We start from the raw sequence: 57132 nt of genomic DNA, 5'->3' as shown, positions 1-57132 counted from the left end.
AGCACCTGGCCGCGCTTGCCGGACCCGGAGAGCTGTTCGACCGAGAGGTTGTGCTCCGCGATCAGCTTGGCCGCGGCCGGGGCCGGCGGCATGGTGCGGGGCTCGATCGGGCCGGCGTCGCCGGCGACCTTGGCGGTCTCGGCCGCGGCTTGCTTGGTGGTGGACGCGGCGTCCGGGCTCGAAGCCTGCGCCACCGCCTGCGGCTTCGTCGCCGGAGCGGCGGCCGCGCCGCCCGCCGAAATCGAGCCGAGCAACGCGCCGACATTGACCGTCTCGCCTTCCTTGACGGTGATCTCGGCCAGCGTCCCGGCGCCAGCGGCGGGCACCTCCACCGTCACCTTGTCGGTTTCGAGCTCGACCAGCGGCTCGTCGGCGGCGATCGCGTCACCGACCTTCTTGAACCACTTGCCGACGGTCGCCTCGGTGACGGATTCGCCGAGAGTGGGGACGCGGATTTCGGTAGCCATTGTGCCTGTCCGTTTGTCTCTTCTTGAGGTCTGTTTCGTCCGGTCTATTCGCCGAGAGCGTCGTCGAGCAGGGCGGCGAGCTGGCTGAGATGCTTCGACATCAACCCGGTCGCCGGCGAGGCCGAGGCCGGCCGGYCGGTGTAGCGCACCCGCTGATGCTTGGCGTCGATATGCGCCAGCACCCATTCGAGATAGGGATCGATGAACGACCAGGCGCCCATGTTCTTGGGCTCTTCCTGGCACCACACCATCTCGGCGTTGCGGAAACGCGACAGCTCGGTGATCAGCGCCTTGGCCGGGAACGGATAGAGCTGTTCGACGCGCAGCAGGTAGATGTCGTTGATGYCGCGCTTCTCGCGCTCCTCGTAGAGGTCGTAATAGACCTTGCCCGAGCACAGCACGACGCGGBGGATCTTGGAGTCCTTCACCAGTTTGATCGGCTGGTCGGCCAAGWGCTGCGCGTCGTCCCACAAAAGCCGGTGGAACGAGCTTTCGCCCGACATCTCCGACAGCGTCGACACCGCGCGCTTGTGGCGCAGCAGCGACTTCGGCGTCATCAGGATCAGCGGCTTGCGGAAGTCGCGCTTCAGTTGCCGGCGCAGGATATGGAAATAGTTGGCCGGTGTGGTGACGTTGGCGACCTGCATGTTGTCTTCCGCGCAAAGCTGCAGGAAGCGCTCCAGGCGCGCCGACGAGTGCTCCGGCCCCTGGCCCTCATAGCCATGCGGCAACAGGCAGACCAGGCCCGACATTCTGAGCCACTTGCGCTCGCCCGACGAGATGAACTGGTCAAACACCACCTGCGCGCCGTTGGCGAAGTCGCCGAACTGCGCCTCCCAGAGCGTCAGCGCCTTGGGCTCGGCCAGGCTGTAGCCATATTCGAAGCCGAGCACCGCCTCTTCCGACAGCATCGAGTTGATGACCTCGTAGCCGGCCTGCGCCGCCGACAGGTTGTTGAGCGGGATGTAGCGGGTCTCGTCGCGCTGGTCGTAGAGCACCGAATGGCGCTGCGAGAAGGTGCCGCGTTCCGAATCCTGGCCGGAAAGCCGGATCGGGTTGCCGTCGAGCAGGATGGCGCCGAAGRCCAGCGCCTCGGCCGTCGACCAGTCGATGCCTTCGCCCGATTCGATCGCCTGCCGCCGGTTTTCGAGGAAGCGCAGGATGGTCTTGTGCGCCTCGAAATCCTTCGGCACGTCGGTCAGCTTCTTGCCGATCTCCTTCAGCGTGCGCACCGGCACGGCGGTCTTGCCGCGGCGCTGTTCGTCCTGGTTGTCGGCGCTGCGCAGGCCCGACCAGGCGCCGTCCAGCCAGTCGGCCTTGTTCGGCTTGTAGGACTGACCGACTTCAAATTCGGCCTCGAGATGCGCGCGCCAGTCGGCCCGCATCTTGTCGACCTCGGCCTGGGTGACGTGGCCCTCGGCGATCAGCCGGTCGGCATAGATCTGCACCGTCGTCTTATGGGTGCGGATGTTGCGGTACATGATCGGCTGGGTGAAGGCCGGCTCGTCGCCCTCATTGTGGCCGAAGCGGCGGTAGCAGAACATGTCCACCACCACCGGCTTGTGGAACTTCATGCGGAACTCGGTCGCCACCTTGGCGGCATGCACCACCGCTTCCGGGTCATCGCCGTTGACGTGGAAGATCGGCGCCTCGATCATCTTGGCGACATCCGAGGGATAGGGCGACGAGCGCGAGAAGCGCGGATTGGTGGTGAAGCCGATCTGGTTGTTGATGATGAAATGCAGCGTGCCGGCGACGCGATGACCACGCAGGCCGGACAGCCCGAACATCTCCGCGATCACGCCCTGGCCGGCGAACGCCGCGTCGCCGTGGAGCAGGAGCGGCATGACCTTGGCGCGTTCCGACAGCGGAACGATCTCGCCGCGCTCGCGGCCGGCGAGCTGATCCTGCTTGGCGCGCGCCTTGCCCATCACCACGGGGTCGACGATTTCCAGGTGCGAGGGGTTGGCCGTCAGCGACAGATGCACCTTGTTGCCGTCGAATTCGCGGTCCGACGAGGCGCCGAGATGGTACTTCACGTCGCCCGARCCCTCGACGTCGTCGGGCGCGGCCGAGCCGCCCTTGAACTCGTGGAAGATGGCGCGGTGCGGCTTGGCCATCACCTGGGAAAGCACGTTGAGGYGGCCGCGATGGGCCATGCCGAGCACGACCTCCTTCAGGCCGAGCTGACCGCCGCGCTTGACGATCTGCTCCAGCGCCGGGATCAGCGCTTCGCCGCCGTCGAGGCCGAAGCGCTTGGTGCCCTTGTACTTGACGTCGATATATTGCTCGAAACCCTCGGCCTCGATCAGTTTCGACAGGATCGCCTTCTTGCCGGCGGCGGTGAAGGTGATCTCCTTGTCGGCGCCTTCGATGCGCGCCTGGATCCAGGCCTTCTCTTCCGGGTCGGAGATATGCATGAATTCGACGCCGAGCGTCGAGCAATAAGTGCGGGTCAGGATGTCCAGCATCTGYCGAACGGTGCCGAATTCGAGGCCGAGCACATTGTCGAGGAAGATCGGCCGGTCGTAATCGGCTTCGGTGAAACCGTAATTCTCCGGCGACAGCTCGTTATAGTCCTCGAGTGGCTTGGCGATGCCGAGCGGATCGAGATTGGCGTGCAGATGGCCGCGCATGCGGTAGGCGCGGATCATCATGATGGCGCGCACGGAATCGCGCGTCGCCTGGTGCACGTCGGCGTCGGAAAGGGCCGCGCCATTGACGACCGCCTTTTCCTTGACCTTCTTTTCGATCGCCTTCTCGACCAGGCCCCAATTGCCGTCGAGCGCCGAGACCAGCTCGCCATTGGCCGTGAGCGGCCAGGAGGGCTTGGCCCAGGAGGCGCCCTTGGCGTTCTTGCGGACGTCGCCCGCGTCGTCCTTCAGCGCGGCGAAGAAATCCTGCCACTCCGGGTCGACCGAGGCCGGATTATCCTCATAGGCGGCATAGAGCGCGTCGATATAATCGGCATTGCCGCCATAAAGGAATGAGGTGAGCGAGAATTGGTCGTTGGCCTGATCTTGTCTTGCCATTTTCGTCTGCGGAGCCTGGCTCCGTCTCCTTTTTAGGGAATAGTGAGTAGGCAGTAGTGAGTAGGACGATGGAATTCCCGCTCAGCTGCTACTCGCCCGTTCGTCCCTTTTCACTACTACTGCCTACTCACTACTGCCTTAACCCTTGATCGCCTCGACCAGCGTCGTGCCGAGCCGCGCCGGCGACGGCGAGACCTTGATGCTGGCCGATTCCATCGCCGCGATCTTGTCTTCCGCGCCRCCCTTGCCGCCCGAGATCACCGCGCCCGCATGGCCCATGGTGCGGCCGGCCGGCGCCGTGCGCCCGGCGATGAAGCCCGCCATCGGTTTCTTGCGGCCGCGCTTGGCTTCGTCCTTGAGGAACTGCGCGGCGTCTTCCTCGGCCGAGCCGCCGATCTCGCCGATCATGATGATCGACTTGGTCTCGTCGTCGGCGAGAAACATCTCCAGCACATCGATGAATTCGGTGCCCTTGACCGGGTCGCCGCCGATGCCGACCGCCGTGGTCTGGCCGAGGCCGACATTGGTGGTCTGGAAGACTGCCTCATAGGTAAGTGTTCCCGAGCGCGAAACAACGCCCACCGAGCCCTTGCGGAAGATGTTGCCGGGCATGATGCCGATCTTGCATTCGTCGGGCGTCAGCACGCCCGGGYAGTTCGGGCCGATGAGCCGCGAGGTCGAGCGGTCGAGCCGCGCCTTGACCTTGACCATGTCCATCACCGGGATGCCTTCGGTGATGCAGACGATCAGCGGGATCTCGGCCTCGATCGCCTCGAGGATGGCCTCGCCGGCGCCCGCCGGCGGCACGTAGATGACCGAGGCGTTGGCGCCGGTCTTTGCCTTGCCCTCGGCCACGGTGGCGAAGATCGGCAGGGTCTCGCCCTTCGAACCGGTCCAGGTCTCGCCGCCCTTCTTCGGGTGGATGCCGCCCACCATCTTGGTGCCGTGATAGGCCAGCGCCTGCTCGGTGTGGAACGTGCCGGTCTTGCCGGTCAGGCCTTGGACCAGCACCTTGGTGTTCTTGTCGACGAGAATGGACATGCGGGGAGCTATCCTTTGGATTATGGAGGCCTACGTGCCGGCCTTATTCGGAACGGGGTTGCAGTCGGTTGATTCCAAGTTCGTCCCGCCAGTTCGGCGAAGTTTGCTGACGGGCCTGTTCGCCGAGGGTGATCGGTCCATCCCGATAGATGCCTCGAYGGGTGTGCCTGCCCTGCGATTCGGGAAAATCGATGTCGAGCCAGTCCTGGACATAAGCCTTGGCCAGTTCTTCGATGGGAACGCCGCGCCAGTTCGCACACGCGGCCAGCATGTCCATCGTTTCCCGATCAAATGTCATTTGGACTGTTTGGTTGTCACTCATGACGCCCGTCCCCCCTATAGCCGCTTCAGCTCGCTGACGGTCAGTTCACTTTTCGCGTTGCCGGTGTTGAGCGTCGTCGCCGGCTCGAACATCAGCACCACCGGCTCCTTCGTCAGCGACCGCGGCCGGTGCTCGACGCCGCGCGGCACGACGATGAAGTCGCCCTCGCCGAGCTCGACCGGCCCGTCGCGGAAATCGATGGCGATCCTGCCGCGCAACACCAGGAAAGCCTCGTCCTCATGGTCATGCGCATGCCAGTCGAAGACCTCGCCGAACTTGGCGACCTTGGCTTGGGCATCGTTGACGTCGCCGGCGATATGCGGATCGAAGACCTTGGCGATCTTTTGATCCGCAGCCTCGACCAGGTTTATCTTGCGCGGAGGCATCCGCTCAGCCCTTCACCGCCTTGACGATCTTCTTGGCCGCGTCGTCGAGGTCGTCGGCCGAGACGACGTTGAGGCCGCTGTCGTTGATGATCTTCTTGCCGAGCTCGGCATTGGTGCCTTCGAGGCGCACCACCAGCGGCACCTTCAGGCCGACTTCCTTGACCGCGGCGATCACGCCCTCGGCGATGACGTCGCATTTCATGATGCCGCCGAAGATGTTGATCAGGATGCCTTCGACCGCCGGATCCTTGGTGATGATCTTGAATGCCGCCGTGACCTTTTCCTTGGAGGCGCCGCCGCCGACGTCGAGGAAGTTAGCCGGCTCGGCGCCATAGAGCTTGATGATATCCATCGTCGCCATGGCAAGGCCGGCGCCGTTGACCATRCAGCCGATATTGCCGTCGAGCGCGACATAGGCAAGGTCGTATTTCGACGCCTCGATCTCCTTCTCGTCCTCTTCGGTGGTGTCGCGCAATTCCGTCACGTCCGGATGGCGGAACAGCGCGTTGTTGTCGAACGACACTTTCGCGTCGAGCACGCGCAGATGCCCGTCCTTCATGACGATCAGCGGATTGACCTCGAGCAGGCTCATGTCCTTCTCGACGAAGGCTTTGTAGAGCGTCGGGAAGAGCGAGGCGCCGTCCTTGGCCGCATCGCCGTCGAGCTTCAGCGCAGCGTTGAGCGTCTTCACGTCGTCCGCCGTCACGCCCTTTTCCGGATCGATGGCGACGGTGACGATCTTTTCGGGCGTATCATGCGCGACCGTCTCGATGTCCATRCCGCCCTCGGTGGAAACGACGAAGGCGATGCGGCYGACCGAGCGGTCGACCAGGATCGACAGATAGAGCTCGCGGGCGATGTCGGCGCCGYCCTCGATATAGAGGCGGTTGACCTGCTTGCCGGCGGGGCCCGTCTGCTTGGTCACCAGCGTGTGGCCGAGCATCTCGTTGGCGTTGGCGACGACTTCCGCCGCCGATTTCGCCAGCCGCACGCCGCCCTTGGCGTCCGGGCCGAGCTCCTTGAACTTGCCCTTGCCGCGGCCGCCGGCATGAATCTGGCTCTTCACCACATAGAGCGGGCCGGGCAGCGCTGCTGCCGCGGCTTCCGCCTCGCTGGCCTTGAACACCGGAACGCCGCTTGCGACCGGCGCGCCGAACGTCTTCAGCAGCGCCTTGGCCTGATACTCATGGATGTTCATGCGCTTTATCTCCGGGTAGGACGATTACTTGCCGGCGAGATGCGGGGCGATCTTGGTGCAGGCCTCGGTCAGGCCCTGGACGGCCGCAACCGAATTGTCGAACATCTTCTGCTCGGCCTTGGTCAGGTCGATCTCGATGACGCGCTCGACGCCACCGGCGCCGATCACCACCGGAACGCCGACATAGGTGTTCTTCACGCCATACTGGCCCGACAGATGCGCCGCGCAAGGCAGCACGCGCTTCTTGTCCTTGAGGTAGGATTCCGCCATGGCGATCGCGGATGCCGCGGGCGCGTAGTAGGCCGAGCCGGTCTTGAGCAGGCCGACGATCTCGGCGCCGCCGTCGYGAGTGYGCTGCACGATCTGGTCGAGCTTCTCCTTGGAAGTCCAGYCCATCTTGACGAGGTCGGGAAGCGGGATGCCCGACACCGTCGAATAGCGGATCATCGGCACCATCGAGTCGCCGTGGCCGCCGAGCACGAAAGCGGTGACGTCCTCGACCGAGACCTTGAACTCCTCGGCCAGGAAGTAGCGGAAGCGGGCGCTGTCGAGCACGCCGGCCATGCCCACGACATGGCTGGTCGGCAGGCCGGAGAACTTCTGCAGCGCCCAGACCATGGCGTCGAGCGGGTTGGTGATGCAGACGACGAAGGCCTTCGGCGCGTATTTCTTCAGGCCGGCGCCGACCTGTTCCATGACCTTAAGGTTGATGCCGAGAAGGTCGTCGCGGCTCATGCCCGGCTTGCGCGGCACGCCGGCGGTGACGATGCACACATCTGCGCCCTCGATGCCGGMATAGTCGTTGACGCCGGTCAGCCGGGAGTCGAAGCCATCGACGGGGGAAGACTGYGCGATGTCGAGGCCCTTGCCCTGCGGAATGCCCTCGGCGATATCGAACAGCACCACGTCGCCGAGATCCTTGAGGCCGATCATATGGGCGAGCGTGCCGCCGATCATGCCCGAGCCGATGAGCGCTATCTTATTGCGTGCCATGTGAGGATGTTTTCCCTTGTCTATGACGAGACGGTGACGTGGCCAGAGAGGCCGAAAGGATGCGAGCAACCGCGAGAATTAGCCGCACCGAATAGCTCCGGCCAAAGAAAAATTCAAACGATTATTTCGGACCCAGTGTTTTCAATCGGTTAGATGCTTCGGGAATTACGTAAACGTCAAAATTCGTGAGCCGACTGAGGAGAATTTACACAATGAACGTCGAAATCAGAAGGCTTCATCCCGGCGATGACGCTGTTGTGATGCGAGTGGCCGACGCGGTATTCGATGAACCGGTACGGCCGGACCGCCTCGCGGCCTATCTCAACGCGCCCGGCCATTTCATGATCGTTGCGATAATTGACGAAATCGTGGTCGGCCAGTGTGCCGCCGTCGTCCACCGTCATCCGGACAAAGTGAGCGAGCTCTATATCGACGAGGTCGGCGTGGCGCCGCCCTTCCAGCGGAAGGGCATCGCGAGAAAGATGCTCGACGCCATGTTCGAGATCGGGCGCGAACATGGCTGCGAAGAAGCCTGGGTCGGGACCGAGCCGGATAACGAGCCGGCGCGGGCGCTTTATGAAACGCGGAAGGAGCCGCACGGGAAGGCGGAGGATTTCGWGATGTATGTGTATCAGCTGTGAGATTAGCCGAAGACCCCTCCGCCTCGTCATTCTAGGGCGGAGCAAGGAGTGAAGCGACGCGCGCAGACCCTAGAATCGATGCCGTGACGCTAAAGCTTTGGAACGGTTCAGAATTCTGCTCCAGCGCGTTCCATGTTCGGACGTCACGGAATGGATCCTCGGGTCAAGCCCGAGGATGACGAAGGCGAGGAGGCTATCCCTGCGCCTGCCGCGCCTCCGCCACCGGCGCGGCCTGCCGCCGCTCCGCCCAGCCTTCCAGCCAGTCGCGGCTCTGCATCTCGACCAGGCGCGATGCGGTGCGCTCGAATTCGAACACTTCCGTGCCGCGCTTCGCCGTATAGAGCTCTTGCGGAGGCGCCGCGGCGCTCATCACCAGYCGCATGCGGTGGTCATAGAGCGTGTCGATCAAAAGGATGAAGCGCTTGGCCTCGTTGCGCTTGCCTTCGCCCAGCACCGGCACATGGTCGACGAAGACGGTCGAGAAACGGTCGGCGAGCGCCAGATAGTCGCGCGCGCCAAGCGGCTTTTCGCACAGGTCGGCGAAGGAAAAGCGCGCCGCGTCGCCGGCGGCGCGCGGCACGACGAGCTGGCGGCCTTTCAGCGTCAGCGTCACCGCTTCGGTCGGCTTGCCATGCGTCATCGCCTTCCAGGCCTCGTCCAGCGCGCGCTCGGCCGAAGCATCGTCCGGCGTGACATAGACCGRCTGCCGGTTGAGTTTTTCCTGCCGGTAGTCCTTGTCGGCGTCGAGCGTCATCACGGCCGCATTGCGCTCGAGCAGCGAGATGAACGGCAGGAAGAGCTGGCGGTTCAACCCGTCGCGGTAAAGGTTCTCCGGCGCCACGTTGGAGGTGGCGACCAGCACCACGCCGTTGGCGAACAGCGCCGAGAACAGGCGCGACAGGATCATCGCGTCGGCGATGTCGGTGACGGAAAACTCATCGAAGCACAGCACCCAGGCCTGGTCGGCCAGCGCCCGCGCCACCGGCGGGATCGGATCGTCTTCCTTGACCGTGCCTTCCTTGCGCGCCTGCCGGTGCTTCTGGATGCGGTCCTGCACATCGGCCATGAAGTCGTTGAAATGCACGCGGCGCTTGCGCCGGACCGGCAACAGCTCGAAGAACATGTCCATCAGCATGGTCTTGCCGCGGCCGACGCCGCCATGGATGTAGAGGCCCTTGACCGGCTCGCGCGGCTGCCGCTTGGCCGCGAACAGCCAGCCCAGCGCGCTCGATTTATGCGCCAGCCTTTTGGCCGAGATCTCGTCGATCAGCCGGTCGAGCGCGGCGACGATGCGCTCCTGCGCCGGATCGCGCTCGACCGCGCCGCTTTCAACCAGATGGTCGTAGCGCTGCTTGACGGTCGCATGGGTCTGGAGGCCGTCGCGCAAATGCATGGGTTCACGTCATTACTTTGAGCAGAATGCCCTGAGAAGGCGCCGGGCTATGTTGAGATTCAGGTCAGGCCGAGCCGAGAACGGTGGGTTCCAAGAACCGGAGCGGAGCGTACCTGAAGTACGTGAGCACCGGAAGCGCAGGAAGCCGTCATTCGCAGGCCGGCCTCACCTGAATATCGGCATAGCCTACCTTGTAAGCGAGATAGGCTGCCCATTGGAAGTCTGGCCGTCGAACTTTTCGCCGCCCGACGAATAGAGCCTGGCGAGCGTCCCACCATTTTCGTCGTAGAGCGTCAGCTGCTTGCCGGCGACGTTCCACGACTTGATGCCGTCGATCGGCGCCGGGCAGTGCAGCGGACCGGCGCGGTAGCCGGCGCCGAACTTGGTCTGCGGCGTCRCCACCTTGCAGCTTTGCCCGGAGACATTGACGTTCCACACGCCGGCGACGCTGGCCGCGGTGAGATCGGTGGCGCCGGCGGGCGCCGTACCGTCCGGCGGCAGCGAAGCGACCTGGGTGTTCTTCGGCGCAGTCGGGAATTGCGAAGGATCGGTGGTACCGGGGGAAGCCGGCGGCGGCAGCTGGTTCTGCGTTACCGTGCCGGACGGCGCCGGCGTCAGCGGCGCCGGCTGCTGGTCGTCCATCGACGAGAAGCGCGAGGTAGAGCAGCCGCTCGCAACCAGCGCGGCCAGCGATACGGCCACGAGGCCGCTCCGCGAAAAGAGGGGGGGCCGCGAAAAGGGGCGGGTCATCGAAAAATTCATCAAAACCTCCGTCGGATCCGGCCGGGGGGAGCCATCCGCGTAATCTTCGCTTCACCAAGACGGCGAAGGTGGCAGAATTTCAACCCGATATGGTTAAAATAGGGTTTTCGAACCAGCTGTTGCAAATTTATCGCAACAAGCGAACAGCGCCGGGACACCGCTGGCGGCGGCCACATAAACCGTTGAAATGGCAGCGTTAAATCCGCGCGCTGGGCACGAACACGTAGCCGTCCGGACCGACGACGTAGCATTCGCGAAGGCCATGCGGCTTATCGGCCGAGCCGGCCAGCACAATGTGGCCAAGCGCCGCCGCCTTTTTCTCGACCGCATCCGGATCGGCGCCGTAAAGGCGTAGCTCTATGCCGGCGCCGCGTGTGTCGGCGCCAGAAGTGACGCCGGTCATCGGATTGTCGAGATAGCTATGATCGGCATGCAGCATGAAGATCGAGCCCAACAGCTCGACCGCCGCGAAATCCTCATCGGCATAGATGATGCGGGCCCCGAGCACCTCGCGGCAGAAAGCCTCCATTGCCGCCATATCGGTGACCAACAGGTTGACGCCCACCCCATGCGGCAGCGAGCGGCCGAAATCCTCGGCCTTCATCCACGGTGTCTTGGTCCGCTTCATCGCCATGACGATCACCCTCTCTCCCGATCCTAATTGAACCGGTCTCCGCCCGTTGGCATTCGCCAGCAAAATGCTTGCGCCAGGCGAGCGCGTCCTTATCTCAGGAAAGATCGAGCCGGCGGGAGAGTGAATGGCCGAGAGAAGAAGAACCGCCAACCGCTACTACCACGGCCCGCCCAGCGATCATTTCGACGGCGCCTTGTTCTTCAACCCCGGCGGCAAGCCGCCCGGGCGCTTCAGCGATCTGCTCAGATGGCAATTCAGCGGCAAGCGGCCGAAATGGCCGGCTGCCTTTCCGAGCCCCCATCCGCCGGCAAAGYCGCATGGGCGGCTGGATGGCGGCGCGCTTCGGCTCACCATGGTCGGCCATGCCTCGCTTCTCATCCAGACCGCAGGGCTGAACATCCTGACCGATCCAGTCTGGTCGGAGCGCGCCTCGCCCTTCGCCTTTGCCGGCCCGAGAAGGGTCAATCCGCCAGGAATCGCCTTTGCCGACCTGCCGCCGATCGACCTGGTCCTGGTCAGCCACAATCACTACGACCATCTCGACCTCGCCACGCTGAAGCGGCTGAAGGAGAGACACGACCCGCTGGTGCTCACGCCGCTCGGCAACGACGCCATCGTCGGCCGCGCGGTGCCCGGCATGCGGCTTAGCGCGCATGATTGGGGCGATCGGATCGACATCGGCGCGGCGGCCATCCATGTCGAGCCGGCGCATCACTGGTCGGCGCGGGGCGGGCGCGACCGCCGCATGGCGCTATGGGCCGGCTTCGTCATCGAGACAGGGGGCGGCAACATCTATTTTGCCGGCGACACCGGCTTCCACGACGGCATCAACTACCGGCTGATGGGAGAAAAGCATGGCGGCTTCCGCCTCGCCATCCTGCCCATCGGCGCCTATGAGCCGCGCTGGTTCATGGCGCCGCAGCACCAGAACCCGGAGGAGGCCGTAGAGGGCATGAAGCTCTGCAACGCTGCTCACGCCGCTGGCTGCCATTGGGGCACCTTCCATCTCACCGACGAGCCGGTCGAGGAGCCGGCGCAAAAACTGGCCGAGGCTCTAGAGGCGCAAAGTCTGCCGCCAGAGCGCTTCCGCGCCATGCGACCGGGCGAAGTGTGGGACGTACCGCCCATCTGACAAAGGAACCCAAACCGGCCAAACGCGTTGATCCGCCGACGCAATTTCGCCGGAGCTTCCCATGATCAAGTGGATCATCATCCTTCTCATCATTGCCGCCGCCGCGAGCCTGCTCGGCATGCCGGCTTTGGCCGGAGCGGCCGCTACCGGCGCACGCATCCTCATCGGCATCGTCCTGATCATCTTCCTGCTGATCGTGCTCGGCGTCTTCGCCGTCACATAAGACTCGGGCTGGACTGGTAATTCCGGGCCGTTTCAGCCATATAGCGGCCAAATGGAACTGGAATGACCGGTTAGATGGCAGGCCCCGCCCCCTTCGCCAAGATGAACGGCATCGGCAACGAGATCATCGTTGCCGACATGCGCGGCCGTGCCGACAAGGTGACGGCGGAAGCGGCGATCGCCCTCAACGCCGACGCCGCGACCAAGTTCGACCAGATCATGGCGATCCATGACGCGCGTACGCCGGGCACTGCCTATTACATCGACATCCTGAATTCCGACGGCACCGGCGCGCAGGCCTGCGGCAACGGCATGCGCTGCGTCGTGCAGGCTTTAGCCGCCGAGACTGGCCTCAAGACCTTCACCTTCGAGACCCGCGCCGGCATCCTCAATGCTCAGGAGCACGCCGACGGCTCGATCTCGGTCGACATGGGCAAGCCGCGCTTTGGCTGGCAGGAGATCCCGCTCGCCGAGGAGTTCCGCGACACCCGCATGATCGAGCTGCAGATCGGCCCAATCGACGCGCCCGTGCTGCATTCGCCTTCGGTCGTCTCGATGGGCAACCCGCACGCCATCTTCTGGGTCGACCGCGACGTCTGGTCCTATGAACTCGAGCGCTTCGGTCCGYTGCTCGAGAACCATCCGATCTTCCCCGAGCGCGCCAACATCACCATTGCCCAGGTGACGTCGCCCGAGACCATGATCATCCGCACCTGGGAGCGGGGCGCCGGTCTCACCAAGGCCTGYGGCTCGGCCGCATGTGCCGCCGTGGTGGCGGCCGCCCGCACCAAGCGCACCGGCCGCAGCGTCTCGCTGCTGACGCCCGGCGGCGGGGAACTCAATGTCGAATGGCGCGACGACGACCACGTGATCCTGACCGGTGCCGCCGAATGGGAGTTTTCCGGCAGCTTCGATCCCTCGACCGGCGCCTGGGTCCGCGACACCGAAAGCGCCGCCTGATGTCCGCCCCTGAAAAAGGCGCGGCCCAGGCCCCCGCCGGCAAGGGCATCGACGTCGTCACCTTCGGCTGCCGCCTCAACACCTATGAGTCGGAGGTGATGCGCCGCGAGGCCGAGAGCGCCGGCCTCGGCGCGCTGCAAGGCGGCGCCGTCATCTTCAACACTTGCGCCGTCACGGCAGAAGCGGTGCGCCAGGCCAAGCAGGCGATCCGCAAGGCGCGCCGCGAGAACCCTGAAGCCCGCATCATCGTCACCGGCTGCGCGGCGCAGACCGAGCCGCAGAATTTCGCCGCCATGGACGAGGTCGACCTCGTGCTCGGCAATGAGGAGAAGCTCAAGGCGAACTCCTATCGCGCTTTGCCCGACTTCGGCGTCAACGACACCGAGAAGGCGCGCGTCAACGACATCTTTTCGGTGCGCGAGACGGCAAGCCACATGGTCGACGCCATCGAGGGCCGGGCGCGCGCCTTCGTGCAGGTGCAGAATGGCTGCGACCACCGCTGCACCTTCTGCATCATCCCCTATGGCCGCGGCAATTCGCGCTCGGTGCCGATGGGCGCCGTGGTCGAGCAGGTCAAGCGTCTCGCCGGCAACGGCTATGCCGAGATCGTGCTGACCGGCGTCGACATGACCAGCTTCGGCGCCGACCTGCCGGGCAGCCCGAAGCTCGGCAAGCTGGTGAAGACCATCCTGCGCCAGGTGCCGGATGTTAAGCGGCTGCGGCTGTCATCGATCGATTCCGTCGAGGCCGACGACGACCTGCTTGACGCCATCGCCACCGAGCCCAGGCTGATGCCGCATCTGCATCTGTCGCTGCAGTCGGGCGACGACATGATCCTGAAGCGCATGAAGCGCCGCCACAGCAGAGACCAGTCGATCCGCTTCTGCGAGGATGTGCGCAAGCTGCGTCCCGGCGTCGTCTTCGGCGCCGATATCATCGCCGGATTCCCGACCGAGACCGAGGCGATGTTCGAGAATTCGGAGAAGATCGTCGAGGAATGCGGCTTGACGCACCTGCACGTCTTCCCGTTCTCGCCTCGCGAAGGCACGCCCGCCGCGCGCATGCCGCAGGTCCGCCGAGAGGTGGTGAAGGCGCGCGCCGCAAGGCTGCGCGCCGCCGGCGAGGCCGCCTATCGCCGTCATTTGTCATCGCTTGCCGGCACGCGGCAGTCGATCTTGATCGAGCGCGACGGGCTCGGCCGCACCGAAGGCTTCACGCTGGCGGCGATCGACACCGGCGCGCCCGGCGAGATCGTCGAGGCCATCATCACCGGCCATGACGGCGCCCGGCTGATTGCGGCGCCCTTGGCCGCGCAAGCCGCCTGAGAAACTGCGAGACGCATGGCTGGTTTTTTCAAGAAGATATTTTCGTTCGGCAAGAAAGAGGTCGTCGAGGAGCGCGTCGACGAAACGGCCCCRCTGCCGCCGATCAAATGGGATCAGCTCGACGCACTGAAGCCGGAGGCCGATCAGGCCGCGCCTCAACCGACCCCCGAAGAGCCTGCGCCTCAACCTGCCCCTGAAGAGCCRCAACCCGAGCCTGCTCCGACCGTTCCACCGACGCCTGAGCCGACCGTTCCGCCTGAGCCGGAACCGCTGCCCGGCCCCAAGCCGGAAGAGGAACCGCAACCGGCTCCGGAGACGCCCGAACCGCCCTCACCGGAAGAAGTGCCGGTACCCCCGGCAGAGCCCGAGCCCACCCCAGGCCCGGCGCCCGAACCCACACCGCAGGAGGTGCCCGTACCTGCGCCGGCTCAGCCGGATATCGAGCCTTCGCGTCCGGAACCGCAACCTGAGCCGACGCCGGTCGAGGTGCCGACGCCGCCCAGCGAGATTCCGGCCGAGACGCCTGCGCGCGAAATCCCGCCTGCGGAAGCCTTGCCTCCCCTTCGCCAGCCTGCGCCCGTCGAGCCGCAGCCGATCCATGCCGAGATCGCGCCAGAGCCTGAAGCCGCGCCGACGCCCCACCCTCCGCTCGATGGGGAGCGCCGCCACGACGTGGCGGGGCGGGGTGACGGCGCCGAGGTAGAGCCGGCGCTCGTTCCAACATTACAACCCGCTCCCGAGCCAAAACCCGCCGCCGGCAAGGTGAYGGTCTCGAAAAAGGTCGAACAGAAGGCCGAGCCGGTGAAAGCGCCGGAGCCGGCGCCGCGGCGTTCCTGGTTCCAGCGCATGCGCGAAGGGCTGGCCCGCTCGTCGCGCGAGCTCACCGGCAACATTGCCGGCGTCTTCACCAAGCGAAAGCTGGACGAGGACACGCTGCAGGATCTGGAGGACGTGCTGATCCGCGCCGATCTTGGCGTGGAGACGGCGCTCCGCGTCACCGACTCGCTCGCTTCCAGCCGTTATGGCCGCGACGTCTCCGATTCCGAGGTCCGCGCCGTGATGGCGGCGGAAGTGGAGAAGGTGCTGACCCCGGTCGCGAAACCGCTGGAGCTCGACCTCAGCCACAAGCCGCATGTCATCCTGGTCGTCGGTGTCAACGGCACCGGCAAGACGACCACCATCGGCAAGCTCGCCGCCAAGCTGACCGACGGCGGCCTCAAGGTGATGTTGGCCGCCGGCGACACCTTCCGCGCCGCCGCGATCGAGCAACTGAAGATCTGGGGCGAGCGCACGAAATCGCCCGTCATCGCCACCAAGCTCGGCGCCGATGCGGCGGGCCTTGCCTATGACGCCTTCGAAAAGGCGAAGGAGGCCGGCTCCGACGTGCTGATCATCGATACGGCCGGGCGCCTGCAGAACAAGACCGAGCTTATGGCCGAGYTGGAAAAGATCGTGCGCGTGCTGGGCAAGCTCGATCCGGAAGCGCCGCACACGGTGCTGCAGACGGTCGACGCCACCACCGGCCAGAATGCGCTGAACCAGGTGGAGATCTTCCGCAACGTCGCCGGCGTCAACGGACTGGTGATGACCAAGCTGGACGGCACGGCGCGCGGCGGTATTCTGGTGGCGATCGCCGCCAAGCACAGGTTGCCGGTCTATTTCATCGGCGTCGGCGAGCAGGTCGACGACCTCGAACCATTTTCCGCCAGCGAATTCGCCCGGGCGATCGCCGGCGTGGCTTGAACAAGGGCGTGATCTTGGAAGGCCGCCTGCTTTTCGGCCAGATCATGCGCAAGAAGGACTTTTATGAACATCCTCGAACGCGACCCGTCCGATCCACGCCGCAAGCCGATGAATCCCGGCCTGAAGTTCCTGCTCGAGCTGGGACCGGGCCTGGTGTTCTTCTTCACCACCATTCGTGGCGAGTGRCTGGCCGAGAAATTTCCCATCCTCACCCATCTTGGCGAGCCGATCCTGATCGCCACCGCCTTCTTCATGGTCGCGACCGCACTTTCGCTGAGCGCCTCCTGGGCGCTGACGCGCAGCCTGCCGCTRATGCCGCTGGTCTCGGCCATCGTCGTCTTCGTCTTCGGCGCGCTGGCGCTTTACCTGCAGGACAAGACCTTCGCCTTCATGAAGCCGACCATCATCAACTCGCTGTTCGGCGTCACGCTTCTCGGCGGGCTACTGTTCGGCCGGTCGCTGCTCGGCTACGTCTTCGATTCCGCCTTCCAGCTCGATGCCGAGGGCTGGCGCAAGCTGACCTTCCGCTGGGGCCTGTTCTTCCTGTTCCTGGCCGTGCTCAACGAGGTGGTGTGGCGCAACTTTTCCGAGGCGACCTGGCTTTATTTCAAGGTCTGGGGCACGATCCCGATCACCTTGCTGTTCACCTTCAGCCAGATGCCGCTGATCATGCGCCACTCGCTGGAGGAGAAAGCCAAGGAAGAGAAGGCGGGGAATTAAGCGCAGGACGGGGGGCGGTATGGAATTCCTGACCACGCATGCCGAGCTGAGGACGATCTACAAGACGCCCCGGCCGACCGACGGCTCCATCCGCAAGGAACTGAAAGCCCTCGACGGCCATTGCCGTTCCTTCATCGGCAAGAGCCCCTTCGTGCTGATTGGTTCCTCCGACGGCGCCGGCAATGCCGACGTGACGCCCAAGGGCGACAAGCCCGGCTTCACCGCCATCCTCGATAACTCGACCATCGCCATTCCCGACCGGCCCGGCAACAACCGGCTGGACACGCTGGAAAACATCATCCGCAACCCGTCGGTCGGGCTGCTCTTCCTCATCCCCGGCATGAACGAGACGCTGCGCGTCAATGGCGACGCCCGCATCACCGTCGATCCCGCCTTGCGCGAACGCCTGGCCGTCGACGGCAAGGAGCCGCAGAGCGTGATCGTGGTGACGGTCAAGGCCGCCTATATGCATTGCGCCAAGGCCTTCATGCGCTCCGACCTCTGGAAGCCGGAGACCTGGTACGATCGCGCCACGCTGCCGACGCTCGGCCAGATCATCCGCGACCAGCTGGCGCTGAGCGAAAGTGCCGGTGAGATCGATCGCGAGTTGGACGACGATTACCGCCAGACCATGTGGTAGGCTTTCCGGACGACTCACTCCTCGTCCGGTTCTCCCTTGATCGACATCATCGCCATATCGGGCAGCCTGCGCGCCGCCTCGACCAATTCGGCCCTCGTTGCCGCCTTGGCCGCCAACGCGCCCGCGGACTGCCATGTCCAGGTCTATGACGGCCTCGGCCGGCTGCCGATCTTCAACCCCGACGATGAGGGCGACCGCACGCCGCCCGAGGCGGCACGCCTGATCGAGATGATCACCCGCGCCGACGGCGTCATCGTCTCGTGCCCGGAATATGCGCATGGCGTGCCCGGCGGCATGAAGAACGCGCTCGACTGGCTGGTCTCGCGCGACGCCGCCGTCGGCAAGCCGGCGATGCTGGTGCATGCCTCGCCGCGCTCGCTCTATGCGCGGGCCGCCTTGGCCGAGATCATGCGGACGATGTCGTTCGCGATGTATGAGGGGGCGCTGGAGATCGCGCTGCTGGGCAAGAAGCCGGCGGAGATGGAGATGATCCTGGCGGAGGGTTCGAACCGCCAGGCGATGTGTGAGGYGGTGCAGGGATTCGTGGGGTTTATTCGATCACAGTAAGCGCTGACCTGCTTCGCTTGCGATCCTTCGCGCCCCCCTCTGCCCTGCCGGGCATCTCCCCCACAACGGGGGAGATTGGCAGTTTCGGCGCCGGCACGCTCCTGCAACGTCGACGATTGGCGAAAGCCGAGGCGACATCTAATCTCCCCCCTTGTGGGGGAGATGTCCGGCAGACAGAGGGGCCGCTGTCCCGCCGACCCCTCGCAACTTTTAGGCCCTGGAAGAGCCTTTACCCCTTTCGCAGCGTCTCGACATCGGTCTTGCCGACATACCAGTCGCGGGCGTTGACCTCCTCGAACACCACCCAGACATCGTTGTTGCTGAGCCCGGTGGCGTCCATGATGGCCGCGGTCACCTTCTTGGCGATGTCAGCCTTCTTGCCGGCCGGATCGGCGGCGATCACTTCCTTGACGATGCGGATGTTGACGAATGRCATTTTTGCTCCCTCCCCTTCGGTTGCTTGCACGGCCGAGACTGTTTCGAAATTCGCTCCGGCGAGTCATATGGTGGTGGTTTCGAGAACCGGAGCGGAGCGGACTTTTAGGTCCGTGAGCCTGCGCATGACCCCGAAATCGAAATCGATTTCGGAAAGGATCATGCGCCAAGTAAAATTCCTGCAGCGTCCTTTGCGCGTCCAAGAGGACGCGCGGCGCTGCAGTAGCGCAGAAACCGCCGGCAGATGGCCGCCGGAGTAGAATTTCCAAACAGTCTCGCTCAATAGGTCTTGGCCCCATTCACCATCAGCCGCACCATGTAGAGCGAGGTGGTGCCGGCGATGTAGAGACAGTTGAGCTTGTTGCCGCCGAACACGCAGTTGGCGGTCACCTCAGGCACCTTGACCTTGCCGATCAGCGTGCCGTCCGGGTCGTAGCAGTGGATGCCGTCGGCAGCGCTTGTCCAGATGCGGCCGTCCGAATCGAGTCTGAATCCGTCGAACAGGCCGGCGGTGCAGTCGGCGAACACCTTGCCGCCCGAAACCTTCTTGCCGTGCTTGCCGACGTTGAAGACCCGCATATGCGCCGGGTTCTTCTCGCCATGCGTGCGGCCGGTGTCGACGACATAGAGCAGGCTTTCGTCGAGCGAGAAGGCGAGCCCGTTCGGCCGCACCATGTCGGTGATGACGGCCTCGACATCGCCCGTCTCCGGATCGACGCGATAGACGTTGCAGGCGCCGATCTCGCTTTCGGCCTTGTCGCCCTCATAGTCGGTATCGATGCCGTAGCTCGGATCGGTGAACCAGATTGAGCCGTCGGAGCGCACCACCACGTCGTTAGGCGAGTTCAGCCGCTTGCCCTTCCACTTCTCGGCGATGGTGGTGATCGAGCCGTCGAACTCGGTGCGGCTGACGCGGCGGCCGGAATGCTCGCAGGTCACCAGCCGGCCCTGACGGTCGACCGTGTTGCCGTTGGAATTGCCGGACGGCTGGCGGAACACGCTGACGCTGCCGTCGGTCTCGTCATAGCGCAGCATGCGGTTGTTCGGAATGTCGGACCAGACGACATAGCGGCCGGCCGCGAACCAGGCCGGTCCTTCCGCCCAGCGGCAGCCCGTGAACAGCTTTTCCACCTGCGCGCTGCCGTTGAACAGGCGCGCGAAGCGCGGATCGAGAATTTCGTAATAGTCAGCGGCCGCCATCAATTTCCTCCCGGCATCAGGTGACGGGCGGATCAAGCCAGCCCGAAGCCGATCTGGCAAGACGGCAGGCCTGCAATTTGTATGACAAAACGGATGAGAACTGCGTGAAGCGCGCCATCTCGGCTGCAAGGCCGGGCACATAGGCCTGTTAGGTCGGAATTAACCGGCTATGCGCTGATTGCAATGGTGCATTGCAACATCTTTCTTTTGCAACGCACCATTCCTATGTCATCCTCGCAATCGTCAGGGAGGAACAACCGGCCGCGCCAATGCGGCATAGCCGAAACAGTTCGGCCTTAAAGGAACCCTGTCATGTTCGACAATCTTGTCTCCCGTGCCCGCGCCAGCATCGCCAAGCGCCGCCACTACAACCGTCTCGTCGCCGAAATCGAGAACCTGTCGAGCCGCGATCTCGCCGATCTGCGCKCCGACCGTTCCGAGATGCTCTACCAGGTCCACAAGCAGATCTACGGCTGAGCGACAGACCCTCACCCGGATTGCCAACCGAATTGCGAAGGCAATTCGGGGCAATCCGACCTCTCCCCAAGGGGAGAGGAGCAGGTAGGCGCCAGCGCCAACCTCTTCTCCCCTTGGGGAGAAGGTGGCCGCGAAGCGGCCGGATGAGGGGGAGCGCCGCCTCAGCCCGGCGCCGCCAGCGCTTTCTCGATCTGCGGTAGCAGCAAAGCCTTCACGGAGTCGGGCGTCAGCGGCCCGACATGCTTGTAGGCGATCTTGCCGTCCTTGCCGATGACGAAGGTCTCCGGCACGCCATAGACGCCCCAGTCGATCGCCGCGCGTCCGGCCGGATCGACGCCAATCGCCTGATACGGATTGCCGAGATCGCCAAGGAAGCGGCGGGCGTTTTCCGGCTGGTCCTTGTAGTTCAGCGCGGCAAGCGTGAAGCGCTTGTCCTGCGACAGGCCGAGAAGCACCGGATGCTCTTCGCGGCACGGCGCGCACCAGGACGCGAACACGTTGACCAGCGTCACCTTGCCGGCAAAGTCTTTCGACTCGAGCCCCGGCAGGCTCATCCMCTCGAGCGGCGGCAGGTCCGTCTGCGGCGCCGGCAGGCCGATCAGCGCCGAGGGGATTTCAGAGGTGTCGCGGCCCGAGAGCAGCTGCGACAGGAACAGTCCCGCCAACCCCAGGAACACCAGGAGCGGCAGAAGCACGAACAGACGGCGCCGTGGCGCCGGAGCTTCGCCTTCGAGGCTCATGGTTTTACTGCCTTGTCGGAACGCCGCCGCACCCMGGCCGCTTCGAGCGCCGCGAGCTCACGCTTGCGCGCCCGCTGGTCGAGCAGGATCCAGCCGACCAGCCCGGCCAGCACGACGGCCGTGATGGCATAGGCGGCGGTGACGAACAGGGCATGCGCGCTCACAGCGACCGCTCCCTGCTCTTGGTCATGTCAACCGTTCCGATCATGTCTTCCCTTAGCCCTAGCGCGACCGTCCTGCAATTTGCCGCGGTGCCGCAGTGAAGGAACGTCTCCCTCGCCTCAATCCGTCCCGTGCCGCAGCGCCAGCGCCGCCGCCAGCGGGCCCAGCACCGCAAGAAACAGCGTCAGCGCGGCCAGAATGAGGAAAGGCTGCAGGAACGGCGCCGGATCGGCCACCGCGCCATAGCTGGCCGAAACGCCGAATATCAGCACCGGAATGGTGAGCGGCAGCACCAGCACCGAGATCAGCAGCCCGCCGCGCGGCAGCGCCACCGCGACCGCGGCACCCGCGGCGCCGATGAAGGTGATGGCCGGCGTGCCGACAAGCAGCGTCAGCGCCGTCGCGCCGATACCCAGCGGCTCCATATTCATGAACAGGCCGAGCAGAGGAGCCGCGACCACCAGCGGCAAAACGCTGCCCGTCCAATGCGCCAGGCATTTCGTCAGCACCGTCAGCGCCAGCATGTGGCGGTCGCCGTTGAGCACCAGCAGGTCGAGCGAGCCGTCCTCGCGGTCGGCCTGGAAGAGCCGGTCGAGCCCGAGCAGGCAGGCGAGCAGGGCGGCGATCCACAGGATCRCCGGGCCTATGCGCGACAACAAGTTGAGGTCGGGGCCGACGCCGAACGGGATGGTGACGATGACCGCGAGGAAGAAGATGACGCCGGTCAACGCGCCGCCGCCGGCGCGGATGGAGAGGCGGATGTCGCGGAGGAAGAGGGCCCACATTATGAGGTCGCCCCTTGGCAATCTGAGACGCAGAGTTCCTTCGCGCCCCCCTCTGTCCTGCCGGACATCTCCCCCACGAGGGGGGAGATTGGCTGTTTCAGCGCCCCGCCGGATCTTCCGACGTTGGTAGTTGGCGAAATCGCCGGCGACGTCTGATCTCCCCCCAAGTGGGGGAGATGGCCGGCAGGCCAGAGGGGGGCGCCGTAGAGCACCGACATCAAAGACCTACCTTCATTTGCAGCTCGTGCGCCCCTTCCAGCCCCAGCGGCAGATGCGTCGCCGCCACCACGATCCCCCCATCCCGCAGGTGCCCCCGCATCAATCCCGCGAACCGTTCMTCCGAGGCCTTGTCCAGTCCCGCCGTCGGCTCGTCCAGCAGCCAGACCGGCCGGCGGGTGACCAGAAGCTTGGCGATCGAGGCCCGCCGTCTTTGCCCGGTCGACAGATAGCCGAAGGGCAGGTGCCCGAGACCGCCGAGCGCCACCGTCTCCAGCGCCTCCTCCACGCCAAGCCCCGCCTCCCCCTGAAAAGCCCGCCAGAAGCCGAGATTCTCCTCGACGCTGAGCGCCGTCTTCATCGCATTGAGATGGCCGAGATAATGCGAGGCCGCGGCGACCGTCGGGAAAGCCTCGCCGCCGCCCTCGAATCGAACTTTCCCTTCGGCGGCCGGCAGGAGCCCGGCGACTACCCTCAGCAGCGTCGATTTGCCCGCGCCGTTCGGACCGGTGACGATAAGCGCCTCGCCCTTGTCCAGCGCGAAGCCGATATTGGAGAAAACCGTCTCGCCGCCGCGCTCGCCGCCCAGATTTTCGGCGATCAGCCGCATTCTTTGCCCGTCCGAAATCACCGTTTCGCGGCCGTTCCCGGCTCACGCAAATTCGTCTTTCGACTGTCTAGAACTATTCCAGGAAATTCTCTATATGCGGTTCATCCGTGCCAGCGGTCGGCGCGGGATCAGAATTAGCGCCGAACCAGCGCACGTGCCGCCTTGAACGGCTCGGGTTGCTTGGGAGCGGACAGCGGAAATGGCCGTACCCGCACCTTTGCGCGTGATTGCATGCCAACGGCGTCCGTTCCCTTTCAGGCTGAACAGACAAGGACGGATCGCCGTGACGAAATCCCTCGACAGTTTCAATTGCCGCCGCACCCTGACCGCAGGTGGCGCGGACTATGTTTATTTCGACCTCGTTGAGGCCGAGAAGAACGGCCTCACCGGCATCGCGCAGTTGCCCTATTCGATGAAGGTTCTGCTGGAGAACCTGCTGCGCAACGAAGATGGCCGCTCCGTTACCAAGGAATCGATCCAGGCGGTCGCCGCCTGGCTGACCGACAAGGGCACCGCCGGCGTCGAGATCGCCTATCGCCCGGCCCGCGTGCTGATGCAGGATTTCACCGGCGTTCCGGCGGTGGTCGACCTCGCCGCCATGCGCGACGGCATCAAGGCGCTCGGCGGCGACCCGGAAAAGATCAACCCTCTCGTGCCGGTCGACCTTGTGATCGACCACTCCGTCATCGTCGACGAGTTCGGCACGCCGATGGCCTTCGCCCGCAATGTCGAGCTCGAATATGAGCGCAACGAGGAACGCTACAAGTTCCTGAAATGGGGCCAGCAGGCCTTCCGCAACTTCCGCGTCGTRCCGCCCGGCACCGGCATCTGCCACCAGGTCAACCTCGAATATCTCGGCCAGGTCGTGTGGACCAATTCGGAAGATGGCGAGACGGTCGCCTATCCGGATACCTGCGTCGGCACCGATTCGCACACCACCATGATCAACGGCCTCGGCGTGCTCGGCTGGGGCGTCGGCGGCATTGAGGCCGAGGCGGCGATGCTCGGCCAGCCCGTGTCCATGCTCCTGCCCGAGGTCATCGGCTTCCGCCTCACCGGCAAGCTCAAGGAAGGCGTCACCRCCACCGACCTCGTGCTCACCGTCACCCAGATGCTGCGCAAGAAGGGCGTCGTCGGCAAGTTCGTCGAGTTCTTCGGCCCCGGCCTCTCCAACATGACGCTGGCCGACCGCGCCACGATCGGCAACATGGCGCCGGAATACGGCGCGACCTGCGGCTTCTTCCCGGTCGACTCGGAAACCATCCGCTATCTGACCATGTCCGGCCGCGAGGAAAACCGCATCGCCCTGGTCGAGGCCTATTCCAAGGCGCAAGGCATGTGGCGCGACACGGGCTCGGCCGACCCGGTCTTCACCGACCTGCTCGAGCTCGATCTTGGTGACGTCGTGCCGTCGATGGCCGGCCCGAAGCGCCCCGAAGGCCGCGTCGCCTTGCAGGACATTCCTGCCGGCTTCGCCAAGGCGATGGAGACCGAGTACAAGAAAGCTGCCGAGATCTCGAAGCGCTACGCCGTCGAGGGCGCTTCCTACGATCTCGGCCATGGCGACGTCGTCATCGCCGCCATCACGTCCTGCACCAACACCTCCAACCCGAGCGTGCTGATCGGCGCCGGCCTCTTGGCCCGCAACGCCAACCGGCGCGGCCTGAAGCAGAAGCCGTGGGTCAAGACCTCGCTCGCTCCCGGCAGCCAGGTGGTGGCCGAATATCTGGAAAAGTCCGGCCTGCAGAAGGAGCTCGACCAGATCGGCTTCAACCTGGTCGGCTTCGGCTGCACCACCTGCATCGGCAATTCCGGCCCGCTGCCGGCGCCGATCTCCAAGACGATCAACGATAAGGGCCTCATCGCCGCGGCCGTGCTTTCCGGCAACCGCAACTTCGAAGGCCGCGTCTCTCCGGACGTGCAGGCCAACTACCTCGCCTCGCCGCCGCTGGTGGTGGCGCATGCGCTGGCCGGCACCGTGACCAAGGACCTCACCACCGAGCCGCTCGGCGAGGGCAGCGACGGCAAGCCGGTCTATCTCAAGGACATCTGGCCGACCTCGGCCGAGATCCAGGAGTTCATCGAGAAGAACGTCACCCGCGAGCTGTTCGCCCGCAAATATGCCGATGTCTTCAAGGGCGACGCCTATTGGCAGAGGGTCAAGGCGCCGGCAGGCCAGACCTATGCCTGGGACGACCACTCGACCTATGTGCAGAACCCGCCCTATTTCGCCGGCATGGGTCGCGCCTTCGGCAAGGTCGGCGACATCAAGGGCGCACGCGTGCTCGGCCTCTTCGGCGACAAGATCACCACCGACCACATCTCGCCGGCTGGCTCGATCAAGGCCGCTTCGCCCGCGGGCAAGTACCTGACCGAGCATGGCGTCGGCGTCGCCGACTTCAACCAGTACGGCACGCGGCGCGGCAACCATGAGGTGATGATGCGCGGCACCTTCGCCAACATCCGCATCCGCAACCACATGCTGGGCGAGAACGGCCGCGAGGGCGGCTACACGATCCACTATCCCTCGAAGGAGGAGATGTCGATCTACGACGCCGCGATGGAGTACAAGAAGGAAGGCGTGCCGCTGGTGATCTTCGCCGGCGTCGAATACGGCAACGGCTCGTCGCGCGACTGGGCGGCCAAGGGAACGAATCTGCTTGGGGTCCGCGCGGTCATCGCCCAGTCCTTCGAGCGCATCCACCGCTCCAACCTGGTCGGCATGGGCGTCATCCCCTTCGTCTTCGAGGAGGGCACCTCATGGGCTTCCCTCAATCTCAAGGGTGACGAGTTGGTCGAGATCGACGGCCTGGACACGATCAAGCCGCGCCAGAAGATGGTCGCCAAGGTGACCTTCGGCGACGGCACGGTGAAGAACGTGCCGATCATCTGCCGCATCGATACGCTGGATGAGCTCGACTACTTCAAGAACGGTGGCATTTTGCAGTACGTGCTGCGCGATCTGGCCGCGTAGCGGCCAGGCAGTAGGGCTTAGGCAATAGGCAGTAGGGAAACAGGACACCTACTGCCTACTGCCTACTGCCTACTGCCTACTGCCTACTGCCTAACCTTCGGCTTCCCAAACCGCGCCGTCGCCGCGAGCAGCACCGCCAGCATCAGCCCGTTGAAGACGTGCCAGAGGAAGTGCGTGCCGAGCGGGAAGCTGGCGCAGACCAGCGGATCGATCATGCGGCAGATGACTGAGACGACGAAGATCGCCGATCCCGTCAKATTGTACCATCCGGCCCGGTTGCCGGTGGCCGCCACCCACGCCCCGAAGAAGGCGAGCGCCAGGAAGGGCGGCAAATAGCCTGTGGTGCCGTTCGAGGCCTGGCGCAGCCAGTCGGGCACCGCATAGGTGATCAGGCCGGCCACCGCATAGAAGGCGACGAAGACGAGGATCGCCTTGCTCCAGTCCATGCCGAGGAATCGCCGCAGGTTGAACAGCGTGTAGGCCAGCGTGAAGCCGGCGATCGGCAGGATGTCGGCCCAGATCGTGCCTTTGCTGGCGAAGGTGTGGAACAGGGTCGAGCCGATGCCGATCGCCACCACCCACCAAGCCAGCACCTCGGCGAAGGCGCCGGTCTGATAGCGCCGCACCTGCCAGACACCCCACAGTCCCGCGGCAATGAAAGCCACGTTGGTCAAAGCATTAGCCGGCTCCGCCCAAAGTCCAGGCCCCGTCCGTTCGCAATAGAGATCGACAGGGGTCAGGAGAGTTTGCCACATGGTGAGGATGCTGCTCCCGAATCGAACCGCGCCTTGAAATGCAACCGCTCTCCTATTGCGCCCTGACCTGCGGCTGCAACAGCAAAAATTTCACCGCAACGTGACTTCCCGTTGACTGGCGCTTCTGCCACATATTTTAGCAATCAGAACAAAGGCCGGCGTCACCGGCGGGAATTGGAAAAGTCATGGCATTTCGAGGACGATTGCGGCTTGCGGCGGCGGCRCTGGCCCTGACGGCGTTGGGCGGCGTGGCCCTGGCAGCCGAGCCTGAGAAAGCCGCGRCCGGCAAAACCGACAGGGCCCAAATCGACAGGCCCCAAATCGACAGGCCTTTGGGCGTGGTCGAACTGTTCACCAGCCAGGGCTGCAGTTCCTGTCCGCCGGCCGACGAGTTTTTCGCCGAGCTCGCCGGCAAGGACGACATCGTCGCGCTCGCCTACCACGTCAATTACTGGGACTATCTCGGCTGGCAGGACACGCTGAGCACCAAGGAGAACACCGACCGCCAGTATGACTATATGCGCGCCTTCGGCAGCCGCTCGGTCTACACGCCGCAAGCCGTCATCAACGGCCGCAGCCACGTCAACGGCGCCAGCCGCAAGGACGTCGACGGTGCGCTGGCCCGCATGGACAGGACCGGCGAGGGCATGCGGGTCGCCATCAAGGTGAGCCRCACCAGCGACCGCGTCATGATCGACGCGGGCGACGCCGCCGGCGGCGGCCCGACCGATGYCCATCTGGTGATCGTCTATTTCGATCCGCCGCAGATGGTGAAGATCGGCCAGGGCGAGAACAGCGGCCGCAGCCTGACTTATTGGAACGCCGTCTCCGACATCCAGACCGCCGGCATGTGGCACGGCAAGGCGCAGCGTTACGAATTGCCGATGACCGAGATCGCCAAGAAGGGCGGCTGCGCGGTGCTGCTGCAGTCGGTCGGCAAGGACGRCATGCCCGGCCCGATCCTCGGCGCCGCCTTCATCCGCAAGCCGGATCGGCTTTAGCTTTTTCCCTTCTCCCCTTGTGGGAGAAGGTGAGTCCCACCATGCAATAAAAAACCGGCGTCAGCTTGCTTCTGACGCCGGTCATTCAGGTTTTGGGATCGTCGCACCTGATTTTTCCAAGGAAAAACCGAGGTTGGTTCGATCCGACGCTGACCCGTGGGCGGGGGGCTTGGGGTTTACGAGCCGGTGCCGGACCGAACCGTCTCAGGCAACGCCGGTAAACTCGTCGGACATTGGGGCATGAGCGCGGATTATTTGTGGCAAGAATGTGGCGAAGTATCACCAATTCCAACATGCGTTTTGCAAACGTGACTGGACGTTTGGGAAACCGCGCGACCGCGMGCATGCCTCGCCGGGCGACGCAATTCCATCCTGCCCTTGCAATTCCAGCACGAAAGCGCGAACCTTGGCTGGCGCATGATTCAATCGAAGGATCGAGGCATGACCGATCACAGCAGCGGGACGGAGGATGGGGAAGCATCCGGAATATTGATCCCGTTGCACGAGGCGCGCAACGCCCGCCTCGATCAGCCGGTGCGATTCGACCGGCGCGAGCTCGACCAGATCCTGAGGCTTTACGGACGCATGGTGGCGGCCAATGAATGGCGCGACTACGCGATCGACCATCTCACTGATCGCGCTGTCTTTTCCGTCTTCCGACGGGCCAGCGAAGTGCCGCTCTTCCAGATCGTCAAGGACCCCAAGCTGGCGCGTCGGCAAGGCGCCTTCGCCGTGATCGCGGCAGGCGGCCGCATCCTCAAGCGCGGCCAGGAACTCGGCCGCGTGCTCGGCGTGTTCGATGCGAAGCTGAAGGTCGTCGAGGCCTGAAGAGGAACTGGAGAATTGAAGAACTGAAGAATTGAGGAAAAGAGGCGCTACGCGCCCGATAAATTTTTTTCTTCAGTTCTTCAATTCCTCATTTCTTCAATTCCCATTTTCCCATTCTGCTCATTTCCCTCCGAGCCTGAACCTCCGCTCCGGCAGCGAATCCGGATCCGGCGGCAGCGCCGCGCCGCCGTTCAGCGACAGCTGCATGAACACCGTGTCCAGCCAGCGCCCGTGCTTGTAGCCGGAGCCTTCCAGGCGCCCGGAATGGCAAAAGCCGAGCTTCTCGTGYAGCCGCACCGAGGCGCTGTCGGCATGGCCGTCGCCGATCACCGCGATGATCTGGCGGAAACCCGCCGCGCGCGCCGTCTCGATCAAGGCCTGCATCAGCGCCGAGCCCACGCCCTGCCCCTTGGCCTCGGGCGCGACATAAACCGAATCCTCGACGACGAATCGGTAGGCGGGGCGCGGCCGGAACGGCCCGGCATAGGCATAGCCGAGCACGACGCCGTTCTTCTCGGCCACGAGATAGGGAAAACCGCCCGCCGCCAGAGCGTCGAATCGATTGCCCATTTCGGCGCGGCTGGGCGGCTCCAGCTCGTAGCTCGACGTGCCGTGCGTAACCRCATCGGCATAGATTTCGGTGATCCGGTCGAGGTCGGCCGCGGTGGCGGGTCTGATCGCGATAGTGCTCATAATTTATGCAGTTCTCTTTCCTGCCTCGATAACAGCAAAGGGCTGCGCAAAAAGAAAGGGCGGCCGTTGGGCCGCCCTTCGCAAAGTCTGTGGTCCAGTGAGACCGGCAACTGCCTTTAACGGCGGTCGCCCATGAACTGCAGCAGGAACATGAACAGGTTGATGAAGTCGAGATAGAGCTRCAGCGCGCCCATGATGGCTTTGCGRCCGGCGACATCGGCGACGTCGCCCTCGAAATACATCTCCTTGATCCGCTGCGTGTCGTAGGCGGTGAGGCCCGCGAAGACCAGCACGCCGATCGCCGAGATGGCGAAGGCGAGCGCCGACGACTGCAGGAAGATGTTGATCAGCATCGCGATCAGCAGGCCGATCACGCCCATAATCAGAAACGAGCCGAACGCCGACAGGTCGCGCCTGGTCGTGTAGCCATAGAGCGACAGGCCGCCGAAGGCCGCGGCCGTGGCGAAGAAGGTCTGGGTGATGCTGGTGCCGGTGTAGACGAGGAAGATCGTCGACAGCGACAGGYCGACAAGGCCGGCATAGACCCAGAACGTGGTCTGCGCCGCCGCCACGCTCATCGACTGGATGCGGAACGACAGGAACATCACGGCGGCCAGCGGCGCCAGGATGACGACCCAGCGGAACGCGCTTGCATAGATCAGCTGGCCGAAGCCGGTCAGTTGGCCGTCGCCGGTGACGGCGAGGTGGAAGGCGCCCCAGGCGGCAAGGCCGGTGATGAGCAGGCCGAGCCCCATGAGGTTGTAGACTTTGATCATATAGGCGCGCAGGCCTTGATCGATATCGACGCGCGCGCCGGGGGCGGCGGACGTCTGGTAGTTGCGAATGGGATCAGCCATTGGAAATCCTCTGTTGCTTCTGCCCCGTCCGGTGACAGGTCTTTTGGGGACCAGGCGCCGCTGGCGGAGCTCCAGCATGCCTGGGCAAAATATGAGCGTTCTCGACGTCAAGAACAAGACGGTAACGCGCGGTAACGCTTTGTGAGAAGGCAAAAGCCCGGTTTTCGGGCCTTCCGGCCGCCATTCTTACCAAGATTTAACCGGGCAAGCCGCCGGAGCCCTCAGTCAAGGCTGCGCATCAGAGGTTGCGCAGCACCGGCGCCGCCTTGTGGCCGAGCACCCGCCAGGTGCCGGCAAGGCCGATGCCGACGGTGACCGTCAGCGAGACAAGAATGGTCACCACGGCCACCTCCGGCATGAAATGTGACGGCAGCGTCATGATATGCGCGACCACGAACCAGGCGGCGATGCCGCCGGCGGCAAGCGCGAACAGCGCGGTCGCAAGGCCGATCAGCACATATTCCAGCGAGAAGGCCGCGATCAGCGTTCGTCGCGTCGCGCCCAGCGTCTTCAGCACCACCGCGTCGTGGATGYGCGCCCGGTTGCCGGCGGCCAGGGCGCCGGAAAGCACYAGCACCGAAGCGATCAGCGCCACGCCGGCGGCGGYGCGGATCGCCATGCCCAGTTGCGCGACCAGCCGGTTGACGATGTCGAGCGCATCCTTGACGCGCACCGTCGTCACCGCCGGAAAGGCGCGGGTGACGGCATTGAGCAAGCGCGCATCGTCGGCCGTGGTGGCGCTTTTGTCGGTCAGCGTCGCCAGCCAGCCGTGCGGCGCCCCGGCAAAGCTGTTGGGCGAGAACACCATGACGAAGTTGATGCCCATCGTCTCCCACTGCACCTGGYGGAAATTGGCGATCTTCGCCGTGACGTTGCGTCCCAGCACGTTGACGGTCACGCTGTCGCCCAGCTTCAGCCCGATCGCCTTGCCCTCCTCGGCCGAGAACGACACCAGCGGCGCGCCGGAATAATCCTGCGGCCACCACGCGCCTTCGGTCAGCGTCGCATTCTCCGGTTGCCTGGCATCATAGGTCAGGCCGCGGTCGCCACGCAGCACCCAGGCGCCGTCGGCCGGGATCTTGACCTTGTCGACGTCGACGCCGTTGAGCGCCATGATGCGGCCGCGCAACATCGGCACCTTGACCAGCGTTCCCCGTGGCGACTCATTGCCGACGAGGCTGGCGAAGGCATCGACATCGCCGCTCTGGATGTCGACGAAGAAGAAGTTCGGCGCCCGCTCCGGCAGGCTGCCGGAGATCTGCCGCCTGAGATTCCCGTCGATCAGCGCCAGCGTCACCAGCAGCGTCAGCCCAAGCCCGAGCGACAGCACCACCGAGGGCGTCAGCRCGCCTGGACGGTGGATGTTGCCAAGCGCCAGCCGCAGCGACACGGAGCGCACGCGCGGGCTCTTTCTTGCGGCCCATTGCACCAGCACGGCCACCAGCCGCAGCACCAGGAAGGCAAAGACGGTGGCGCCGACGAAGATCGAGGCGATGCGGGTGTCGTTGGCCGAAAGGATCGCCAGCGCCGCCAGCGCGACGACGATCGCCAGCGCCGCACCGGCATAAGGCAGGCGGGGCAGGCCGCGGCTCTCGAATCCCATCTCGCGAAACAGCGCGGTCGCCGGCACGTCGCGGGCGCGGCCAAGCGGCAGGAGCGCGAAAGCCAGCGTCACCAGCAAGCCGAAGAGCGCCGCCATGGCAAGCGCGCCTGGATAGAAGCCGCCTTGCGCCGGCACCGGGATGACCGATTGCAGGAGCGCGCTCGCCACGAACGGCATCGCGGCGCCGAGGATCAGCCCGAGCACGATGCCGAGGCCCGCGATCAAAAGGATCTGCACGAGATAGACGGTGAAGACGAAGCCGCCCGAGGCGCCCAGGCTCTTGAAGGTGGCGATGACGCCGCGCTTGCCGTCGAGATAGGCGCGCACGGCATTCGCCACGCCGACACCGCCGACCACCAGCGCCGTCAGCCCGACAAGCGTCAAGAACTGCGAGAAGCGCTCGATGTTGGCGGAGAGCGCGGGTGCGGCGTTGCTGCGCGTGCGGATCGACCAGCCAGCCTGCGGGAAATCCTTCGCGGCTTGGGCCTGGATATCCTTGATCCGCGCCTCCGATGTGCCGTCCGGCAGCCGCACCTTATAGGCGTTCTCGACCAGGCTGCCCGGCTGCACCAGGCCGGATGCGGCAAGCCCTTGGCTCGAGATCATCAGCCGCGGCGCGAAGCCGAAGCCGTCCGACACCGCATCCGGCTCGCTGACCAGCCTCGCCCGCAACTCGAAAACGGCGCTGCCGAGCTTCAGCCTGTCGCCGACGTGAAGGTTGAGCCGGTCGAACAACAGGTCGGGTGCGGCGGCGCCGAACACGCCGGACCTTTCGCCGAACAACTGCTCCTTCGGCAGCGCCGGATCGGTTTCCAGCGCGCCGTAGAGCGGATAGGCGCCGTCCACCGCCTTGGCCTCGACCAGCGCCTGGTCGGACCCGTCCTCCAGCCGCGCCATCGAGCGCATGCCGGACGTCTGCGACACCGCGCCGAGACTGCGGATGAAGCCGAGCTCGGCGTCCGAAGCGCCGCGCTGGTTGACCTGGAAGCGCAAATCGCCGCCGAGCAGCGTCTGGCCCTGATCGGCGACGCCGGCCGAGATCGCCTGYGCCACGGAATTGACGCCGCCGATCGCCGCGACGCCCAGCGCAATGCAGGCAAGGAAGATCATGAAGCCCGACAGGCCGCCGCGCATCTCGCGCAGCGAGAAGCGGATGGCGAGCTTCAATGTGCGGAGCCAGGCCCCCTCATCCGGCCGCTGCGCGGCCACCTTCTCCCCGCTGGGGAGAAGAGGCTGGCGTCGGCCCCGGCGATCTCTTCTCCCCTCGGGGAGAAGGTGGCCCGAAGGGCCGGATGAGGGGGTCTCCGCCATGCCTCTATGCCGTCACTTTAAGCGCCGGCGCGTCCTCGATCCGCCCCGAGCGCATCGAAACCTGGCGCGCGCATCGCCCGGCGAGCGCCGGATCATGCGTGACCAGCACCAGCGTCATGCCGCGTTCYGCCGCCTTGGCGAAGAGAAGGTCGGCGATCTGCTTTCCCGTCGCCTGGTCGAGATTGCCGGTCGGCTCGTCGGCGATGAGGATGCGCGGCGACGGCGCCAGCGCCCGGGCGATCGCCACGCGCTGCTGCTCGCCGCCGGAAAGCTCGCCCGGATAATGCGTCACGCGGTCGCTCAGGCCGACCGCCGCTAGTTCCCGCGCGGCTACCCCGAACGGATCGGCATGGCCGGCAAGCTCGAGCGGCACCGCGACATTCTCCAGCGCCGTCATGTTGGGGATGAGATGGAAGGACTGGAACACGATGCCGATGTTTCGCCCCCGAAACGAAGCGATCTGATCCTCGCTTTTGCCGTCGAGCAATTCGCCGGCGATCCGGACCGTGCCCGAATCGACCCGTTCCAGGCCGGCAAGGACCATCAGCAGCGTCGACTTGCCGGAGCCCGAAGGGCCGACGATGCCGGTGGCTTGCCCGGCCGCCACGTCGAGGCTCACGCCCTTCAGCACATGGACGGCGGACGCGCCCTCGCCGAGCGTCAACGATACGTCCCTCAGCGCAATGACGGCTTCTGTCACAATGAAAGTGCCCTATATGTGGAAAAAGGAGACGGCCCGTGTCTCCTTCCTTGGGTTGTTCCGGTCATATGGGGCTCGCCGCATGGCATTCAAACACCGTCTTGCCGCAGCTCTCATCCTTTTCCTTGCCCTTTGCGGCGCCATTTCGCCGGCGCGCGCCGACACCTTCACCATCGTCGGCTTCGGCGACAGCCTGATGGCGGGTTACAGCCTCGGCCCGGGCCAGGGCTTCACCGACAGGCTGCAGGCAGCCTTGAAGGCGAAAGGCCTCGACGTCACCGTCGCCAATGCCGGCGTGTCGGGCGACACCTCGAGCGGCGGGCTGGCGCGGCTCGACTGGTCGGTRCCGGACGGAACGAGGCTGGTGATCCTCGAGCTCGGCGCCAACGACATGCTGCGCGGCGTCTCGCCCGAGATTGCCGAGAAGAACCTCGACGCCATGCTGGGCAAGCTGAAGCAGCGCGACATTCCGGTGCTTCTGGCCGGCATGCGCGCCGCGCCCAATCTCGGCGCCGATTACCAGAAGGCCTTCGACGCCATCTATCCGCGGCTTGCCGAAAAATACGGCGTCCCACTCTATGCGTTCTTTCTCGACGGCGTCGCCGGCCACCCCGGCCTCCAGCTGGAAGATGGCCTGCATCCCAATCCCAAGGGGGTCGACGTCATGGTGGAGCGCATCCTTCCCGTGGTCGTGAAGGCGATCGCCGACAATGGGGGGCCGTCATGAGTCCGGAACGCAACGCTTTCCGCTGGGGAAACATTGTGGACAACAAACCGCTTGCCCCGCGCTGATATCGATGATTCGCTAGGGCTGAGAGTTTCGATTCGAGGACAGGAGGCTTCACATGCCACGTCTTTTCACCGCCCTCGAAATTCCGCGTGACGCCGCTCTCTCCTTGTCCCTGCTCCGGGGCGGGCTGCCCGGGGCACGCTGGATCGATGTCGAAAACTACCATCTGACGCTGCGCTTCATCGGCGATGTCGAGGGCCATGTCGCCGACGAGATCGCCAACGCCCTCGACAGGGTGGACCGCCCCGCCTTCCAGATGACGCTCTCCGGCGTCGGCGCCTTCGGCGGCAAGAAGCCGCATGCGGTATGGGCCGGCGTGTCGCCCTCGCCGGATCTCACGGCGCTGCAGGGCGAGATCGACCGCATCTGCCAGCGGCTCGGCCTGCCGGCCGATCCGCGCAAGTTCTCGCCGCATGTGACGCTGGCGCGCCTGCGCAATGCGAGCCCGCTCGACGTCGCGCAATATCTTTCGGCGCGCGGCAATTTCGCGGCGCTTCCCTTCCGTGTCGGCCGCTTCGTCCTGATGTCGTCGCGCGATTCGGTCGGCGGYGGCCCCTACATCGTCGAGGAAGCCTGGCCGCTGGTCGGCGAAACGCTGACCTCGAGCCGCTTCGCCAGCGCCTCCGACGCCTCGCGGATCATGCGGTAGACCGAGGCGAAGGCCTCGGCGCCGTCATAATAGGGGTCCGGCACGTCCACGGCCGTCCCGGTCGCGAAGTCCAGATAGAGATGGACGCGGTCGCGTGCGGCCTGTGGCGCCAGCGCCTTGAGGTCGCGCACATTCGCCCGGTCCATGCCGAGGATCAGGTCGAAGCGCGAGAAATCCTGAGGCAGCACCTTGCGCGCCCTCTGCCCTGAAATGTCGACGCCATGCTGCGCGGCCACCGCGATCGAGCGCCGGTCCGGCTCTTCGCCGGCATGCCAGCCGCCGGTCCCGGCCGAATCGATCGCAAGGTCCTTGYCGTGCTCGGCGAGCACCGCGCGAAACACGCCCTCCGCCAGCGGCGAGCGGCAGATGTTGCCGAGGCAGACGAACAGAATGGAATTTATGGGCTTTATGCTCATGCGATATGCGCCATTTGTGCATTTGGAACCCCAAAACCGCAAAGCACCTTGGGGCGACTTGCACTATGGTGAGGGCCAATTCGAGATAGCATGGGAAATCATCATGACGAGAGAAAAACYCAGCAAGGACGCGATCGCCGCGGCCCTGGTGGAACTCGAGGGCTGGTCGCTCGCCGCCGACGGCGCGTCGATCAAGCGCAGCTTCGTCTTCAAGAATTTCTCCGAAGCCTTCGCCTTCATGACGCGCGTGGYCCTGGCCGCCGAGAAGATGGACCATCACCCCGATTGGTCGAACGTCTACAAGACCGTCGACGTGACCCTGAACACCCATGACGCCGGCGGCGTCACGGCGCTGGATATCGAGCTGGCCAAGCGGATGAACCGGTATTTCGGGTAGGAGTGAACCGCAAAGAGACGCCGCGTTCCTTCACACCCCCTCTGTCCGGCAGGACAGAGGGGGGTGCTGTCCCGCCAGCATTGCGGATTTCTGCGTGCTGACGTCGCGAACTCTTGCAGCAGCCCCCCTCTTTCACCACATCTTTCGCGGCAGGCCGGCGCAAGCATGCGCGCGACCGCCAAGGAGCGATTGATGACGCAAGGTCCCGGTTTCGATTTCTTCGGCTTCGGCGACAAGCTCGCCGGCGAAGGCGAGGTCCGCGAGAAATTCTGGCGCACCGCCAAGAAGGCGGCGCGGCAGATTCCGTTCATGGACGAAGTCGTCGCCGCCTATTACTGCGCCATGGACAAGGACACGCCGCTGCGCGCCAAGGCCACCCTGCTCGGCGCRCTCGGCTATTTCGTCCTGCCGTTCGATTTCATTCCCGATTTCGTCGTCGGCCTCGGCTACACCGACGACCTCGCCGTGCTGACCGCCGCGATCACCGCCGTCAGCGCCCACATCACGCCTGCCCACAGGCAGGCCGCCAAGGACGCGCTGGCCGACAAGGGCTGATGGCGGCGCGCCTCACATCCGCAAATCAGCAGCTGCGAAAAGACAAACTCTTGCCGTTTTCGTGGCCTCCAACTCCGCGCCGGGACGTCGCGCCCGCCTCAATCCACAGTGGCGGCGCGGATGGTGGCGGTTTCCTGGGGTGAGTTCCTTTTCTTCGAGGACAATTCACCGTTTGGTAACCCTGATTAAATCAAAATGAAGCGACGGCAGGACGCCACGCGGCCCGCCTCCGCACCATTTGGAATACGGGAAGAACGATGCGCGGATTGATTGCTATAGTTTCCAGCCTGGTCCTGGTGGCCTCGGCAGTGCCGGTGTTGGCGCAGCAGGCGACCAAGATCGGCCAGCACAATGCCTGGGGCACCTACAGCTATCAGTCGGCCGCCGGCAAGGTCTGCTATGTGCTGACCGTGCCGACCGACAAGCAGCCGGCGACGCTCGACCATGGCGACATGTTCTTCTTCGTCAGCCAGCGGCCCGGGCAGCAGGTCTCCTACGAGCCGCAGTTCATCGCCGGCTACAATTTCCAGGAAGGCTCGAAGGCCACTGTCACCATCGACAAGAAGACCTTCTCGATGTTCACCCGCGGCAAGTCGRCCTGGGTCGAGAACGCGGCGGAAGAGCCGGTGCTGATCGCCGCCATGAAGACCGGCTCCGACATGAAGGTGCAGGCCAAGTCCGGCCGCGGCAACCCGACCTCCTACGTCTTTTCGCTGAAGGGCATCTCGGCAGCGCTGGCCTCCATCGCCAAGTGCAAATAAGCCAGGACGACATCTGAATTTGAAGCAAGGCCGGGCCACCAGATCCGGCCTTTTTGCCATTCGGGCTTCGTCCTTGCGTCGGCCGATTCCGTGCACCGGCATTTGCCAATGGCCATCCTTCAAAAAATTCYGCTGCGGGACGGAATAGTTTCCGGGCGAGACCGGTAGATAGGGCAAAAGAGGGAGAACGCTCTTTGAGGTGCATGGCCATGTCCAAGGCCACGTCGAAAACAGGGAGCGRCAAGCACTGGCGTCTTTCAGGGCTTGCAGTCGGGAGGAGCACGCTCCCATCCGGCCCAGCGGTTGCCTGTCCCTGTCCCTGACCGCTGGGCCGCCTTCATGCCGGCTTCGGCTGAGYGGTGAGCTAAGGTAGGCCCGGCGCGCRTCGACGCGGGATAAGACGGGCGGCATGACATGGACAGATGCGACGAGCGGTATGAGATGGGATGAAAGCGAAGTTCGACGTCATACCGCATCTGGAGGATTTGTGGCGTTACGGCAGGGTGCTCACCGGCAATGATWCCGACGCCGACGACCTGGTGCAGGAGGCGCTCGCCCGGGCGCTGTCGATGGCCGGCAGCTACGATCCCTCCCGGCCGCTGCTGCCTTGGCTGATCAGAATTGTCCGCAACACCTTCTTCACCGGCGCCAGCCGGGCCGATGCCGACAGGCGGCGTCTTGCATCCATCGCCGACATGTCGGATGCGGCCTCGCCGCCGCCGCAGGAGCACAGCGCCGAACTCTCCAACGTGAGCAGGGCGCTTGCCCGGATGCCGACCGACCAGGCCGAAATACTCCATCTCGTCGGTGTGCTGGGCTTCACCTATGCCGAAGCGGCCGAACTGCTGGGCGTGCCGACCGGAACCGTGATGTCCCGCCTCAGCCGGGCTCGGACGGCCCTGAAGAACCACATGGAAAATATGGACAGCGGAACTTCCMGTCATTTGAAGATCATTGGAGGGCGTGATGTGGTCCGATAATCGCGTTTCCGAACAGGATATCGGCCGTTTGCTGGATGGCGAATTGTCGCCGTCGCAGCGATCCGAGCTGCAAGCCCGGCTTGCCCGCGAGCCCGAACTGGCCGCGGCGGTGTTTGCCCACGCGCAGCGCATGGATGCGGTGCGCGATTCCCAGCCGCGGCGATTGTTTCCGCCGGGTGCGACCATCGACAAGGCGAGACAGTTGGAACAGGCGCTTCGCCGCAGGCGGATGTTCGCCATGCTCAGGCTTCAGATCGCCGCCGTCGCGCTGGTCGCTATCGGATGGTCGGCCAACTCGCTGACCGTGCCGCTTCGCCAGGGCGGCAAGACGGCGGATCAAACCTTCATCCTGGCCRCGCGCGATGCGCTGCGCGTCGCGCAGCTCAACGCGGGTCCCGAAAAGGGCGTCGAGCTCAAGCAGGACAAGATCCAGCGGCTGGTTGGCGCCGTCAACGTCAGCATGCCGACATTGCCCTCGTCATGGGCGGTCAAGGATGTCCAGGTTCAGCCCTGGAACGGACAGCAGAGCCTGGTCGTGACGGYCGATACGCCAAGCGTCGGGCGCATCACGCTTGTGGCCGCGCCGATGAACGGCGAGGACGCCGTTCCCCCGACGCCGGCCACCGACGGCCGCGTCCCGACGGTTTATTGGCAGTCGGGAGGCACGGCCTACGCGTTGATGGGATCGGCCGCGCCGGATCGGCTCGAAGTGGAAGCAAAGCAGATCGAGGTCGCCACGCGCCGCAGCGTTGCGCCCAAGACAAGGGGCTGATCGCGGCCGCCGGTTGTTGTGGAAGGGAAAGAATGCGCCCGATGCTGGAGTTCAAAACCCGCCCCTGCCGCATGCCGCCGGATGGGCTCACGCGATGAACGTCCTGTCGTTCGAAAGGAGATACTATCCGTCCACCTGCCCGGTTTGCGCCAGGGTGTCCCTGGAAGCCGAGGTCACGGCCCGCAAGGTGGAGTTCCAGTGTGCCGCCTGCGGCRCATTCGAGATCACCTCGGCGGCTCGCGCCGCCATGAAGGGCCTGGCACGGGAGCACCGTCAATTGTGGCTGTCGCAAGCACGGCTGCGGGCTGCGACCCTCCCGCTGATCGCCTGCACGAACGAGACGCCGCCACAGGTCACCGGTCCCCCAATGTGACTCGGGACGGTGCCCCGGGGAAGGTGACCCGGGAAGCGCTGCGCGCGGGCGTTTCCCCTACGGCCCGGCATCTTGGCTTGGGGTTGCCGGGCCGTTTTCGCGCGAGAAGGCGATTGCGATACGCAGATTGGAAGATTACGAGGAAGTCGCGCTGATCGGCTATCCCTGCGATGGAGACTACATCGCCGCGATGACGAGTGGCGAGCAGGAGAACTGGCTGCTCGGCGGCGAGCTGTGCGGATGGAACGGCGCCGGCCTCGCCGACCAGGCGGCTGCCTYGCGCAGATATTATCCGCAGGGGTCGCGCCTCGTCCTGGCCACGACCCACTTTCGAGCCGCTACGCCTTGACCGCTTCGCTCGTCTCAGCCCTGCGCCGCCRGATCGCCTCGGCGATGAAGACGCGCGACAGCGCGTGGTAGAGCGGCTCGTTGGAGATGAGCCTCGCCGTGCCGTAGCCCAGCATCGCCGCGCACATCAGCGCGATCACATTGTCGTGGTTGCCGGTCATTTCGAGGATGATGACGAAGGCCGTCATCGGCGCCTGCACGACGCCGGCGAAATAGCCGGCCATGCCGAGCAGCGCCGCGGTTCCCGTGGCCGTGCCGAAGGCCAGGCCGAGYGTGCTGCCCAGCCCCGCGCCCACCGCCAGCGACGGCGCGAAGAGGCCGCCCGGAATGCCCGACACCATCGACAGGAGGCCGGCGGCGAATTTCTCGACGAAGAAGAAGGCCGGCAGCGGCGTGCCTTCGATCGCGCCGCGCGCCTGCACATAGCCCGTGCCGAATGTCAGCCCGCCGGACGCGACGCCGATTATAGCCACGGCGAACCCGCAGACGGCCGCCACGACCAGCGCGCGCGGCAGCGGCAGCAGCGCGTTCCAACGCCGGATGCGGCGCATGACCTTCAAGGCCAGCAGCGAGAACAATGCGCCGACACCGCCGCCGATGATGCCGCAGGCGAGCACCAGCGGCCAGTCGGCGGCGAAGGCGACCGTGTCCTTGGCGACGCCGAAATAGGTATAGTTGCCGAGCAATCCGAGCGAGGCGAGGCCGGCCAGGATCACCGCCGTCAGCACCAGCCCGTTGGTGCGCGCCTCATAGGCGCGGCCCATTTCCTCGATCGCGAAGACGATGCCGGCGAGCGGCGTGTTGAAGGCGGCGGCGATGCCGGCTGCGGAACCCGCCAGGATCAGGCCCCGAGCCTGCGCCATGCCGCCCCAGCGCGCCGCCTGCAACATCACCGAGGCGCCGACCTGCACGGTCGGCCCCTCGCGGCCGATCGAGGCGCCGCAGGCGAGGCCGACGATGGTGAGCGCGATCTTGCCCACCACCAGCTTGAGCGACAGGATGCGGCTGCGGTCGTCCTCGTCGCGCAGATGCCGCGCCGCGATCGCCTGCGGAATGCCGCTGCCTTGCGATCCCGGGAAGAAGGAATGCGCAAGCCAGGCGCAGAGCACGAACCCAAGCGGCGTCACGACCAGGGGCAGGTAAAAGCGCCAGCCGTCATTGCCCGTCATGACATGGAACACGGCCTGCGCGCGGTCGGCGAGCAGGGCGAACAGGACGCTGATCAGGCCGATCGAGATGGCGCCGGCCCAGAAGACGAGACGCGGCTGCCAGACGCGCCGCGACACCCACATCGCCTGCGAGCGCCGCAGCAATCGGTATTTTCGGGATATGCCGGCCATGACCGTCCTCTTGATGGTCACCCGCCCTAGCACACTCGCCGGGCCGATCAACCCGCGAGGGCTGCCCGGCGCTATGYCAGCAAGGTCGGGAAACGGCGCTCGAGGAACGCGGCTGGAAGGCTCGCCAGAGATGTCGCCGGAAGGCGGATAGCCCGCCGGCATACCGGCCGGCGGGAAGGTCGGCATGCAGGATCGGCGAGGTTACATCGCCATTTTTTCGCACTCGGCCTGGACCTTCTTGGTCGAGGTGTCGATCATATAGGCTTTGCCCTTGGCGTCGGTGATCATCATCATGCAATGCTTGATCGGCTTGGCCATCTTCATCATCTCGGCGCTCATCTTGGCGTCCGGCATCATGGTGCCCATGTGGCCGTCCGGCATGATCGCGGTGACCTGCCCGCCCTTCATCATGGTCATGGCGCCCATCRTGTCCTCGGCAAGGGCCTGCGAGGCGGAARGACCGGCGAGGCCGGCGATGAGTGCGAACTTGATCGAGTGCATCTGAACAACTCCCATTGTTTGAGGGGCATGGTCGCCCCTTTCAGGTTCGCGGATTCGGCTCGAATGGTTACGCCAACACGAATATGTGATCGGGCTTCATGGCGGCAGCCGGCAGCGTCGCGCCTCTGGCGCAGGCAGGGGTCAACATTTGTTGACCTCTGTGCCAGTCGAAATCGCTATCGCTTCGCATCGGTCGGGACATAAAGCAGTCCGGTGCGGTGGGGGGCCGGGCCGGCTGGGCCGCACGACATCGACGCCGGCTTGATTGCGGATGGCTCGCAGCGGGGTATCGCTTCCTGCGCGACGGAACTGGCGGACAATTGGAACAGCATCTCTTTGCGACCGAGCGCGACCCGCGTCTCAAGCTGATCATCCCGGCAATCGTCGCCATCGCCTTCCTGATGGAACAGCTCGATTCCACCATCCTCACAACCGCTATCCCCGCAATCGCGCAAAGCCTCGACACCACGCCGGTCCGGCTCAACCTGGCGATCACCACCTACATCCTGACCCTGGCCGTGTTCATCCCGGTCAGCGGCTGGTTCGCCGATCGGTTCGGCGCGCGAAAGATCTTCGCGCTAGCGCTCTTCACCTTCACCCTCGGCTCGGTCCTGTGCGGCGTGGCCGATAGCGTCGGCATGCTTTTGGCCATGCGCGCGCTGCAGGGGCTGGGCGGCGCCATGATGACGCCGGTCGGACGGCTGATCCTGCTGCGCTCCTTTCCGCGCAGCGGGCTGATCACCGCCATGACCTACATGACCTTGCCGGCGATCATCGGTCCCGTCATCGGTCCGCTGCTCGGCGGCCTCTTGACCACCTATGCCTCCTGGCGCTGGATCTTCTACGTCAACGTGCCGTTCGGCCTCATCGRCATTTTCGCCGCCTTGCGCTTCGTCGACGATTTCCACGAGGAAGACGCCCAGCCTTTCGACTTCGCCGGCTTCCTCATGGTCGGCGCCGGTGCCGCACTCCTGCAATTCGGCCTGGAGAATATCGGCAGGCCGATCATTTCCTCGCTGGCGACGGTGCTGGTGCTGGCCGCATCGGTCCTGCTGCTTTTCGCCTTCGGCCGCTATGCGCGCCGCGTCACCGCGCCGGCGGTCGATCTCACGCTGTTCCGCTTTCGCTCCTTCTGGGTCGGCACGCTCGCCGGGGGGCTGTGCCGCATCGGCCTCAACGGCGCGCCGTTCCTGTTGCCGCTGATGCTGCAGGTCGGCTTCGGCATGAGCCCGGTCACCTCCGGCTCGCTGACCTTCGTCGGCAGCTTCGGCGCGCTTCTGATGCGGCCGCTCTTGTCGTTCTTCCTGCGGCGCTTCGGCTTCAAGGCCGTGCTGAGCGGCAGCGCCGTGGTCGGCTCTGTTGCCGTGGCGGGCTTTGCCTTGCTCAGCGCCGATACCCCGCATTGGGCGATCTGCCTTTATGTCTTTTTCTTCGGCATCGTCCGTTCGGCGCAGTTCATGTCGTCCAACACGCTCTCCTATGCCGACCTGCCGGCGGAAAAGCTCAGCCGCGCCACCAGCCTCGGCGGCATCCTGYAGCAGCTCAGCGTCTCGCTCGGCGTCTCCATCGCCGCCATGGTGCTCGGCCTCGTCTCCGGTGAGGTCCATGCGCCGACGGCGGACCAGTTCCACTGGGCGTTCCTGCTGACGGCGGTCATCCCGCTGCTTGCCATTCCGGGTTTCTTCTTCCTGCACCCGGAAGACGGCGCGCAGGTCAGCGGCCATCGCCGCAAGACGGAAGCTTCGGGAGTAGGGCGCTGCCGTCTCTCCCTTCTCCCCTTGTGGGAGAAGGTGTCGCCGAAGGCGACGGATGAGGGGTGCTCCAGCGGAGTGAGACGTTGGCTTTCCCTGGAACACCCCTCATCCGTCTCGGCGCTAGCGCGCCGATCCACCTTCCCCCACAAGGGGGGAAGGAGGAGCGCGCATGACTCCGGCGCCGAGCTGTGCTATGCGCCGCGCTTCCTGTGCGGCCGATGCTGAAATCGGCCGCAAATCGCTTATATTGGCGCCACCATGACCGTTTCGCTTGATCTTACCGCCGAAGGCGCCCGTGACGCCTTGCGCCGCGCAGCACCGGCCGAGAAGCCGTCGCTGATCGGCCTGACCCGCGCCGAGCTCGGCGAAGCCCTGGTCGGCGCCGGCATCGTGCCGGAACGACAGGCCAAGATGCGCGCCCAGCAGCTCTGGCACTGGATGTATGTGCGCGGCGTCTCCGACTTTGCCCATATGTTCAACATTTCCAAGGACCTTCGCGCCGAGCTCGACAAGCATTTCACCGTGGCGCGGCCGGAGATCGTCGAGGAGCAGATCTCTTCCGACGGCACGCGCAAATGGCTGTTCCGCTTTCCGCCGCGCGGCGCCGGCCGGCCGGTCGAGATCGAGACCGTCTATATCCCCGAGGAGGGCCGCGGCACGCTCTGCATCTCCTCGCAGGTCGGCTGCACGCTGACCTGCTCCTTCTGCCACACCGGCACGCAAAAGCTGGTGCGCAACCTGACGACGGAAGAGATCCTGGCGCAGCTCTTGACCGCGCGCGACCGGTTGGGCGACTTCCCCGACCGCGACACGCCGGACGGCGCCATCGTGCCGGCCGAGGGCAGAAAAGTGTCCAACATCGTCATGATGGGCATGGGCGAGCCGCTCTACAATTTCGAGGCGGTGAAGAAGGCGCTGCTGATCGCTTCCGACGGCGACGGGCTTTCCCTGTCGAAGCGCCGCATCACGCTGTCGACCTCGGGCGTTGTGCCGGAGATCGCCCGCACCGGCGAGGAGATCGGCGTCATGCTGGCGATCTCGCTGCACGCCACCAATGACGATTTGCGCGACCTTCTGGTGCCGATCAACAAGAAGTTCCCGCTGAAGGAGTTGATCGCCGCCTGCAAGGCCTATCCGGCCTCTCCAACGCCAAGCGCATCACCTTCGAATATGTGATGCTGAAGGACGTCAACGATTCCCTCGACGACGCCAAGGCGCTGGTGAAGCTCCTGAAGGGCATTCCAGCCAAGATCAACCTGATCCCATTTAATCCCTGGCCCGGCACCAACTACCAGTGCTCGGACTGGGAGACGATCGAGAAGTTTGCCGACTACATAAACAACGCCGGCTATGCCTCGCCGATCCGCACGCCGCGCGGCCGCGACATCCTCGCCGCCTGCGGCCAGCTGAAGTCGGAATCCGAGCGCATGCGCAAAGTGGACCGCCTGGCGCTGGAGGCCATGATGATCGCGGGGCACGGCGAGGCGTGAGGCGCCTCATCGCCTATCTCGTCCGCTTTGCCGTCATCCTGGTCGGCTATGTCGTCGGCTCGCTGGCGGCGAGCGCCTTCCTCAATATCCTGGTCCTGGCGCATCTCGGCTACACGCCGGCCAATCCCGAGCCGACGGCGACCGCCTCGCTCTATTTCTCGGTGCCTTTCGTGGCGCTGTTCGTCGCCTATTTCGCCTTCATGCCGGCGGCGGTCGTCATTTTGATCGCCGAAGTGCTCGGCCGGCGCGACTGGCTGTTCTATGCGCTTGGCGGCGCCGTCATCGCCGTCGTCTTCCTGGGCTTCGCGCATAGCGTGGGCGACGCCAATTTCGATGTCACCGCGACCAACGCCAGATTGGCCGTGATCGGCTGCGGCATGGTCGGCGGCATCTTCTACTGGCTCTCCGCCGGCCGCTGGGCCGGAAGCTGGCGCCGCGCGGCGCTGCCCGATCTGGAAGCCTGACCCGCGCCTGCAAGCGCGAGGGTCTACTTCGCCTGCGCCGTCAGTATCTTGAGCGCGAAGGCCGAGAACACGCCGCCGAACAGATAGTCGACCACGCGCGTGAYGCGGGGGCTCGCCTTCATCGCCGCCGAGAACTTCTCCGCCGCCAGCACCATCGGCGCCGTCACCGGGATCGACAGCGCGATGAACATCATGCCGAGGAAGAACAGTTTCCCGGACGCGTTCGGATCGTGCGCGGAGACGAATTGCGGCAGGAAGGTCATGAAGAACAGGATGATCTTCGGATTGAGCAGGTTGACGCCGAGTCCGGCCGCCCAACTGCGGAACAAGGRGACTTGCGGTCCCGTCCTCTTCTCCGGCGAGAAGGCCGAGCCCTTGGCGATCGCCTGCCAGGCCAGGAACACCAGATAGCCGGCGCCGAAGATCTTCAAGGCGAAGAAGGCCATCGGCGAGGCGACGATCAGCGCCGAGATGCYGACCACCACCAGCGTGGTGTGGATCAGCGTGCCGCAGAGCGCGCCGGCCATCGAGGCGAAGCCGGTGGCGCGGCCCTGGCTCAGCGTTCGYGACACGAACAGCGTCATGTCCGGCCCGGGCGTGATTGCCAGGATGACGGTGGCGATGGCGAACTGGATCAGCGTCGAAGTGTCGGGAATGAAGGACATACGGGCGGTCCTGGCAAAAGATTTCGCAGCGTATAACGCGGCCCTCCGGCCGCTGCCAGCATCTGCCGGGACAAACATCTGGCCCAGGCTGGGCTATAGCACGCGGCCGTTCGTCTCTTGCGCCGCCCGGAAGGGCCGTGATACTCGCCCGCGAAGCTCTTTTCCCGCGGAACCGCCAAAAATGTCCAAGACCAAGAATGTCAAGAAAGTCGTGCTCGCCTATTCCGGCGGCCTCGACACCTCCATCATCCTGAAATGGCTGCAGACCGAGCTCGGCGCCGAGGTCGTCACCTTCACCGCCGATCTCGGCCAGGGCGGCGAGCTGGAACCGGCGCGCCGCAAGGCCGAGATGATGGGCATCAAGGACATCCGCATCGTGGACGTGCGCGAGGAATTCGTCGCCGACTTCGTCTTCCCGATGTTCCGCGCCAACGCCGTCTATGAAGGCACCTATCTGCTCGGCACCTCGATCGCCCGGCCGCTGATCTCCAAGCATCTGGTCGAGATCGCCAGGGAGACCGGCGCCGACGCGATTGCGCATGGAGCGACCGGCAAGGGCAACGACCAGGTCCGCTTCGAATTGTCGGCTTACGCGCTGAACCCCGACATCAAGGTCATCGCGCCATGGCGCGACTGGTCGTTCAAGTCGCGCACCGATCTTCTCAACTTCGCCGAGCAGCACCAGATCCCGGTGCCGAAGGACAAGCGCGGCGACGCGCCCTTCTCGGTCGACGCCAACCTTCTGCACTCGTCCTCTGAGGGCAAGGTGCTGGAGGATCCGTGGACCGAGCCGCCGGAATTCGTGCATCAGCGCACCGTCTCGCCGATGGACGCGCCCGATGTCGTCACCGAGATCGAGATCGAATTCCTCAAGGGCGATCCGGTCGCGCTCAACGGCAAGAAACTGTCGCCGGCCGCCATGCTGGCGGCGCTGAACGACCTCGGCCGCGACAACGGCATCGGCCGCCTCGACCTCGTCGAGAACCGTTTTGTCGRCATGAAGTCGCGCGGCGTCTACGAGACCCCTGGCGGCACGATCCTGATCGCCGCCCACCGCGCGATCGAATCGATCACGCTCGACCGGGGCGCGGCGCACCTCAAGGACGAGTTCATGCCGCGTTATGCCGAGCTCATCTACAACGGCTTCTGGTTCTCGCCCGAGCGCGTGATGCTGCAGGCGATGATCGACAAGAGCCAGGAAGATGTCGAAGGCACGGTGYGGCTGAAGCTCTACAAGGGCAATGTCATCGTCACCGGCCGCAAGTCGAAGAAGACGCTCTATTCCGATGCGCTGGTCACCTTTGAGGACGACCGCGGCGCCTACGACCAGAAGGACGCCGAGGGCTTTATCCGGCTGAATGGATTGAGGCTGCGGACGCTGGCCGCGAGGAACCRCAAGGGCTGAAGCTGCTGATCTTCCCCGGGAAGGTCCCTCGGGGGAGATGCCCGCCAGCGGCGCATGCGGGGTTGGTTCCGACACTAGGTGGAAAGGCGCTGTGGCTGAAGGTGGCTGTGGGTCGCTTCAGGCACCGACGTTGGCGATTGGCCGAAACCCCGGTGACGTCGTCATACTCGGGCTTGACCCGAGTATCCATGCCGTGACCTCTGGYAGCGTGCAACGGTGCAGAATTCTGTAACCGCAGCAACGCCTTGGCGTAACGGCATGGATTCCAGGGTCTGCGCGCGTCGCTCCGCTCCTTGCTCCGCCCTGGAATGACGACGGAACGGCTGTCGGGGCAGGTCGCCCAGGCCGTGAGGACAAAAAGCCCGGCGCAAGCCGGGCTGTTCTGCTCAATACAGATATTTGCTCAATCCGCGTCGATCGCCTCGGCGATGCGGGCGATGGCCTGCTGGTAGACGCTGGCCGAATTCCAGCCGGCGATCGCGCCCATATTGGCCTCGTAGCTCGCGCCGGCATGCCAGCCATGAGCCTTGAGGAAGTTGGCGGTCGAGGCGAGCGCCGTGTTGCGGTCGCGCAAATTGCCGCTGCCGACGCCGTATTTCAGCACGTTTCCGGGCAGGAACTGGGTGTGGCCGATCTCGCCATGCATGGCGCCGACCGAGGAGGCGCTGAGCGCGCCGCGATCGACGAGCTTAAGCGCCGCGATGGCATGCGGGGTGAAGTAGTCGGGGCGGCGGCAGTCATAGGCGAGCGTCAGGATGGCCGACACGGTGTTCTGGTTGCCCATCGAGGCGCCGAAGCCGGTCTCCATGCCCCAGATGGCGAGCAGCACGCCCGGCGGCACGCCATAGGTCCGCTCGATGTTGGCGAACATCGCCGCGTTCGCCTTCTTCAGCGCGCGCCCCCGCGAGATGATGGCGGACGCGCCGCGACGCTTCATGAAGGCCTCCACCGAGCCGCTGAAGGCCTTGTGGATGGCGCGGTCGGCGGCGATCGTCCTTGTCGCATAGGTCGCCCCGGCCAGCGCCGAAAGGCCCCTTTGGCCGACGCCGTTGGCTTTCGCCTCGGCGGCGAAGTCCTGCTTCCAGGCGTCGAAGCCGGCGCCGTTCTTGCCGCAGCTGGCCGCGGCTTCAGCCCCCGTCGCCAGCCCAAGCATCGCCACTACCGCCGCGGCGGCCGCGAAAATCCTTCCTTTGGCAAAAAATGCCATGTCCTTCTCCTGGTTGCCTTGAATCACGTCCCGGTTGCGAATTTGCCAGCGAAACGCCTGGTTGTCACCGCCCCCGCGGGGACGTGGCACCCGACATCGGCGAAAGAAGGGCAATTGCCTACGATCGGCCGTCAGGTGTGGCGGGCTTGCCTCATGAAACGCATCGATGTCGTGACCGTCGGCGCCGGAGCTTGGCGCGGAGCAAGCGCTGCGAGCGGCCGGACTTTGCCCGGCCTTCTCGGCGCCCGGACCGGCGGGTCATCCATCCGACTCGCGGCGACATAGTCCGGGAGACCCGGAAATACTACGCCCGCTCACGCCCTTTTGACGGGCATGCCGAAAAACCGTGGAACAATTCGTGAGCGGCCGAAAGGCATGTTAGCCGGAACGCATAAGCTTTGGTTTCGTTTTCGAGCCCGAGGGAGCGTTTTGAAAACGGAGTGAAACCATGAACCGCGTCTTGTTTCCGGCGCTTGCCGGCGCGCTGCTCGCCATGTCGGGCACGGCCCTGGCCGACACCGCCGTCTCGGCGGTGGCCGACCTCAATGTGCGCGCGGGCCCCGGCCCGCAATATCCCGTTATCGGCGTGCTGGCCGCCGGCCAGTCCGCCACGCTCACGGGCTGCATCCAGAACAGCAAATGGTGCACGATCGCAGAGGCAGGCGGCAATGGCTGGGTCTATTCCGACTACGTGACGGGCGATTTCGGCGGCAGCCGCGTCGTCGTGACCCGTCGCCCCGCCAATGCTGAAATCGCCGTGGTGGCGCCACCGACCGACAACATCTACACCACCGATACCTACACCGGCGCCATCGTCTCCAACGACGACGCCATCGAGTCGATCGGCAGGCCGCCGGCCGAGGTCGGCACCTATGTCACCACGCACCGGGTCGACCCGGTCTATCTCGACGGCGAGGTGGTGACCGGCGCCACGCTGCCCGACACGGTCGAGCTGCGCGAGATCCCCGATTACCGGTATCGCTATGTCTATGTGAACAACCAGCCCGCGCTCGTCGACCCCGGCACGCGGCGCATCGTCTATGTGATGCGCTGATCGGTTTGATCGCCACGAGAAGAGCGGCCGCCGGCGATGGCGGCCGTTTTTTGTGCCGGCGGCTCAGGCCGCCTGCATCTGTTCGATGCCGCGCCGCATACGTTTGGAATTGGCCGAAGCTTCCGAACTTCGTCATCCACGGGCGGAGCGGAAGCGAAGCGGACGCGTAGACCCGAGGATCCATGCCGTGACGTCGCGCGAAGGGTAGAGGCGGTGCAGAACCAAGGGCTTTTCTGCATCGCTAGCATCGCTCAGATGTAACGGCATGGATCCTATGGTCTGCGCTGCGTCGCTTCGCTCCTTGCTTCGCCATAGGATGACGAACTTCGGACGTCGCGCCGCATTCTGYGCTCGAAGCGCCGCAATTCAGCGGGTAGTCCGGTTGAAGTAATCGCGCGGTAACCGGCGATCTTCTAGATTGCACGCCCACAGCCTTCGGCAGGGGAGCCGCGTGACGATCGAGAATGCCGCCTTCGAGGGCTATCGCCGCTCGCCGAACGAAAGGACCAATTTGCCGCGCCTGTTCTTCGGCACGGCGATCGTCATCGCCTTTTGGATGGCGATGACGGCTCTGGTGCTGTTTGCCGGCACTTATGTCTACATCGTCTGGCGCCTGCCCGGCCCCTCGACCGGGCGCTACATGCAGGACTTCCTGGCWTCGCCCACCGGAATCCTGAGCGCGCTGACCTCCTTCGCCGGCATCTGGATCGGCCTGTGGGTGGCGATGCGCTTCGTTCACGGCGAGCCGCTGTCCGCGCTCTTCGGCGCCAGCCGACGTATCGCGGGCGGCGATTTCCTCAAGGGCCTGGTCGCGGTTCTGAWCACCTCGCTCTTCTCCGAGGTCTTGCTGTACTGGCTGCAGCCGGAGATCGCGCGCGGACCGTTCGCGTTGTCGTCCTGGCTGCTGTTCCTCATCCCGATCGTGCTGCTCGCTTTCCTGCAGACCTCGTCGGAAGAAATACTGTTTCGCGGCTATCTGCTGCGCGGCCTCGCCTATCGTTTCCGGAGCCCGCTGATCTGGGCGCTGCTGCCCGGGCTGCTGTTCACGTCGCTGCACTGGAACTCGGACTCTACGCTTGCCATCAACGCCTGCGTCCTGGTCTCGATCGGCGCCTTTGCCCTGCTGCTCACGCTTTTGGTCTATGTCACCGGCAATCTCGGCGCCGGTCTCGGCGCTCATCTCGGCAACAATCTGACCGGTTTCCTGCTGATCTCGCACCAGGAAGGCTATAATGGCTTTGCCCTGCTCAACGCCAAGYCGCTCGAGGGTCCCGGCTGGACCAATCTCGACGCCGTGCTGATCGCCGCGATCGGCATCGTCAGCACGCTTTTGACGATGCTTCTGCTTTTGTATCCGCGCTCGCCGCTCAGGGTCGGAACAAGCAGCCAAAGCGCGCTTTAAGCCGCCTCAAATCGCAGCGTTTTGGCCGGATTTGAGCATCGTTTTTTGATGCATGTCGTTGCCGCAAAACCGCTGCGCACTTTTGCGCGACATGCATTAGCCTTGACTCCGCGGCCGATTTCCTGTCTAGAGCCGCTGAATTCCGCGACGAGTTTTCTTTCGCGAAAGCCGACCAGGACGCCGAAGCCTCAGCGAGGCAAGAGCTGTAAAGAGATCCTGGAGGCCAACACCCGGCAGCGCGATGYGCCCCCGGGTGCTTTTTGGCTTTGCGCTTTTGCTTGGCGACCCGGCGCGAACGCACTACCTCTCGGGCATCCGCAGGTGCCAGGGAAAAGGAAAGAGAATGTTTGAATCACTCCAGGAACGCCCAAGAGGCGTGGAGGGCCGCAGGCCCGACAGGGATCAGCATGAATCCAAGGCGCTCTCGCACCGTGGTCTGATCAATGTTTGAGACCCTACAAGAGCGCCTTGGTTCGATCCTGAACGGCCTGACCGGCCGCGGCGCGCTGTCCGAGGCGGATGTCTCGGCGGCGCTGCGCGAGGTGCGCCGTGCGCTGCTCGAGGCCGACGTCGCGCTGGAGGTGGTTCGCTCCTTTACCGACAAGGTGYGCGAGAAGGCGGTCGGCGCGGCGGTGCTGAAGTCGATCAAGCCCGGACAGATGGTCGTCAAGATCGTCCATGACGAACTGGTCGACATGCTGGGCGCCGAGGGTGTGGCCATCGACCTCAACGCGCCGGCGCCCGTCGTCGTCATGATGGTCGGCCTGCAGGGCTCCGGCAAGACGACCACCTCGGCCAAGATCGCCAAGCGGCTGACCGAGCGCCAGAACAAGAAAGTCCTGATGGCCTCGCTCGACACGCGGCGGCCCGCAGCACAGGAGCAGCTGCGCCAACTCGGCGAGCAGACCAAGGTCGCGACGCTGCCGATCATCGCCGGCCAGAGCCCGGTCGATATCGCCAAGCGCGCCGTGCAGGCGGCCAGGCTCGGCGGCCATGACGTCGTCATCCTCGACACCGCCGGCCGCACCCATATCGACGAGCCGCTGATGGTCGAGATGGCCGACATCAAGAAGGTGTCGAGCCCGCACGAAATCCTGCTGGTCGCCGATTCGCTGACCGGCCAGGACGCCGTGAATCTGGCGAAGAGCTTCGACGAGCGCGTCGGCATCACCGGCCTTGTGYTGACCCGCATGGACGGCGATGGCCGCGGCGGCGCAGCGCTTTCCATGCGCGCCGTCACCGGCAAGCCGATCAAGCTCATCGGCACCGGCGAGAAGATGGACGGGCTGGAGGAATTCCACCCCAAGCGCATCGCCGACCGCATCCTCGGCATGGGCGACATCGTCTCGCTTGTCGAGAAGGCCGCCGAGACCATCGACGCCGAGCAGGCGGCGGYGATGGCCAAGAAGATGCAGTCGGGCAAGTTCGACCTGAACGACCTCGCCCAGCAGCTTCAGCAGATGTCGAAAATGGGCGGCATGGGCGGCATCATGGGAATGATGCCCGGCATGGGCAAGATGAAGGACCAGCTGGCCGCCGCCGGCTTCGACGACAAGATGTTCGGCCGCCAACTCGCCATCATCTCCTCGATGACCAAGGCCGAGCGCGCCAATCCCGATATCCTGAAGCACTCGCGCAAGAAGCGCATCGCCGCCGGCTCCGGCACGGATGCTGCCGAGATCAACAAGCTCTTGAAGATGCATCGCGGCATGGCCGACATGATGAAGGCGATGGGCGGCAAGGGCAAAGGCGGCGGCCTCATGCGCGGCATGATGGGCGGCCTTGCCTCGAAGATGGGCCTTGGCGGCATGATGCCGGGAGGTATGGGGGGCATGCCCGACCTCTCCAAGATGGATCCCAAGCAGCTCGAGGCCCTGCAGAAGCAGGCGCAGGCCGCCGGCCTCGGCAAGGGCCTGCCGGGCGGCTTGCCCGGCGGACTTCCCGGCGGCGGGCTGCCGGGCCTGCCCGGCGGCATGAAGCTTCYGGGCCTGGGCGGCGGTGGGCTGCCCGGTTTGGGCAAGAAGAAGTGAGGGGGCGATGAACGAGGAGAAAGACATGGCCGACGCACGCGCCATCCTGGCGGGCTACCGCGCTTCGATCGACAACATCGATGCAGCCCTCATCCATATGCTGGCCGAGCGCTTCCGCTGCACCAAGGCGGTCGGCGTGCTCAAGGCCGAGCATGGCCTGCCGCCCGCCGACCCGGCGCGCGAGCAGCAGCAGATCGCCCGACTTCGCCAGTTGGCGAACGACGCGCATCTCGACCCCGACTTCGCGGAGAAGTTCCTGAACTTCGTCGTCCGCGAGGTCATCCGCCATCACGAACAGATCGCCGCTGCCAACGGCGCTGCAAAAGCCGGCTGACCTGTGCATGTCGCCCAAAAGTGCTTCGCGGTTTTGGGATAACGACATGCGCAACAAGGACTCAGCCGGGATTAATGAACGAAATCAGAGCTTTAGGAGAAAAGAATGGCACTGAAGATCAGACTGGCCCGTGCGGGCTCGAAGAAGCGTCCTTACTACCATGTCGTCGTCGCCGACGCCCGTTCGCCGCGCGACGGCCGTTTCATCGAGTCGCTGGGTTCCTGGAACCCGCTGCTGCCGAAGGACGGCGAGCGCGTCAAGGTCGACGCCGACCGCGTCAAGCACTGGCTGTCGCACGGCGCCCAGCCGACCGACCGCGTGCTGCGCTTCCTCGACGAGGCCGGCCTTGYCAAGCGCGAAGCCCGCTCGAACCCGAACAAGGCCCTGCCCGGCAAGAAGGCGCAGGAACGCGCTGCCCTGTTGAAGAAGGCGCAGGAAGACGCCGCCGCGGCAGTTGCCGCCGCGACCGCGGCGCCGGCCGAGGCGGAAGCCGCCACCGCCGAGTAATCGCGGCCCTTTCGCTTACGAGAACGGCGGGCTCATGCCCGCCGTTTTTCTTTGGATCAGCCTAACGTCTCAGTAGCCGGACGGGCATCTTGCGACGTAGACGCGCCCGTAACGGTCGCGGTAGCGGCACTGGCCGGCCTCGCTGGCATGGCCGATCAATGCGCCGGCGACCGCGCCAACGGCGCCGCCGACCACCGCGCCCTGCACCGGATCGCCCGCCACCGCCGCGCCGACCGCCGCACCGCCCAGTCCGCCGATCGCAGCGCCCTTTTCCGTTTGCGAGCAGGCGCCAAGCGCCATCGTCAGCACCAGGATGGTAATTGCTTTCTTCATTGCTGTTCCTCTCTCAAGCGCCGTCCTCGCCGCCATGGTCTAAACTCGCAGACGGCTAATTTGATCCCTGGAACAACGAAGATTGGCCGGCGCGGGGCCGGCCAAGAATCTCGCAACCGCTGTCAGACGATTGAAATAAATAGGCTTTCACCGCTCGGTGGCGCGTCTGAGATTGTCGAGCCCGGCCTCGAAATCCCTGCCGATCAGCGCATCGAAATTCATGAACAGGCCCATCAGCTTGGCGATGAAGGGCCTCGCGCCGCGCATCGCCCAGGTGACGGTCGTGCCCTCGCCGGAGGGCGAAAGCGTGAAGTCCACGGTGTTGTTGGCCCGGAACGGCTTCTCGAAATCGAGCTTGAGCGCGACCTGCGACGACGGCACCGAATTTGTGATCTCCATACGGCCCTTGCCGGCCTTGGAATTGCCTTCCCACGCATAGGCCGCGCCCTTGCCGCTGTCGGCGCCGGACAGCATGCGCTGCATCCCGGGGTCCAGCTTTTCGAAGGGCGACCATTCGGGCCAGCGCCGGAAATCGTTGATCAGCGGGAAGATCGTCTCCGCCGGCGCCTTGATGCTGGCCGAGCGAGTGACGACGAAATCGTTCGGCCGGGTCGCGGCATAGACGAGCACGGCGGCGATGACGACGACCAGGACGAGGAGGATGGTGGCAAACATCTCTTTTCTCCCTATCGCGAGAACGGGATCAGCGCGCGCACCCTGGCGTCGCGCAGGAAAAGACCGCCCCACAGGATAACGCCGAGATAGACGCCGAACAGCGTGTGCGAGAACAGCGGGTTGCCGATCCGCACATGGGTCGAAATCGCGCCGCCCATATAGGCGGTGAGCAGGATGGCGCCGAGCACGGAGGTGCGCGGCAGGGCATAGAGCGCGGTCGAGATCAGCCCGACAACGCCGAGCAGCCGCGCGACATTGGCGTCGGCCGGCCAACCGAGTTCGGTCATCGTCAGGGTGACGATTTCGAGCGGCGGCAGCTTGATGACGCCGTCGAAGACCATGAACAGGACGACCACGGCGCTGAGCGCGCGCCCGGTCCACAAAGCGCCTTTTGAAGCAGGCGCGGCTTCGGAAATGCTCATGGATGTTCCCTCCAGTTGATTCCAGGGCTGGCTTTCTGCCAGCTTCGGACCAAGGACGGAGAACCCCGCGGCGATCCTACAGGGTGGGTCGCGCTTTTCCAAATTCAGTGCGAATGAATCGAGCGCAAGGAAACAGGATGACCGGCGAGACCGATCTGCAGAGGCTGTTGGCGTCAATGACGCCCCGACTGCTTGCCAGGACCTACCTGTTCGCCAGGCTGGCGCCTGGCGTGCCGATCCCGGCGGGGCTCGAACCCGTCATGCAGTTTCGCGAGCGCGAGGGCCTGACGCTGATCGTGACGGAGGAAGAAGCGAAAGCCGCCGGTCTCGCCGGCACGTTCCGCTGCCGGATGATCACGCTCGACATCCATTCCTCRCTCGAAGCCGTCGGCTTCCTCGCCRCCATCACGACGCGGCTGGCAAGGACCGGCATGGGCGTCAATCCGGTCTCGGCCTTCTATCACGACCATCTGTTCGTGCCGGCCGAGCGGGYGGAGGAAGCGCTGGCGATGCTGCGGCAATTGGCAATGGACAGCGGTAGCTGAGTTGACGAATGCCCGTAAATTGCGTAATTTGTGATATATGTGTAAATTACGCAATTTTGGATGACTGCAATGCGCGAAGTTCCAGCCACAGAGTTCGCACGTAACTTCGGCCGCTACCGTGAAATCGTGCAGCGGGAGCCTGTTGCCGTGATGAGCCACGGCCGTCCCACCGGCTATTTCGTCTCGGCCGTCGAGTATGAGGACCTCCAGCGCTACAAGAATCTGGCTCGGCAGTCGTTTGCAACTAAGGACCTGACACTGGACGAAATCGAGATGATCACCAACGGTCGCATGTCATCGGAACACGATCATCTCAACGCCTTGCTTGATGAAAAATAAGGTATGCCGCTTCCCAAGCCACAGCTCGRCCAAGTCATTTCTTACGCYTATTTGTGGCACCATGAGCACATAGCTGGACAAGAGGAGGGACGGAAAGATCGCCCTTGTGTCGTAGTGCTTGCCATCGATCGAGGAGCCGAAGGCTTAGCCATAACTGTGTGCCTGTCACGCATGTACCGCCAAATGACACGTCGCTTGCAATCGAGTTGCCGGCGGCGGTCAAACGCCATCTTGGCCTAGACGGCGAGCGTTCATGGGTGATGCTGCATGAGGGCAACCGCTTCGTGTGGCCAGGATATGATCTTCGTCCAGTACCGGGCACACTCGACCGTTATGAATACGGCCTCCTCCCACCACGCCTATATCAGTCAATGATGGTGCGCTTCAGGGCCATTTGGGCAGCAGGGCAAGGCCACCCCGTGTCTCGCGATTGAGCTCCTTCGGCTTGGCTCAGCGCCTGAGCACATAGAGAATATCCGGCAGGCTTTCCTCATTGGCCGATCCGTCGCCGAAGGCTTCGGCACGAAAACCGTGGCGTTCGTAGAAGCGCTGTGCGCCAGTATTCGCCTGGAAGCAACGGAGCTTGATCGATCGCATGCCGGCCGTGGCTTGGGCAAGCAGCCGGCTGCCGATGCCTTGCCCTGTCCAGGCAGGATCGAGATAGAGCTGCTCGACCCAATCGCCGTTGACGGCAATGAAGCCGATGATGGATTCGCCGGCGACGACAACCGTCACTTGCTGATTGGGCAGCAGGATGTCACGGATGAAGAAGAGATCTTCCTCCGGCGTATGCAGGACTGGCATCCAGTCGAAGGCGCTGAGTGAGGCGCGCAGGAGCTTGGCGATGGCGGCGGCGTCCGGGCCAGTGGCTGGCGCAGGACGACATCAGCAGGCTGAACGCCGATCATGAAATACACTCAACCTGGAAACGGCAGTGCTCAAGGGATTGCCAGCGTCTCACTCCGCTGGAGCACCCCTCATCCGTCTCGGCGCTGCGCGCCGATCCACCTTCTCCCACAAGGAGGGCTTTGCACGGGGGAGTGATTTCTGTTTGTTGGGCTAATGAGGCGTTTTTTGAAGGCCGATGGAGCGGTGTTCG

The 57132-nt window shown here is 64.8% G+C and carries 62 protein-coding genes and 1 pseudogene (1 of these 63 only partly in view); 33 read left to right on the top strand and 30 right to left on the bottom strand.

Going from position 1 to position 57132, the window contains the following annotated elements; genetic code table 11:
* The 7 genes from odhB to mdh all read right to left on the bottom strand — a co-directional run.
* Positions 1–467 carry the 5' end (the start) of a 2-oxoglutarate dehydrogenase complex dihydrolipoyllysine-residue succinyltransferase gene (gene odhB / locus LCM4576_RS20310; protein ID WP_071034183.1) on the bottom strand. The gene continues 814 nt to the left of window position 1, outside the view, so 467 of the gene's 1281 nt are visible here — the first part of the coding sequence; the start codon lies at positions 465–467; the stop codon falls past the left edge of the window.
* Between the two features lie 44 nt (positions 468–511).
* Entirely contained in the window at positions 512–3499 is a 2988-nt protein-coding gene (locus LCM4576_RS20305) for a 2-oxoglutarate dehydrogenase E1 component (protein ID WP_071034182.1), read from the bottom strand.
* A 138-nt stretch (positions 3500–3637) separates the two neighbouring features.
* Positions 3638–4540, bottom strand: a complete 903-nt coding sequence (sucD, locus tag LCM4576_RS20300; RefSeq protein WP_071034180.1) for a succinate--CoA ligase subunit alpha — start codon at positions 4538–4540, stop codon at positions 3638–3640.
* A gap of 43 nt (positions 4541–4583) precedes the next feature.
* The gene (locus tag LCM4576_RS20295; protein WP_131803271.1) at positions 4584–4862 is read right to left on the bottom strand and encodes a hypothetical protein; all 279 of its coding nucleotides are present in this window, start codon (positions 4860–4862) and stop codon (positions 4584–4586) included.
* A 14-nt stretch (positions 4863–4876) separates the two neighbouring features.
* On the bottom strand, positions 4877–5248 hold the full coding sequence (locus LCM4576_RS20290) for a cupin domain-containing protein (protein ID WP_040987829.1): 372 nt from the start codon (positions 5246–5248) through the stop codon (positions 4877–4879).
* A gap of 4 nt (positions 5249–5252) precedes the next feature.
* A complete protein-coding gene (gene sucC / locus LCM4576_RS20285) occupies positions 5253–6446 on the bottom strand; it encodes an ADP-forming succinate--CoA ligase subunit beta (RefSeq protein ID WP_071034176.1) in 1194 nt (397 codons plus the stop codon).
* Positions 6447–6470: 24 nt separating this feature from the next.
* The gene (mdh, locus tag LCM4576_RS20280) at positions 6471–7439 is read right to left on the bottom strand and encodes a malate dehydrogenase (RefSeq protein WP_071034174.1); all 969 of its coding nucleotides are present in this window, start codon (positions 7437–7439) and stop codon (positions 6471–6473) included.
* Positions 7440–7651: 212 nt separating this feature from the next.
* On the opposite strand from mdh, the gene LCM4576_RS20275 reads away from it, so the two are divergent.
* Complete coding sequence (locus tag LCM4576_RS20275; RefSeq protein ID WP_071034172.1) at positions 7652–8080, top strand: GNAT family N-acetyltransferase; 429 nt, start codon at positions 7652–7654, stop codon at positions 8078–8080.
* 193 nt (positions 8081–8273) lie between these two features.
* Here the strand turns inward: LCM4576_RS20275 and zapE are convergent, their stop codons facing one another.
* The 3 genes from zapE to LCM4576_RS20260 form a co-directional block, all read right to left on the bottom strand.
* Positions 8274–9473, bottom strand: coding sequence for a cell division protein ZapE (gene zapE / locus LCM4576_RS20270; RefSeq protein WP_071034170.1), 1200 nt, complete (start codon positions 9471–9473; stop codon positions 8274–8276).
* 186 nt (positions 9474–9659) lie between these two features.
* Positions 9660–10223, bottom strand: coding sequence for a protease inhibitor Inh/omp19 family protein (locus LCM4576_RS20265; RefSeq protein ID WP_071034212.1), 564 nt, complete (start codon positions 10221–10223; stop codon positions 9660–9662).
* 208 nt (positions 10224–10431) lie between these two features.
* Positions 10432–10869 carry a glyoxalase/bleomycin resistance/extradiol dioxygenase family protein gene (locus tag LCM4576_RS20260; RefSeq protein WP_083354796.1) on the bottom strand — a complete coding sequence of 146 codons (438 nt, stop codon included), beginning with the start codon at positions 10867–10869 and terminating at the stop codon, positions 10432–10434.
* A 124-nt stretch (positions 10870–10993) separates the two neighbouring features.
* Here LCM4576_RS20260 and LCM4576_RS20255 point away from each other — a divergent pair, with 124 nt between their 5' ends.
* The 8 genes from LCM4576_RS20255 to LCM4576_RS20220 all read left to right on the top strand — a co-directional run bounded on the left by LCM4576_RS20255 (position 10994) and on the right by LCM4576_RS20220 (position 18178).
* Positions 10994–12001, top strand: coding sequence for an MBL fold metallo-hydrolase (locus LCM4576_RS20255; protein WP_071034168.1), 1008 nt, complete (start codon positions 10994–10996; stop codon positions 11999–12001).
* A gap of 61 nt (positions 12002–12062) precedes the next feature.
* Positions 12063–12224 carry a DUF1328 family protein gene (locus LCM4576_RS20250; protein ID WP_040987840.1) on the top strand — a complete coding sequence of 54 codons (162 nt, stop codon included), beginning with the start codon at positions 12063–12065 and terminating at the stop codon, positions 12222–12224.
* Positions 12225–12298: 74 nt separating this feature from the next.
* Complete coding sequence (gene dapF, locus LCM4576_RS20245) at positions 12299–13183, top strand: diaminopimelate epimerase (RefSeq protein ID WP_071034166.1); 885 nt, start codon at positions 12299–12301, stop codon at positions 13181–13183.
* Complete coding sequence (gene mtaB / locus LCM4576_RS20240; protein ID WP_071034164.1) at positions 13183–14508, top strand: tRNA (N(6)-L-threonylcarbamoyladenosine(37)-C(2))-methylthiotransferase MtaB; 1326 nt, start codon at positions 13183–13185, stop codon at positions 14506–14508. Before dapF ends, mtaB begins: the two co-directional genes overlap by 1 nt.
* Before the next feature lie 15 nt (positions 14509–14523).
* Positions 14524–16251, top strand: a complete 1728-nt coding sequence (ftsY, locus tag LCM4576_RS20235) for a signal recognition particle-docking protein FtsY (protein ID WP_071034163.1) — start codon at positions 14524–14526, stop codon at positions 16249–16251.
* A 63-nt stretch (positions 16252–16314) separates the two neighbouring features.
* Positions 16315–16971, top strand: coding sequence for a septation protein A (locus LCM4576_RS20230; RefSeq protein ID WP_071034161.1), 657 nt, complete (start codon positions 16315–16317; stop codon positions 16969–16971).
* A gap of 19 nt (positions 16972–16990) precedes the next feature.
* Complete coding sequence (locus tag LCM4576_RS20225) at positions 16991–17611, top strand: pyridoxamine 5'-phosphate oxidase family protein (RefSeq protein WP_040987847.1); 621 nt, start codon at positions 16991–16993, stop codon at positions 17609–17611.
* Positions 17612–17647: 36 nt separating this feature from the next.
* Positions 17648–18178 (top strand): NADPH-dependent FMN reductase, encoded by a 531-nt coding sequence (locus LCM4576_RS20220; RefSeq protein ID WP_071034160.1) that lies wholly within the window; start codon positions 17648–17650, stop codon positions 18176–18178.
* Positions 18179–18407: 229 nt separating this feature from the next.
* Here the strand turns inward: LCM4576_RS20220 and LCM4576_RS20215 are convergent, their stop codons facing one another.
* Both LCM4576_RS20215 and LCM4576_RS20210 read right to left on the bottom strand, forming a co-directional pair.
* On the bottom strand, positions 18408–18614 hold the full coding sequence (locus tag LCM4576_RS20215) for a 4-oxalocrotonate tautomerase family protein (RefSeq protein WP_071034158.1): 207 nt from the start codon (positions 18612–18614) through the stop codon (positions 18408–18410).
* Positions 18615–18892: 278 nt separating this feature from the next.
* On the bottom strand, positions 18893–19813 hold the full coding sequence (locus tag LCM4576_RS20210) for an SMP-30/gluconolactonase/LRE family protein (protein ID WP_041010984.1): 921 nt from the start codon (positions 19811–19813) through the stop codon (positions 18893–18895).
* Between the two features lie 312 nt (positions 19814–20125).
* Here LCM4576_RS20210 and LCM4576_RS36840 point away from each other — a divergent pair, with 312 nt between their 5' ends.
* Entirely contained in the window at positions 20126–20290 is a 165-nt protein-coding gene (locus LCM4576_RS36840) for a hypothetical protein (protein WP_198540277.1), read from the top strand.
* 161 nt (positions 20291–20451) lie between these two features.
* On the opposite strand, the gene LCM4576_RS20205 is transcribed toward LCM4576_RS36840, so the two are convergent.
* The 4 genes from LCM4576_RS20205 to ccmA form a co-directional block, all read right to left on the bottom strand.
* A complete protein-coding gene (locus tag LCM4576_RS20205) occupies positions 20452–21030 on the bottom strand; it encodes a DsbE family thiol:disulfide interchange protein (protein ID WP_071034157.1) in 579 nt (192 codons plus the stop codon).
* Positions 21027–21194: a heme exporter protein CcmD gene (gene ccmD / locus LCM4576_RS20200; RefSeq protein WP_071034155.1), complete on the bottom strand. Its 168-nt coding sequence runs from the start codon at positions 21192–21194 to the stop codon at positions 21027–21029. The genes LCM4576_RS20205 and ccmD overlap by 4 nt, the downstream gene beginning before the upstream one ends.
* Before the next feature lie 117 nt (positions 21195–21311).
* Positions 21312–21977 carry a heme exporter protein CcmB gene (gene ccmB, locus LCM4576_RS20195; protein ID WP_071034154.1) on the bottom strand — a complete coding sequence of 222 codons (666 nt, stop codon included), beginning with the start codon at positions 21975–21977 and terminating at the stop codon, positions 21312–21314.
* Between the two features lie 217 nt (positions 21978–22194).
* Entirely contained in the window at positions 22195–22803 is a 609-nt protein-coding gene (gene ccmA, locus LCM4576_RS20185) for a heme ABC exporter ATP-binding protein CcmA (RefSeq protein WP_071034150.1), read from the bottom strand.
* Between the two features lie 283 nt (positions 22804–23086).
* Between ccmA and acnA the strand changes: the two genes are divergently transcribed.
* Positions 23087–25777, top strand: a complete 2691-nt coding sequence (gene acnA, locus LCM4576_RS20180) for an aconitate hydratase AcnA (RefSeq protein ID WP_071034148.1) — start codon at positions 23087–23089, stop codon at positions 25775–25777.
* An 83-nt stretch (positions 25778–25860) separates the two neighbouring features.
* Here the strand turns inward: acnA and LCM4576_RS20175 are convergent, their stop codons facing one another.
* A complete protein-coding gene (locus tag LCM4576_RS20175) occupies positions 25861–26532 on the bottom strand; it encodes a ceramidase domain-containing protein (protein ID WP_071034146.1) in 672 nt (223 codons plus the stop codon).
* A gap of 185 nt (positions 26533–26717) precedes the next feature.
* Here LCM4576_RS20175 and LCM4576_RS20170 point away from each other — a divergent pair, with 185 nt between their 5' ends.
* Positions 26718–27533 carry a thioredoxin family protein gene (locus LCM4576_RS20170; protein WP_071034144.1) on the top strand — a complete coding sequence of 272 codons (816 nt, stop codon included), beginning with the start codon at positions 26718–26720 and terminating at the stop codon, positions 27531–27533.
* Positions 27534–27974: 441 nt separating this feature from the next.
* On the top strand, positions 27975–28361 hold the full coding sequence (locus LCM4576_RS20165) for a DUF2794 domain-containing protein (RefSeq protein WP_040988010.1): 387 nt from the start codon (positions 27975–27977) through the stop codon (positions 28359–28361).
* A 120-nt stretch (positions 28362–28481) separates the two neighbouring features.
* Here LCM4576_RS20165 and LCM4576_RS20160 read toward each other — a convergent pair whose 3' ends face one another.
* The 4 genes from LCM4576_RS20160 to LCM4576_RS20145 all read right to left on the bottom strand — a co-directional run bounded on the left by LCM4576_RS20160 (position 28482) and on the right by LCM4576_RS20145 (position 33525).
* On the bottom strand, positions 28482–29054 hold the full coding sequence (locus LCM4576_RS20160) for a GNAT family N-acetyltransferase (RefSeq protein WP_071034143.1): 573 nt from the start codon (positions 29052–29054) through the stop codon (positions 28482–28484).
* Positions 29055–29170: 116 nt separating this feature from the next.
* Entirely contained in the window at positions 29171–29911 is a 741-nt protein-coding gene (locus tag LCM4576_RS20155; protein WP_071034141.1) for a Bax inhibitor-1/YccA family protein, read from the bottom strand.
* Positions 29912–30149: 238 nt separating this feature from the next.
* Positions 30150–32648: an ABC transporter permease gene (locus LCM4576_RS20150; protein ID WP_157901222.1), complete on the bottom strand. Its 2499-nt coding sequence runs from the start codon at positions 32646–32648 to the stop codon at positions 30150–30152.
* A 181-nt stretch (positions 32649–32829) separates the two neighbouring features.
* The gene (locus LCM4576_RS20145; protein WP_040987894.1) at positions 32830–33525 is read right to left on the bottom strand and encodes an ABC transporter ATP-binding protein; all 696 of its coding nucleotides are present in this window, start codon (positions 33523–33525) and stop codon (positions 32830–32832) included.
* An 82-nt stretch (positions 33526–33607) separates the two neighbouring features.
* Here LCM4576_RS20145 and LCM4576_RS20140 point away from each other — a divergent pair, with 82 nt between their 5' ends.
* Together LCM4576_RS20140 and thpR are read left to right on the top strand one after the other, a co-directional pair.
* The gene (locus tag LCM4576_RS20140) at positions 33608–34252 is read left to right on the top strand and encodes an arylesterase (RefSeq protein ID WP_040987893.1); all 645 of its coding nucleotides are present in this window, start codon (positions 33608–33610) and stop codon (positions 34250–34252) included.
* Positions 34253–34370: 118 nt separating this feature from the next.
* Positions 34371–34964: an RNA 2',3'-cyclic phosphodiesterase gene (gene thpR, locus LCM4576_RS20135; RefSeq protein WP_040987891.1), complete on the top strand. Its 594-nt coding sequence runs from the start codon at positions 34371–34373 to the stop codon at positions 34962–34964.
* Here thpR and LCM4576_RS20130 read toward each other — a convergent pair.
* Entirely contained in the window at positions 34871–35380 is a 510-nt protein-coding gene (locus tag LCM4576_RS20130) for a low molecular weight protein-tyrosine-phosphatase (protein ID WP_071034136.1), read from the bottom strand. The two genes, thpR and LCM4576_RS20130, sit on opposite strands and share 94 nt — an antisense overlap.
* A 103-nt stretch (positions 35381–35483) precedes the next feature.
* On the opposite strand from LCM4576_RS20130, the gene LCM4576_RS20125 reads away from it, so the two are divergent.
* The 7 genes from LCM4576_RS20125 to LCM4576_RS20095 all read left to right on the top strand — a co-directional run bounded on the left by LCM4576_RS20125 (position 35484) and on the right by LCM4576_RS20095 (position 39567).
* Positions 35484–35777: a 4a-hydroxytetrahydrobiopterin dehydratase gene (locus LCM4576_RS20125; protein WP_071034208.1), complete on the top strand. Its 294-nt coding sequence runs from the start codon at positions 35484–35486 to the stop codon at positions 35775–35777.
* A 192-nt stretch (positions 35778–35969) separates the two neighbouring features.
* Positions 35970–36332: a YkvA family protein gene (locus LCM4576_RS20120; RefSeq protein ID WP_040988006.1), complete on the top strand. Its 363-nt coding sequence runs from the start codon at positions 35970–35972 to the stop codon at positions 36330–36332.
* A gap of 257 nt (positions 36333–36589) precedes the next feature.
* Positions 36590–37093, top strand: a complete 504-nt coding sequence (locus tag LCM4576_RS20115; protein WP_071034134.1) for an invasion associated locus B family protein — start codon at positions 36590–36592, stop codon at positions 37091–37093.
* 446 nt (positions 37094–37539) lie between these two features.
* Complete coding sequence (locus LCM4576_RS20110; RefSeq protein ID WP_071034132.1) at positions 37540–38073, top strand: sigma-70 family RNA polymerase sigma factor; 534 nt, start codon at positions 37540–37542, stop codon at positions 38071–38073.
* Positions 38060–38845: an anti-sigma factor gene (locus LCM4576_RS20105; RefSeq protein ID WP_071034131.1), complete on the top strand. Its 786-nt coding sequence runs from the start codon at positions 38060–38062 to the stop codon at positions 38843–38845. The genes LCM4576_RS20110 and LCM4576_RS20105 overlap by 14 nt, the downstream gene beginning before the upstream one ends.
* A 94-nt stretch (positions 38846–38939) precedes the next feature.
* Complete coding sequence (locus tag LCM4576_RS20100) at positions 38940–39218, top strand: hypothetical protein (protein WP_071034130.1); 279 nt, start codon at positions 38940–38942, stop codon at positions 39216–39218.
* A gap of 127 nt (positions 39219–39345) precedes the next feature.
* Positions 39346–39567 (top strand): hypothetical protein, encoded by a 222-nt coding sequence (locus LCM4576_RS20095; RefSeq protein ID WP_071034128.1) that lies wholly within the window; start codon positions 39346–39348, stop codon positions 39565–39567.
* On the opposite strand, the gene LCM4576_RS20090 is transcribed toward LCM4576_RS20095, so the two are convergent.
* Both LCM4576_RS20090 and LCM4576_RS20085 read right to left on the bottom strand, forming a co-directional pair.
* The gene (locus tag LCM4576_RS20090) at positions 39557–40906 is read right to left on the bottom strand and encodes a chloride channel protein (protein ID WP_071034206.1); all 1350 of its coding nucleotides are present in this window, start codon (positions 40904–40906) and stop codon (positions 39557–39559) included. The genes LCM4576_RS20095 and LCM4576_RS20090 overlap by 11 nt on opposite strands.
* A gap of 201 nt (positions 40907–41107) precedes the next feature.
* Complete coding sequence (locus tag LCM4576_RS20085; protein ID WP_071034126.1) at positions 41108–41407, bottom strand: hypothetical protein; 300 nt, start codon at positions 41405–41407, stop codon at positions 41108–41110.
* A gap of 320 nt (positions 41408–41727) precedes the next feature.
* On the opposite strand from LCM4576_RS20085, the gene LCM4576_RS20080 reads away from it, so the two are divergent.
* The 3 genes and pseudogenes from LCM4576_RS20080 (at position 41728) to LCM4576_RS20070 (ending at position 45115) form a co-directional block, all read left to right on the top strand.
* Entirely contained in the window at positions 41728–43386 is a 1659-nt protein-coding gene (locus LCM4576_RS20080; RefSeq protein ID WP_244510851.1) for a DHA2 family efflux MFS transporter permease subunit, read from the top strand.
* Positions 43387–43419: 33 nt separating this feature from the next.
* Positions 43420–44651, top strand: a pseudogene (gene rlmN / locus LCM4576_RS20075) (23S rRNA (adenine(2503)-C(2))-methyltransferase RlmN).
* On the top strand, positions 44648–45115 hold the full coding sequence (locus tag LCM4576_RS20070) for a hypothetical protein (protein WP_071034124.1): 468 nt from the start codon (positions 44648–44650) through the stop codon (positions 45113–45115). Before rlmN ends, LCM4576_RS20070 begins: the two are co-directional and overlap by 4 nt.
* 23 nt (positions 45116–45138) lie before the next feature.
* On the opposite strand, the gene LCM4576_RS20065 is transcribed toward LCM4576_RS20070, so the two are convergent.
* Entirely contained in the window at positions 45139–45780 is a 642-nt protein-coding gene (locus LCM4576_RS20065; RefSeq protein WP_071034123.1) for a LysE family translocator, read from the bottom strand.
* Positions 45781–45961: 181 nt separating this feature from the next.
* Here LCM4576_RS20065 and LCM4576_RS20060 point away from each other — a divergent pair, with 181 nt between their 5' ends.
* Entirely contained in the window at positions 45962–47185 is a 1224-nt protein-coding gene (locus LCM4576_RS20060) for an argininosuccinate synthase (protein WP_071034121.1), read from the top strand.
* 403 nt (positions 47186–47588) lie between these two features.
* Here LCM4576_RS20060 and LCM4576_RS20055 read toward each other — a convergent pair whose 3' ends face one another.
* Positions 47589–48392: a lytic transglycosylase domain-containing protein gene (locus tag LCM4576_RS20055; protein WP_040988002.1), complete on the bottom strand. Its 804-nt coding sequence runs from the start codon at positions 48390–48392 to the stop codon at positions 47589–47591.
* A gap of 448 nt (positions 48393–48840) precedes the next feature.
* Here LCM4576_RS20055 and LCM4576_RS20050 point away from each other — a divergent pair, with 448 nt between their 5' ends.
* The 5 genes from LCM4576_RS20050 to rpsP all read left to right on the top strand — a co-directional run bounded on the left by LCM4576_RS20050 (position 48841) and on the right by rpsP (position 53719).
* Complete coding sequence (locus LCM4576_RS20050; protein ID WP_041003101.1) at positions 48841–49446, top strand: DUF1236 domain-containing protein; 606 nt, start codon at positions 48841–48843, stop codon at positions 49444–49446.
* A gap of 451 nt (positions 49447–49897) precedes the next feature.
* Positions 49898–50848 (top strand): CPBP family intramembrane glutamic endopeptidase, encoded by a 951-nt coding sequence (locus LCM4576_RS20045; protein ID WP_071034119.1) that lies wholly within the window; start codon positions 49898–49900, stop codon positions 50846–50848.
* Between the two features lie 443 nt (positions 50849–51291).
* The gene (ffh, locus tag LCM4576_RS20040; protein ID WP_071034117.1) at positions 51292–52878 is read left to right on the top strand and encodes a signal recognition particle protein; all 1587 of its coding nucleotides are present in this window, start codon (positions 51292–51294) and stop codon (positions 52876–52878) included.
* Between the two features lie 7 nt (positions 52879–52885).
* The gene (locus tag LCM4576_RS20035) at positions 52886–53212 is read left to right on the top strand and encodes a chorismate mutase (protein WP_040987861.1); all 327 of its coding nucleotides are present in this window, start codon (positions 52886–52888) and stop codon (positions 53210–53212) included.
* A 105-nt stretch (positions 53213–53317) separates the two neighbouring features.
* Positions 53318–53719: a 30S ribosomal protein S16 gene (gene rpsP, locus LCM4576_RS20030; protein ID WP_071034115.1), complete on the top strand. Its 402-nt coding sequence runs from the start codon at positions 53318–53320 to the stop codon at positions 53717–53719.
* Positions 53720–53788: 69 nt separating this feature from the next.
* Here rpsP and LCM4576_RS20025 read toward each other — a convergent pair whose 3' ends face one another.
* The 3 genes from LCM4576_RS20025 to LCM4576_RS20015 all read right to left on the bottom strand — a co-directional run bounded on the left by LCM4576_RS20025 (position 53789) and on the right by LCM4576_RS20015 (position 55149).
* Complete coding sequence (locus LCM4576_RS20025) at positions 53789–54052, bottom strand: YMGG-like glycine zipper-containing protein (protein ID WP_040987857.1); 264 nt, start codon at positions 54050–54052, stop codon at positions 53789–53791.
* A 147-nt stretch (positions 54053–54199) separates the two neighbouring features.
* Complete coding sequence (locus LCM4576_RS20020; protein WP_071034113.1) at positions 54200–54727, bottom strand: SRPBCC family protein; 528 nt, start codon at positions 54725–54727, stop codon at positions 54200–54202.
* A gap of 11 nt (positions 54728–54738) precedes the next feature.
* Positions 54739–55149 carry a DoxX family protein gene (locus LCM4576_RS20015; protein WP_041010961.1) on the bottom strand — a complete coding sequence of 137 codons (411 nt, stop codon included), beginning with the start codon at positions 55147–55149 and terminating at the stop codon, positions 54739–54741.
* Positions 55150–55286: 137 nt separating this feature from the next.
* Between LCM4576_RS20015 and LCM4576_RS20010 the strand changes: the two genes are divergently transcribed.
* Both LCM4576_RS20010 and LCM4576_RS20005 read left to right on the top strand, forming a co-directional pair.
* Positions 55287–55694 carry an ACT domain-containing protein gene (locus tag LCM4576_RS20010; RefSeq protein ID WP_071034110.1) on the top strand — a complete coding sequence of 136 codons (408 nt, stop codon included), beginning with the start codon at positions 55287–55289 and terminating at the stop codon, positions 55692–55694.
* 69 nt (positions 55695–55763) lie between these two features.
* Positions 55764–56033, top strand: a complete 270-nt coding sequence (locus tag LCM4576_RS20005; RefSeq protein WP_040988000.1) for a type II toxin-antitoxin system prevent-host-death family antitoxin — start codon at positions 55764–55766, stop codon at positions 56031–56033.
* A gap of 450 nt (positions 56034–56483) precedes the next feature.
* Here the strand turns inward: LCM4576_RS20005 and LCM4576_RS20000 are convergent, their stop codons facing one another.
* Positions 56484–56837, bottom strand: coding sequence for a GNAT family N-acetyltransferase (locus LCM4576_RS20000; protein ID WP_116390117.1), 354 nt, complete (start codon positions 56835–56837; stop codon positions 56484–56486).
* Positions 56838–57132: the final 295 nt, after the last annotated feature.

Origin of the sequence: Mesorhizobium sp. LCM 4576 (assembly GCF_001854815.1) — a bacterium.
GTDB classification, from domain to species: Bacteria; Pseudomonadota; Alphaproteobacteria; order Rhizobiales; family Rhizobiaceae; genus Mesorhizobium; species Mesorhizobium plurifarium.
The sequence above is the reverse complement of the archived record's forward strand: the minus strand, read 5'-3'. Positions and strand labels throughout refer to the sequence as shown.

Excerpts from the sequence above, each read along its gene's own strand:
- LCM4576_RS20290 (WP_040987829.1), bottom strand. The coding sequence starts at position 5,248 with ATGCCTCCGCGCAAGATAAACCTGGTCGAGGCTGCGGATCAAAAGATC.
- LCM4576_RS20260 (WP_083354796.1), bottom strand. The coding sequence starts at position 10,869 with ATGGCGATGAAGCGGACCAAGACACCGTGGATGAAGGCCGAGGATTTC.
- LCM4576_RS20250 (WP_040987840.1), top strand. The coding sequence starts at position 12,063 with ATGATCAAGTGGATCATCATCCTTCTCATCATTGCCGCCGCCGCGAGC.
- mtaB (WP_071034164.1), top strand. The coding sequence starts at position 13,183 with ATGTCCGCCCCTGAAAAAGGCGCGGCCCAGGCCCCCGCCGGCAAGGGC.
- LCM4576_RS20225 (WP_040987847.1), top strand. The coding sequence starts at position 16,991 with ATGGAATTCCTGACCACGCATGCCGAGCTGAGGACGATCTACAAGACG.
- LCM4576_RS20210 (WP_041010984.1), bottom strand. The coding sequence starts at position 19,813 with ATGGCGGCCGCTGACTATTACGAAATTCTCGATCCGCGCTTCGCGCGC.
- LCM4576_RS20165 (WP_040988010.1), top strand. The coding sequence starts at position 27,975 with ATGACCGATCACAGCAGCGGGACGGAGGATGGGGAAGCATCCGGAATA.
- LCM4576_RS20055 (WP_040988002.1), bottom strand. The coding sequence starts at position 48,392 with ATGGCATTTTTTGCCAAAGGAAGGATTTTCGCGGCCGCCGCGGCGGTA.
- LCM4576_RS20050 (WP_041003101.1), top strand. The coding sequence starts at position 48,841 with ATGAACCGCGTCTTGTTTCCGGCGCTTGCCGGCGCGCTGCTCGCCATG.
- LCM4576_RS20035 (WP_040987861.1), top strand. The coding sequence starts at position 52,886 with ATGAACGAGGAGAAAGACATGGCCGACGCACGCGCCATCCTGGCGGGC.
- LCM4576_RS20025 (WP_040987857.1), bottom strand. The coding sequence starts at position 54,052 with ATGAAGAAAGCAATTACCATCCTGGTGCTGACGATGGCGCTTGGCGCC.
- LCM4576_RS20020 (WP_071034113.1), bottom strand. The coding sequence starts at position 54,727 with ATGTTTGCCACCATCCTCCTCGTCCTGGTCGTCGTCATCGCCGCCGTG.
- LCM4576_RS20015 (WP_041010961.1), bottom strand. The coding sequence starts at position 55,149 with ATGAGCATTTCCGAAGCCGCGCCTGCTTCAAAAGGCGCTTTGTGGACC.
- LCM4576_RS20005 (WP_040988000.1), top strand. The coding sequence starts at position 55,764 with ATGCGCGAAGTTCCAGCCACAGAGTTCGCACGTAACTTCGGCCGCTAC.
- LCM4576_RS20000 (WP_116390117.1), bottom strand. The coding sequence starts at position 56,837 with ATGCCAGTCCTGCATACGCCGGAGGAAGATCTCTTCTTCATCCGTGAC.